Origin of the sequence: Microbacterium sp. NPDC057658, from assembly GCF_042799975.1 — a bacterium.
Lineage (GTDB): Bacteria > Actinomycetota > Actinomycetes > Actinomycetales > Microbacteriaceae > Microbacterium.
In genome coordinates, this window is record NZ_JBHVHT010000002.1 from 361787 (window position 1) to 414527 (window position 52741).

Genomic DNA, 52741 nt, shown 5'->3' on the forward strand with positions numbered 1-52741 from the left:
CAGTTAGGTCTCGCACTTTTGGGCTGTGGCGGGGGGAGGTTCTGGCGGGGGGCTCCTGGGGGGGGAGGGGAAAGGGCAGAGGCGCGGGCGACCGAAGTCAGCCCGCGCCGCGGTGGAGTGTCCGATCAGGCCGAGACGACCGGCTTGTCGTTCAGGCGGTCGCCCGACTCGAGGTCGAACGCGTGCACGTGACCCGGGTTCGCGGCAAGGGTGACGGTCTCCCCGGCGTTCGGGTGGTTGCGGCCGTCGACGCGGGCGACGAGGTCGGTGCGCTTGCCGTTGATCTCCGTGTGGCCGTAGAGGTAGCCGTCGGCGCCGAGCTCCTCGACGAGGTCGACGACGACCGAGAGGCCGCGACCGTCGGCCGGGCCGACCGTGATGTCCTCGGGGCGGACGCCGACCGTGACCTGCGAGCCCGACGCGCGGCCGACCGTGTCGCGGTCCAGCGGCACGACCTCGGTGCCGAACTGCACGCCGCCGTCGGCGAGGTCGGCGCTGAACAGGTTCATCGCGGGGGAGCCGATGAAGCCGGCCACGAACACGTTGTTCGGCTTCTCGTACAGGTCGCGCGGGGAGCCGACCTGCTGGAGCAGGCCGTCCTTGAGCACGGCGATGCGGTCACCCATCGTGAGCGCCTCGGTCTGGTCGTGCGTGACGTAGACCGTGGTGACGCCGAGACGACGCTGCAGCGACGCGATCTGCGTGCGGGTCTGGACGCGGAGCTTGGCGTCGAGGTTCGACAGCGGCTCGTCCATGAGGAAGACCTGGGGCTGACGCACGATGGCGCGACCCATGGCGACACGCTGACGCTGACCACCGGAGAGGGCCTTCGGCTTGCGGGTGAGGTACTGCTCCAGGTCGAGGAGCTTCGCGGCCTCGAGGACGCGCGCGGCGCGCTCCTCCTTGCCGACGCCGGCGATCTTGAGCGCGAAGCCCATGTTCTCCGCGACGGTCATGTGCGGGTACAGCGCGTAGTTCTGGAACACCATCGCGATGTCGCGGTCCTTCGGCGGCACGTCGGTGACGTCGCGGTCACCGATGAGGATGCGGCCGGAGTTGACCTCTTCGAGGCCGGCGAGCATGCGGAGGGAGGTGGACTTACCGCAACCGGAGGGACCGACCAGGACGAGGAACTCGCCGTCTCCCACCTCGAGGTTGAGCTTGTCGACAGCCGGACGGGTGCCGCCGGGGTACAGGCGGGTGGCCTCGTCGAAAGTCACAGATGCCATCGTGTTTCTCCTTCACCGGCAGGTACGTGCCGGACGATCCGTAGTGAATGAAGCGGCGGAGCGACCCGCCGTGACCCTCCATCGGGTCGGGATCAGTATGGCACGAACGGCCGCACCTGGGTATTTCTCAGCCTCACTGGTTAGCATCGAACCCGGCCGTGCGCAGCGGCGATCACCGCCCGACGGTGGTCGGGGCCAACCCGGACCCCCTGAGACTCAAGAGGAACGATGTCGAGCGACGAAACGCCGAACGTCCCCGCCCCTCGCACTTCGCGCGAGGCCGTGCGGGAGAAGGCACAGAAGGTGCACGCCCAGCAGTCGCGGGCGCGTCTCATGCGACGGATCATCATCGGTGCGGTCGCGATCATCGCGGTCGGTGCGATCGGGACCGCCGTGACGCTCGCCGTGACCTCGCAGACGTCCAAGCCGCAGCTCAGCCCCAGCGGCATGGAGGCGGACGGCGTCGTGGTGACGGACATCGCCTCCGCCGCGATCGCCGGCACCGCGTCCCCCACACCGGACCCCGAGCCCAGTGAGGCCGGCGCCAGCGAGACGCCGTCGCCCGAGCCGTCCGCGGCCGGCGCCGTCGAGGTGCACGTCTACGTCGACTACCTCTCGCCCGACGCGGGCAAGTTCGAGCGCGCCAACGCCCGTCTGCTCGCCCAGTGGATCGAGGACGGCGCCGCGACCGTCAGCTACCACCCGGTCGCTCTGCTCACCGCCAGCTCCAACGGCACGAAGTACTCGCTGCGTTCCGCCGCGGCCGCCGCCTGCGTGGCGACGCACTCGCCGGACCAGTTCTACGCGTTCAACCACGACCTCCTCGACGACCAGCCCGACGTGGGCAGCGACGGGATGTCCGACGAGGAGCTCGCCAACCTCGCGGGCGCCGTCGGCGTGGACAACGCCAAGACCGTGCGCTCGTGCATCCAGGACGGCGACTACGTCAGCTGGGCGAAGGAGGCGACGACCCGCGCGCTCGAGGGGCCGCTCCCCGGCTCCGACGACCTCGTGCTCACCGCCGCCCCGATGATCGTCGTGAACGGCGAGGCGTACGTCGGGGCGCTGGACGACCCGCAGGAGCTGTCGACGTTCGTCATGTCCGTCGCCAGCGAGGCCTACTACGAGTCGACGTCTCCGACGCCCACCCCGACCGCCACCTCGGCGCCGGCGAAGTAGTCCGTCGAGCGTCCCGGCCATCGCTAAGCTGTGATGGCATCCGCCGACTTGGCGCAATTGGTAGCGCACCGTACTTGTAATACGGGGGTTACGGGTTCGAGTCCCGTAGTCGGCTCTCTCTGACGGACCCCTCCGCGTGATCGCGGCGCCTCTGCGTGGCGCGTTGGCGCGCGCCCGCATATCGCGTATCACTTCGGAGGGTGTTATGTTACTGGGGTGCAGGTGGTCGGCACCCCGCCCCGGCCACCTGCGCATCTTTTCGCGTCACCGCGGGAATGTTCGCGCCGCTCATCGCGGTTGTCTCGGACATGACCCGCATCGGCTCCAGTGACCTCGACGTCTTCCCCCTCGCCCTCGGCGGCAACGTGTTCGGCTGGACGGCCGACCGTGACGCCTCCTTCGCCGTCCTCGACGCCTTCGTCGACGGGGGTGGCGACTTCATCGACACGGCGGACTCCTACAGTGCGTGGGTTCCCGGCAACGAGGGTGGCGAGAGCGAGACGATCATCGGAGCGTGGCTCGCGGCGCGGAAGCCCCAGGGCGTCGTCGTCGCGACCAAGGTCAGCCAGCACCCCGCCTTCCGCGGTCTCTCGGCGGGGAACGTGCGCCGCGCGGCGGAGGCATCGCTCGCTCGTCTCGGCGTCGACGAGATCGACCTCTACTACGCGCACTTCGACGACGAGTCCGTGCCGCTGGAGGAGACGGTCGAGGCGTTCGGCGCCCTCGTCACGGACGGGCTCGTGCGGCACGTGGCGGTGTCCAACTACACCGCCGACCGCATCCGGCAGTGGATCGACATCGCGGACCGCCTCGGCGTCGCGCGACCGGTCGCCGTCCAGCCGCACTACAACCTCGTGCACCGCAACGACGTCGAGGACACCATCATCCCCGTCGCCGAGGAGTTCGGGCTGAGCCTCGTGCCGTACTACGCGCTGGCGAGCGGCTTCCTCACCGGCAAGTACCGATCGACGGACGCCGGGGGAGAGGGGTCTCCGCGGGCCGCCGGCGCTGCGAAGTACGCCACCGAGGCGGGACTTCGGATCATCGACGCGCTGGACGAGATCGGCGGAGCGCACGGCGCCTCGGTCGCCGCGACGGCCCTGGCCTGGCTGCGTGCGCAGCCGACCGTGGTCGCGCCCATCGCGAGTGCCCGGACGGTGGATCAGGTGCCGGATCTGCTCGCCGGAGCGCGGCTGGAGCTGTCGTCCGAGGAGGTCGAGCGCCTGAACCGCGTGTCGGCCTGGACGCCGCCGCAGGGCTGACCCGCTCTCACCGACCGACGAGGCCGAGCCGGTGCGCGAGGATCACGGCATGGATCCGGTCCCGCGCCCCGAGCTTCGCCAGGATCCGCCCGACGTGCGTTTTCACCGTGGACTCGCCGACGTAGAGCGACGCCGCGATCTCGGCGTTCGTGAGCCCCTGGCCGATCGCGATGAACACCTCGCGCTCGCGTTCGGTCAGGGAGCGGTACCCGGCGTCGTCGACCTCGTCGAGAGCGCTGGCTCCGAGCTGCGAGCCGACGTGCTCCAACAGCACGCGGGTCACCCGCGGCGCCAGCGCGGCGTCTCCGCGATGGACGGCACGGACGGCGGAGAGCATCTCCTGGCGCTGGGCGTCTTTCAGGAGGAACCCGCTGGCACCGGCCCGGATCGCGCCGAAGGCGTACTCGTCCAGATCGAAGGTCGTGAGGACGAGCACCTTCGTCTCGGGATGCGCGCCGACGATGGCGGTCGTCGCCGCGATCCCGTCGAGCTCCGGCATCCGGATGTCCATGAGCACGAGGTCGGGGGCGAGTGCGGCGCTCTGCGCGATCGCCGCCCTCCCGTCGGCGGCCTCCCCGATGACGACGATGTCGGGTTCCGCCTCGAGGACCATGCGGAACCCCAGGCGGATCAGCTCCTGGTCGTCGACCAGGAGCACGCGGATGGGTGATGTCATCTGTTCTCCTCCTCTGTCGGCATCACGGCGCGAAGGATCCATCGGCCCGCACCGTCCGGCCGCGACTCCAGTGTGCCGTGGACGTGGGCGGCGCGTTCCTGGAGACCCCGGAGACCGAAGCCTCCCTCGCCCGGAGAGCCCGCGACGCCGTCGTTGACGATCTCGACGACCACGGAAGCGGGCGTGTACTCGAGTCGCACGGATGCGGCGGTCGCGGTCGGCGCGTGCCGCATCGCGTTCGTCAGCCCCTCCTGCACGATCCGGCCGAGCGCGTGGGCGACGTCGGACGAGACGTCCGCGTGGCCGGTGGTGGCGAGGGTCACCGGATACCCGGTCCGCTGCGCGGCCGCGACGGTCTCCTGCGGGGATGCGGGCGAGACCGGCGCGAGGAGGAGCGGGGCGTCGTCGTCCCGAAGCACCCCGAGCATCGCCCGCATCTGGGTGAGCGCGCTGCGGGCGGTGTCCGCCGCAGAGGTGGCCGCCGCGCGCGCCTGTTCGCGGTCCGGGGTGGCGGCCGCTCCCTCGGACAGCGCCACGACCACGGTCAGGGAGTGCGACACGATGTCGTGCATCTCGCGTGCGATCCGCGCCCGCTCCGCCGCAGCGGCGAGCTGCGCCTGCTGGTCGCGCTCCACGAGGAGCTGCCGGGAGCGGTCGATGACGGCGTCCAGGTAGCGCTTCCGGTTGCCGACGTTCGCGCCGATCAGGGTGCCGATCAGGCCGAGCACGACCGTGCCGAGCAGGGCGTTGACCGCCTCTTGGAGTGTGAAGATGCCGGACCAGAGGAGGAGCCCGGCTCCCGAGGCGCTGGCGGCGACGCCGATGCCGAAAGCTGTCCACGCGGCACGGGTGGAACGGTAGACGGCGAGGGAGTAGCCGGCGAACAGCAGCAGCGGGCTGCTCCCCGGCAGCGCGGTGAACAGGAGGAAGACCTCGAGCAGGATCGCCGCGATCGCCGGGAGCCACGGCTTCCGTCGGCGCCAGAGCAGGGTGGCGGAGGCGGCGACCACGCAGAGCGGCAGCAGGGCGGCGAGCACGAGCCCGACGTGGCCGCGGTCGGCATCGTCGACGCGCGCGGCGGGTGTGATCGTGAGGACGATGCAGAGCAGGGTGAGCAGGACGTCGGCGAGGACGGGATGGCGCGCCCAGAAACGCCGGAACAGGCCGGGAGGACGAGGGAGCCGCAGCCCCTCGTCCTCCCGGACCGTGTCCGTTCCGCGTCGCTTCGCCGGCACCCGGTCTCCTACGCGTCCCGCGTGCGGAGGACGGCCCACGCGGCCAGCAGACCGCCGACCACCCAGCAGCCGAGGGTGAGGAAGGCGACCGGCGCATCCAGCGTCGCCGTGTCACCGGGCAGGATCGCGCTCTGCGCGGCGGCGACGGGGAGGTAAGCGGAGGCGTCGATCACCCAGGCCCAGGCCTCTCCCGCCATCGCGAAGAAGCTCGCGACGATCGGCAGGACGAACAGCAGACCGACCGTCGCCGCGATCGCTCCGGCACCCGAGCGCAGGATGAAGCCGAAGGCCACGCCGATCAGCGCGAAGACGGCCATGGCGAGGGAGGCGACCACGATCGGCAGGACGGAGGCCGCGGGGTCCGACCAGTCGATGCGCTGCTCCCGTCCTGCGACCACGGGGGACACGGCGGCCGCCGCGGCGCCGAAGATGACCAGCGACGACAGGAACAGGAAGCCCGCGAGCACGAGGGCCTTCGCCAGCAGCACGGACCCGCGGATCGGGTCGGCGGTCAGCGTCGAGCGGATCATGCCCGTGGAGTACTCGCCGGTGACCGAGATCGCCCCGATGATGCCGGCGAGCAGCATCGTGAACTGGATCGGCATGACGACGGCCTGGATCGGGTCGAACCCGGGGGCATCGATCGCCTGGGCGATGAGGACGGCGATGCCGATCGTCAGCACGGCGGCGATCGCGATGGACCACCACGTCGACCGGAGGGTGATGAGCTTAATCGCCTCGCCGCGCACGGCGCGTGCGAAGGTGAGGCGCCGACCCGAGTCGACGGCAGGGGGCGCGACGGCCGGGGTCGTCACGGCGGGGGCGGCGGTCATGAGAGCTCCTTCGTGCGGTACTCGACGGCGTCGCCGGTGAGGGCGAGGTAGGCCTCTTCGAGGGATCCGGTGGTCGGGGTGAGTTCGTGCAGCGGGATCCCGCGCTCCGCGGCGAGGTCGCCGATGCGGGCTGCCGGGAGCCCCGCGATGTCGAGCAGATCGGGAGCGGCGCTGACGATCTCCACGTCCGGACCGCCCACCGCGGCCACGAGGTCGGTGGGGCGGGGTGTCCGCACGCGCACGCGGTTTGTCGTCCAGGAGCGCACCAGCTCGGCCAGCGGAGCGTCGGCGAGGACCTTGCCCCGTCCCATCACGATGACGTGGTCCGCGGTCTGCGCCATCTCGCTCATGAGGTGACTGGACAGCAGGACCGTCCGGCCCTCGGAGGCGGCATGCCGGACGAACTGGCGCACCCAGCGGACGCCCTCCGGGTCGAGGCCATTGACCGGCTCGTCGAGGATGAGGGTGTGCGGGTCGCCGAGCAGTGCGGAGGCGATCCCGAGGCGCTGCCCCATGCCGAGGGAGAACTTCCCGGCGCGCTTGCGGGCGACCGCGCCGATGCCGGCGAGCTCGATGACCTCGTCGACGCGCGACGTCGGGATGCCGTGCGTGGCGGCCATGGCCCGGAGGTGGTCGCGTGCGGTCCGTCCGGTGTGCACGGCCTTGGCATCGAGGAGCACGCCGACCTCGGTGAGGGGCGCCCGGAGCTTGCGATACTCCTGGCCGGCGACGGTCGCCCGGCCGGCCGACGGACGGTCCAGCCCGACGATCATGCGCATGGTCGTCGACTTCCCTGCGCCGTTCGGTCCGAGGAAGCCGGTGACGGTCCCCGGCTGCACGGTGAAGGACACGCCGTCGACGGCGGTCTTGTCCCCGAATCTCTTGGTGAGGCCTTCTGCGGTGATCATGGTCCCCACGCTACGGACCGTCGGGGCGCGGCGCGTCCTCCCGGAGGACGATTCCCCGGTGCGGTGCGATCGTCCTCCGGGAGGACGGCGCCGTGGAGGACAGGTGCCCGCGGAGGCTCCGATAGTGTCGAGAGGTGACTCCCGCCCGCCGCCTCCCCGCCCCTCTGGCGCTCGGGGGAGCCGTCGCGATCGGGGTCATGACCGCGATCCAGGCGCGCATCAACGGGGTCCTGGGCGTGCGCGTCGACAACGGCATCGTCGCCGGCTTCCTGTCCTTCGCGGTGGGGCTCGTGGCCCTCGCCGTCGTCATCTCCTTCCTGCCTTCGGCGCGCGGTGGTGCCGCGCGCCTCGGCCGCGGCATCCGCGACCGGAGCATCCCGTTCTGGATGCTCCTCGGCGGAGCCTGCGGCGCTCTCACCGTCTCCACCCAGGGGCTGACGGCGGGCATCCTCGGCGTCTCCCTCTTCACGGTGGGTGTCGTGGCAGGGCAGACCCTGCACGGCCTCGTCCTCGACCGCATCGGCTTCGGGCCGGCGGGCGTCGTGGCCGTGACCCCCGGCCGGGTGATGGGCGGCGTGCTCGCGCTCGCCGCGGTGGGGATCTCCCTCTCGGGTGATGTGCTGGCGACCGCCCCGCTGTGGATGCTGGTGCTGCCCTTCGCCGCCGGTGTCGGCATCGCCTGGCAGGCCGCGACGAACGGTCGGCTGGCCCAGCGCGTGCAGTCGCCGATCGCCGCCACCCTGATGAGCTTCATCGCGGGAACCCTGGTCCTGGCGGTCGCCGCCGGCACCAGCGTCGCCGTGCGGGGGTGGCCGGCCGCGCTGCCGACCGAGCCCTGGCTCTACCTCGGCGGCTTCCTCGGTGCTGGCTACATCCTGCTCGGCGCCTTCATCGTCGCGCACACGGGCGTGCTGCTCATGGGGCTGGGATCGGTGCTCGGGCAGCTCGTGACGTCCGTCGTGATCGACCTGCTCTGGCCGGCGCAGGCGGGACCGGCGCTGTGGCAGGTGATCGCGATGGTCATCGTGGCGGTGGGCTCGGTGCTGGTCGCGGTGCCCTGGCGTCGACGCCGGCTCTAGGAGCGGCTCTTCTTCGCGGCCTTCGCGGCCTTCTTCTTCGCCTTCTTCTTCGCCTTCTTACGGGCCTTCTTCTCGGCCTTCTCGGCCTTCTTCCTCTCGGCCTCCTGCGCCGCCGCCTCGGCTGCCGCCCGCTCCTCCGGAGAGAGCTTCGGCGGCCGGGTGAGAAGCGCGCGGGCGTCGACCGTCTTGCGCCTGCCGGGGCTCTTGCCCTCGGGCTTCGCGCCGATGTAGAGCCAGCCGAGGAGCTCCTCGTCGGGGCCCAGTCCGTGCATGCGCGCCACGGGCTCTGAGCGCGTGTAGTGTCCGGTGCGCCAGATGACGCCCCACCCCGCCTCATCGAGCAGCAGGCTCAGCACATGCGCGACGCCGGAGGCCACCGCCTCCTGCTCCCAGCGCGGCACTTTCTCGCTCGGACGGTAGCTCGCGACCACCGCGATGAGGAGCGGAGCCCGCAGCGGCTTCGTCGACGGCTCCGCGTCTCCCTGAGCCTCGGCGATCGCGGCACCGAGCGCCTCGCGGTCCGCGCCGCGCAGCTCGATCAGACGCCAGGGGCGCAGCGAGGAATGGTCGGCGACGCGGCCGGCGGCGCCGACGAGCGTCACCAGCTCCTCGCGCCCCGGGGCGGTGTCGCCGACCTTCGACCAGGACTGCCGTGCGCGGACGGCGTCGAGGGCGCTCACGACTCGTCGGGCGTGAAGTTCAGCGCGATCGAGTTCATGCAGTAGCGGTCACCGGTGGGGGTGCCGAAGCCGTCCGGGAAGACGTGGCCGAGGTGCGAACCGCAGGTCGCGCAGCGGACCTCCGTGCGCACCATGCCGAGACTGTCGTCCTCGAGCAGCTCGACCGCATCCGGCCGGACCGACTCGTAGAAGCTCGGCCAGCCGCAGCCCGAGTCGAACTTGGTGCCGCTCTTGAAGAGCTCCGCACCGCAGGCGCCGCAGGTGTAGAGGCCGGCGCGCTCCTCATCGAGCAGCTCACCCGTCCAGGCGCGCTCGGTCGCCGCCTGGCGCAGCACGGCGTACTGCTCTTCGCCGAGCTCGTCGCGCCACTCGTCTTCGGTCTTGTTCACGCTGTAGGGCATCGTGTCCTCCTGAGTCCTCTCCATTCTCCCTCGTGCGAGGGCGTCGGTGGCGCTTCGCGTCAGAATGGACGCATGACCGACGCCGTGCAGGAGCGCTATGCCCGATTCGCGGCGACGGAGGCTCCTGGGCGCAGCGCGCTGTACGCGGAGTGGGCGGCCGGGGTCGCCGCCGACCCGGAGATCAGGGAGCTTCTGCGACGGATCCCGCCGACCCGACGCCAGCCGCCCGTCGTCTTCGCCGTGTCCCGCCTGCTCGGCGCCGGTCACGGACCGTACCGGGAGTGGCGTGAGTTCGTCCTCGCGCAGGCCGACCGGCTCGTCGCCGAGTGCACCCGGCGCGCCCTGCAGACCAACGAACCTCTGCGGACCGCCGCTCTGCTGCCCGTGCTCTCCGAGATCGACGGGCCGATCGCACTGCTGGAGATCGGCGCCGCGGCGGGCCTGTGCCTCTACCCCGATCGCTACTCGTTCCGCTTCACCGACGGAGACGGACGCGTACGCCGCGCCCTCGATCCGCTCGACGGCCCCTCGACGGTGCTGCTGGAGAGCACCGTGTCCGGAGACCTGCCGCCGCTGCGCCTGCCCGAGGTCGTGTGGCGCGCGGGTATCGACCTCGCCCCGCTGGACGCGGCGGCCGCCGACGACCGGCGCTGGCTCGGCGCACTCGTGTGGCCGGGGGAGGAGGGGAGGGAGCAGCGCATCACCGCCGCGCTCGACATCGTCGCCGCCGACCCTCCGCTCCTCGTCGCCGGCGACGCGGCCGCCCACCTGGACGATCTGGCGGCGTCGGCTCCGGCGGACGCCACTCTGGTCATCACGACCCCGGGGGTGCTGGTGCACATCCCGCGGGCGGAGCGGACGGAGCTCGTCGCCACGATCGCGGGACTGCCGGCGCACTGGGTCACGATCGACCCTCCCGGCCTCCTCGACGTGTGGGAGCCGCCGGTCGCCGTGGAGACCTGGCCGGGCTTCGTCGTCGCGCACGACGGCCGCGTGCGCGCCGCCGCGGATCCGCTCGGCGCGTGGTGGGAGTGGCGCACCGGGGATCGCCGTCCGACGACCTAATCTGAGGGCATGTCCGCAGACCACCTCACGGAGCGCGATCGCGCGATCCTCGCCCTGGAGGCCGCCTGGCCCCGCCACGGCGGCATGAAGGAGGAGGTCATCCGCAGCAAGCTCGGCATGAGCGCGGCGCGGTACTACCAGCTGCTCGGGCGGCTGATCGACTCCGAGGCCGCGCTCGAGTTCGACCCGATGCTCGTGCGGCGGCTGCGTCGGCTCCGCGACGCCCGCGGCGCCAGACGGGCCGCGCGGATCCCCGGCTTTACCGGCTGAGCGGACGCCGACCGCACGGATCGGGCCCGTCGCGGACCGGTTTGCCAGGGACGTGCCGCTAGCATCGAGGGGTGTCCAAGCCCCCCCGTGACCGTTTCGACGAGGTCCCCCGTTCCACCGGACGCGTAGGAGCGCACCGCGCCGAAGCCCCGGGCATGAACGGCTGGGTCGTGCTGCTGTGGTCGTTCGTCGCTGCCCTCGTGCTCATCATCGCCGGCATCTTCGGCGCACTGGCCGTCATGGGGCGGATCGAGCTGTTCCCCGATGCCGCGCCGTCCGCGGTCGCCACGCCGGAGGAGACCGGGGTGATCGACCCGACCTACTCGGTGCTGATCCTCAACGCGACCCCGGACAACGGCCTCGACGACCAGATGCGCGACACCCTCATCAACGCCGGCTGGGCGGCGGACACGGTGCTCGCCAGCGACAGCGAGAGCGACGACTTCGCCACGACGACCGTCTACTACGTCAGCGCCGAGGACGAGGAGGCGGCCATGGGCCTCGCCGGCGTCATCGGCGGTGCCGAGGTGCAGCAGAGCGATTACTACGCGGGTCAGACCGAGGACGGCCAGAAGCAGCTCACCATCGTGATCGGCGTCGACCGGGCCGCGTCGGTGCCCGAGACTCCCGCGCCCTGACGCCCGTCTCCCTCTCGGATCGCACGGCTTGCACTCGATGGTGTCGAGTGCCAGAATGGCGTTAGCACTCTCTCACTCTGAGTGCTAAACCCACCGTCTACGTCCAGGAGGGACGACAAAACTCATGGCAAAGATCATCGCCTTCGATGAGGAGGCCCGCCGCGGCCTCGAGCGTGGCCTCAACATCCTCGCCGACGCGGTCAAGGTGACCCTCGGCCCGCGTGGTCGCAACGTCGTGCTCGAGAAGAAGTGGGGCGCCCCCACGATCACGAACGACGGTGTCTCCATCGCCAAGGAGATCGAGCTGGACGACCCGTACGAGAAGATCGGCGCGGAGCTCGTCAAGGAGGTCGCCAAGAAGACCGACGACGTCGCCGGTGACGGCACGACGACCGCCACGGTCCTCGCCCAGGCCCTGGTCCGCGAAGGCCTGCGCAACGTCGCGGCCGGTGCCGACCCCATCTCCCTCAAGCGCGGCATCGAGAAGGCCGTCGCCGCGATCACCGAGGAGCTGCTGAGCACGGCGAAGGAGATCGACTCCAAGGAGCAGATCGCCGCGACCGCCTCGATCTCCGCCGCCGACCCCGCGATCGGCGAGCTCATCGCCGAGGCCATCGACAAGGTCGGCAAGGAGGGCGTCGTCACCGTCGAGGAGTCGCAGACCTTCGGCACCGAGCTCGAGCTCACCGAGGGCATGCGCTTCGACAAGGGCTACCTGAACCCGTACTTCGTCACGGACCCGGAGCGCCAGGAAGCCGTCTTCGAGGACCCGTACATCCTCATCGCGAACCAGAAGGTCTCCAACATCAAGGACCTCCTGCCGATCGTCGACAAGGTGATCCAGGACGGCAAGGAGCTCGTCATCATCGCCGAGGACGTCGAGGGCGAGGCTCTCGCGACGCTCGTGCTGAACAAGCTCAAGGGCATCTTCAAGTCGGTCGCCGTCAAGGCTCCCGGCTTCGGCGACCGTCGCAAGGCGCAGCTGCAGGACATCGCGATCCTCACGGGCGGCCAGGTCATCACCGAAGAGGTGGGCCTGAAGCTCGAGAACGCCACGCTCGACCTGCTCGGCCGTGCGCGCAAGGTCATCGTCACCAAGGACGAGACCACGATCGTCGAGGGTGCCGGCGAGGCCGACCAGATCGAGGGTCGCGTCACGCAGATCCGTCGCGAGATCGAGAACACCGACAGCGACTACGACCGCGAGAAGCTGCAGGAGCGCCTGGCGAAGCTCGCCGGTGGCGTGGCCGTCATCAAGGCCGGTGCGGCGACCGAGGTCGAGCTCAAGGAGCGCAAGCACCGCATCGAGGACGCCGTCCGCAACGCGAAGGCAGCCGTCGAGGAGGGCATCGTCCCCGGTGGTGGCGTCGCGCTCATCCAGTCCGGCACGAAGGCGCTCGACGCTCTCTCGCTCGAGGGCGACGAGGCGACCGGTGCGAACATCGTGCGCGTCGCGATCGAGGCTCCGCTGAAGCAGATCGCGCTGAACGCCGGTCTCGAGCCGGGCGTCGTCGCCAACAAGGTCTCCGAGCTCCCCGCGGGCCAGGGCCTGAACGCCGCCAGCGGCGAGTACGGCGACATGTTCGCACAGGGCATCATCGACCCGGCGAAGGTCACGCGTTCCGCGCTGCAGAACGCCGCGTCGATCGCCGGCCTGTTCCTCACGACCGAGGCCGTCGTCGCCGACAAGCCCGAGAAGGCTGCTGCTCCCGCGGGTGACCCCACGGGCGGCATGGACTTCTGATCCTCTGAGAGGTTCAGAGACCCCGTCTCACACAGAAAGCCCCCGGCTCCGGCCGGGGGCTTTCTGCGTCCCTCAGCGGAAGAGGCTCGCCGAGTACTGATCCGCTTCGGCGTACTGGGTGGCCACGGCGCCGAGCGATGTGCCGATACCGTCCAGGACGAGCTCGACGTGCTGCTGGGCGCCCTGCCACTCCTCGGCGCAGCTCTGGAAGGCGGCCGAGGCCGTGCCGAGCCACGCGGTCTGCAGTTGCCGGAGCTGAGACATGAGCGTGGCGGATTCGGCGCGCAGGCGCTCGATGGTGGCGCGGGTCGCGGCTTCTGCCGCGTGGACGGCGTCGGTGTCGACGGTGAAGACGGTCATGGGATCTCCCTTCGAGGAAGCTCCGACGGTACGGGGGCTGCAGCGCCGTCGGAGAGGCGAGACCGCGTCCGGTCCGGAAGCCGGGAGAAGGGACGCGCCGCGAGAGATCTGTGCAGGAACGAGTGCCTACGGGAGGTCGTCGAGCCGCTCCAGCGGCTGAGTGTCCTCGAGGAGATGCTCCGGGGTCGAGCGCGCGGGGGCGAGCGGGAGCGTGACGGTGAAGGTGGCGCCGCCTCCCGGGCTCTCCGACACCGCGATGTCGCCGTTGAGCGCCTTGAGGATGGAGGCGACGATCGCCAGCCCCAGGCCGGAGCCGCCGGTCTCCCGCGCGCGGGAGGTGTCGGCTCGCCAGAACCGCTCGAAGATCTGCTCCCGGATCTGCGGCGGGACACCCTCGCCGTGGTCGACGATCGAGATGCTCGCGGTGCCCGCCGTGCGGTCGGAGTCCACGACGATCTCGATCGGGCTGTCCTCGGGGGAGAAGCGGCGGGCGTTGCCCAGGAGGTTCGTGACGACCTGACGGACCTTGTTCTCCTCGCCGAGCACGATCGGCGGTGTACGCACCGGGATGTCGGCGACCTCGGTGAAGTCGATGGCCGGCGGCTGCTCCTGCGGCCGCGCGCGGCGACGAAGGCGCGACAGGGTGGCACGGGGGCGCGGCTTCGGCGCGGGCTCCGGGGCGATGGGCACCACCGGGGTGCGGATGGGTGTGGTCGGGACGTTCTCGAGCGTGCGGTCGATCACGGAGATCGTGCGGCCCGGAGCTGCGGCCCGCACGTCGAGGGCGGCATCGCGCGCGATGGGGCGGAGATCGAGCGGGACGATCTGCGGCTCGCGCTCCTCGTCGAGTCGGGCGAGCGCGAGGAGGTCCTCCACGAGGACGCCCATGCGGATCGCCTCCTTCTCGATGCGCTCCATCGCCCTGGCGGTGTCCTCCTCGCCCTTGATCGCGCCCATGCGATACAGCTCGGCATAGCCGCGGACGCTGACGAGCGGAGTGCGCAGCTCGTGACTGGCGTCGCCGATGAAGCGTCGCATGTGCTGCACGGTGCGATCGCGCTGGGCCAGGGAGCGATCCACCCGATCGAGCATCGTGTTGATGGCCGCGTTCAGGCGCCCGACCTCGGTGGTCGGCTCCAGGTCGGTGAGCCGCTGCCGGAAGTCGCCGGCGGCGATCGACATGGCGGTCTGCTCGACCTGCCCGAGCCGGCGGAACGTCAGCGTCACGAGTCCGCGGGTGAGCAGAGCCGCGACGAGGATCGTGATGAGGGCGATGGTGATGTAGATCCCGAAGTACTGGCTGATGATGCGGTCGGCCTCGGCGAGGGGGAGCGCCACCATCTGGATGCTCAGCGGGTCGCCCTCCTGCTGCACGACGGCCGCGGCGGCGTGGTAGACCCGGCCGTCCGTGTCCTCGAGGGCGAGCACCTGATCCTCGTTCGCCTGGGCGTCCGACAGGGAGTACTCCGCGGGGAAGACCGGGGCACGACCGGAGGCGCTGGGGGCCGTCGCACGCAGGGCGCCCTCCGCATCGTAGATCGCGAAGGAGAAGTCGCGGGGCTTCTCGTCCCGCGGGGTGTACGTGGTCACGCCGTCGATGGTCGTGGTGTCGAAGTACCGGTCGACGAGGTCGCTGGTCACCAGTGCCGGAAGCTGCGCGTTGATGTTCTCGACCAGGGCGTTCCGCAGCAGCGGCACCGTCCCGATCCCGGCGACGAGGAGACCGAGGGCGAGCACGGCGACCGTGACGCCGGTGACCTTGGCACGGAGGCTGATGCGCCGCCACCAGGCGGTGACCGCATCCGGCTTGTGCGCCATGCGGTCCTCCCTCGTGCGGCGGCGATGCCGTCCGGGGACGGCGGGTGCGGGCTCGACGGTCTCAGACCGTCTTGCCCACCTTGAGCATGTACCCGAAGCCGCGCTTCGTCTGGATCAGCGACTCCTCCGTGTGCGGATCGATCTTGCGACGCAGGTACGAGATGTAGCTCTCGACGATGCCGGCGTCGCCGTTGAAGTCGTACTCCCAGACGTGGTCGAGGATCTGCGCCTTCGACAGCACCCGGTTCGGGTTCAGCATGAGGTAGCGGAGGAGCTTGAACTCGGTCGGGCTCAGGTCGATCGGCTCCTTGCCGACGTGCACGTCGTGCGTGTCCTGGTCCATGGAGAGCTCGCCGGCGCGGATGATCGACTCCTCGTCGGCCTGCATCGTGCGGCGGAGGATGGCCTGGGCCCTGGCGACGATCTCGTCCAGGCTGAACGGCTTGGTGACGTAGTCGTCGCCGCCGGCGTTCAGGCCCTCGATCTTGTCCTCCGTGCCGTCCTTGGCCGTGAGGAAGAGGATGGGGGCGGTGAATCCGGCGCCGCGGAGGCGCTTGGTCACGCTGAACCCGTTCATGTCGGGGAGCATGACGTCGAGGATGATGAGGTCCGGCTCCTCCTCGAGGACGGCGGAGATCGTGGCGGCGCCGTTGGCCACCGTCTTCACCTGGAACCCGGCGAAGCTGAGACCCGTGGAGAGCAGGTCGCGGATGTTGGGCTCGTCGTCGACGACCAGGATGCGCGCAGCAGTCATGACCCCATTATGGTGACTTCGGCCATGCGCGGGCTGATTATCCTGCGGAACGGCGTGGATGCGGTCGATCCGTCGGCGGGTGGATGTGCCGCACAGGCGGCCCGGGGGAGGATCGAGGCATGAGTTCGATCGAGGACGCCACCGCCGCCCCCGTCACCCCGTCCGCGCCGTCCCCGGAGGTGTCCGAGCGCGGGCTCGAGTACCACCGTCTGGCGCTCCTCCGCCCGCGCCCCCGGTGGTGGAAGCCGCTGCTCACCGGCCTCCTCGGCATCGCGTTCTACCTCGCGATCCTCGTGCTCGTCGTCGTGCCGCTCGTGGTCGTGTCGGCCCTGGTGCCCGGGTGGGGCGCCGAGCTGCAGATGCTGTTCCGGACCACCGCGTACTTCCAGCTGGACCGTCCGTGGCTCCTCGTGGCGCTCGTGCTCCCGCTCATCCTCATGATCCCCGCCCTGCTCCTCGCCTCGCGGGTCGTTCAAGGGCGAGGCGTCGGGCTCCTGTCGTCGGTCACCGGGCGGCTGCGGATGGACTGGCTCGGTCGGACCCTCGGGCTGGCGTCCGCGGTGTTCGTCGTCTACTTCGCCGTGGTGCTCGGCTGGTCGGCGGCCCTCGGCGATGCGGTGACACCGGACTTCTCCCACCCCGGGCTCCTGCTCATGGTGGTGCTCCTGCTCGTGCTGATCCCGTTCCAGGCCGCCGCGGAGGAGTACGTCTTCCGCGGCTATCTCATGCAGCTCGTCGGGACCTGGCTCCGGCACCCCGCCTTCGCGATCCTGCTGCCGGTGCCGCTGTTCGTGCTGGGGCACGGCTACGACGTGTGGGGTGCGGCGAGCGTCGGCCTCTTCGCAGTCGTCGCCGCCTGGCTCACGTGGCGGACGGGCGGGCTGGAGGCGGCGATCGCGCTGCACATCGTGAACAACCTGATGATCTTCCTGCTCGGCTCCGTCGCCGTGGTCGATGCGAACGCCACCTCGGGGTCGCCGGTGGATCTCCTCGGCTCGGCCGCGGCGATGCTCGTCTTCGCCGTCGTCGCAGACCGCTGGGCGCGCCGGAGAGGGATCACCCGGACCGCGTCGCCCGCCGCCGTCGCCCGCGGGACGCATCTTCTCCCGGGGAGGATGCACGGCTGAGCGCCGCGATCCTGTTCAGGCGGCGATCGCCTCGGCGTCCATGATCGTGTAGCTGTACCCCTGCTCCGCGAGGAACCGCTGCCGGTTCTGCGCGTAGTCCTGGTCGATCGTGTCGCGGGCCACGAGCGTGTAGAAGCTCGCCGTGTGGCCGGACTGCTTGGGGCGGAGGAGTCGCCCGAGCCGCTGGGCCTCCTCCTGCCGGGAGCCGAACGAGCCGGACACCTGGATGGCGACCGACGCCTCGGGGAGGTCGATGGAGAAGTTCGCGACCTTCGACACCACGAGCAGCGAGATGTCGCCCTCCCGGAACGCCCGGTACAGCTCCTCGCGCTCCTCGACCGGGGTGGATCCGGTGATCTGCGGGGCGTCGAGCGCCTGCGAGAGCGCGTCGAGCTGGTCGAGGTACTGACCGATGACCAGGATCTGCTCGCCCTGGTGGGCCGCGATCAGCTCGCGCACCGCATCGATCTTCGCCGGTGCGGAGGCCGCGAGCCGGTAGCGCTCGTCGTCGGTCGCCGCCGCGTACTCCAGGCGGTCCGCCGGGGGGAGGTCGACCCGCACCTCGAAGCAGGCGGCGGGGGAGATGAACCCCTGCGCCTCGATCTGCTTCCAGGGGGCATCGAAGCGCTTGGGGCCGATGAGACTGAACACGTCGCCCTCGCGGCCGTCCTCGCGGACCAGGGTCGCGGTGAGGCCGATCCGGCGCCGCGCCTGCAGGTCGGCGGTGAGCTTGAACACCGGGGCGGGCAGCAGGTGCACCTCGTCGTACACGATGAGGCCCCAGTCCAGGGCGTCGAGGAGCGCGAGGTGCGCGTACTCGCCCTTCCGCTTCGCCGTGAGGATCTGGTACGTCGCGATCGTGACGGGCTTGACCTCCTTGGCCTGCCCGGAGTACTCGCCGATCTCCTCGGGCGTGAGGCTGGTGCGCTTGAGCAGCTCGTCCCGCCACTGCCGTGCGGACACGGTGTTCGTCACGAGGATGAGCGTCGTGGTCTTCGTGGCGGCCATGGCCCCCGCGCCGACGATGGTCTTTCCCGCCCCGCAGGGGAGGACCACCACGCCGGAGCCGTCCTTGGAGAAGGCATCGACCGCGTCCTGCTGGTACGGGCGGATGGTCCATCCGTCCTCGGCCAGCTCGATCTCGTGGGGCGTGCCGGGTGTGTAGCCGGCCAGGTCTTCGGCCGGCCAGCCGATCTTCAGCAGCTCCTGCTTGATCTGGCCGCGGGCCCATGCGTCGACGACGAAGGTCTCCGGCGTGGGGTGCCCGATGAGCAGCGGCTGGATGCGCTTGTTGTTCGCGACCTGGGCCAGCACGGCGGGGTCGGTCGAACGCAGGATGAGCACGCCCTCGTCGTCGCGCTCGATGACCAGGCGCCCGTACCGGTTGACCGTCTCACGCAGGTCGACCGCGACGGAGGGCGGCACCGGGAAGCGCGACCAGCGGTCGAGCGTCTCCAGCATGTCGTCGGCGGTGTGCCCGGCCGCGCGGGCGTTCCACAGACCCAGGCGCGTGATGCGGTAGGTGTGGATGTGCTCGGGGGCGCGCTCCAGCTCGGCGAAGATCGCGAGCTCGTGACGGGCGCTCTCGGCGTCGGCGTGGGCGACCTCGAGGAGCACGGTGCGGTCGCTCTGGACGATCAGGGGGCCATCAGACATAGCTGACCAGTCTACCGGCCCCTGGCCGCACGGGGCCTAGGTCGGGACGACGGTCGCGGCGCGGATGCTCGACACCGGCAGGGTGCGCTCGACATCGGCCGCCCTGTCCCTGCCGCGCAGCCGACCACCACCGATCCCGGTGGCTTCGAGGAGGAGATCCCTGGTGGATCCGTCCGGCATGCCGACCGTCACCCGCAGCACGGCCTTCGCGCGCACCGCCGCCTCCAGCTCCCTGTCCAGCCACGCGGCGTCCGCGTCGGGGCCCTGGTGCTCGCGCAGCCGGGCGATCAGCGGCCCGTAGTCGGGGGCGGGAGCGTGGTCGGGAACGGCGGCCGGATGGCGCGTGCGCACCGCGACGGTCCCGTCGCGATCGACGAGGGTCGCCGGATACCGGGCATCCGTCAGCGCCCAGTACACCGTGTCCTGCCCGACCTTGGTGGTCAGCGAGCCGACGTGCGCGGTGAGTCCGAGAGGGCGGAGCGACTGGTCGACCGCCATGGCCTCGAGGAGGTGCGCGTCCGTGCTCTCCACCCGGGTGCGCCCCGTCTCGTCGTCCACGGAGACCCGCACGAGTCCGTGGCGCTGGCCGGTCTGCGCGACGAGGTAGCCGAGGGGCTGGGGGATGCCCGTGAGCGAGAGGCCGCCGAGGAACTCCAGGATCGAGGCCTCGTCCTCTCCCGCGGCGAAGGCGTGCGCCACCGACTCCGCGGTGAACCGGTACGACGAGGCCTGGGAGGCCGACTCCCGGCGGGCCATGGTGCGCAGGCGCACGTCCAGCGCGGGCTGCAGAGGACCGGGGGCGATCGCGGTGAGGTCGTTCTGGAGGAAGATCCGGTCCACCTCTGCGGGCAGGAGCGCGGCGAGGGCGGAGGGGTCAGCCGCCGCGCCGCGCCGCAGGGCCTCGGACCAGGCGGGTTCGGAGCCGTCCTCCGCGACGAGACCGAGGAGCCGGGCGCCTTCGAGCTGCCGCGCCGCGTCTTCCGGCCAGGCCGGGTCCCAGGGGTGGGCGCGGTGCCACTGCGTGAGCGGGAGCCACCCTCCCGGCTCCGTGCGCACACCGCGGGGCAGCGCGTCGCGGAAGGCCGTGGCCAGCACGCTCCAGCGTGCGATCGCGGGGGAGCGCAACCACTCCTCCGCGGCGGCCGTCGTGCGCAGCAGTCGATCGCTCGGCGTCGCGAGCCCGGCGCGGACGGCGAGGGTCACCAGAGGATCGACGCTCTCGACGGGGAGGCCGGCGTCGGCGAGCTGGCGTTTCTGCCCCGCGCTCACGGCGCCGCCCATGAGCAGCGCGAAGGGCTGATCCCTGGCGAGGAGGAGGATGTCGGCCACCGCGCCGACGGTGGTGAAGGCGCGTTCGGCGGCGTGTGCGGCCACGGACTCCGTGGAGGCCGGCGCCGCCGTGTCGTCCGGCACCGCGGGGCGGGTCTTCCCGGCGACCGCCTCTGCCACCGGCGGGTGCGGGGTGCCGTCGGGGCGGAGGAGGGCGAGGGCGATCAGGCGCTCCCGCTCGGCGCCGACGACGCTCCCGGAGGCGGCATCGAGAAGCGCCGTGGCCTCGGCGGCGGTCAGAGCGGGCAGCACGCGGGCGATCGAGGACGGCTCCAGCAGCGCCTCCGCGGCGTCGAAGAAGTCCTGCCATCCGGCATCCGGACGGACGCCCCGTGCGCTCAGCAGCGCCGTCAGCTCGTCATCGCTCGCCGCAGCCAGGTGATCGGCCAGCGGGCGTGCGTGCGTGCTCATCGGTGCGGCCTCACCGACGCGACTCTGCGCGGCCCTTCCGCACGAAGCTCATCACCAGCAGCACGATGATCATGACGAATGCGAGCGGCAGACCCCAGTAGGGGATCGCGGCTATCACGGGCCACAGTCCCTCGCCGAAGGCCGCCCGGTCCATGCCCAGCGCCGTGCCGATGATGATGACGAAGAAGCAGATCACCGCCGCCGCGGCGATGCCGAGCGCGGTGAACGCCAGGATGCGGTCGATCCGACGGATGGGGACCTCCGGTCCACGGCTCTGCGTACTCATCCGCCCCAGCCTACTCGCACGCCGGGAAGCCGCTCCGTTCCGCCCGTGACCGGTAGGCTGGGGGCACGCGCACGAGCGCGTCCCGTTCTGCATTTCGATCCCAGCGAGGTTCTCCCATGCCCACCGGCAAGGTCAGGTTCTACGACGAAGACAAGGGTTTCGGCTTCATCGCCAGCGATGACGGCCAGGACGTCTTCCTGCACGCCTCCGCGATGCCCGCCGGCACCGCGGTGAAGGCGGGTGCGCGCGTGGAGTTCGGCGTGGCCGACGGCAAGCGCGGCCTCCAGGCGCTGTCGGTGCGCGTGCTCGAAGCGCCGCCCAGCCTGGCGAAGGCCAAGCGCAAGCCCGCCGACGACATGGCCATCATCATCGAGGATCTCGTGAAGCTCCTCGACGGCATCGGCGGCGATCTGCGCCGCGGCCGCTACCCCTCCTCCAGCCACGGTCGCAAGATCGCGGCCGTCCTGCGCAAGGTCGCCGATGACCTCGAAGCCTGACGCCGACGCGCGTCTCGTCGAGGCGCACGACCTCGCGCTCTCCGCTCTGCGCGAGATCACGCCTGCCGCCACGATCGGGCCGGCCGCCGGGTTCATCCCGGAGGAGGACGGATCCGTCTCCCTCCGCTTCGAGAACCGGCTCCCCGGCTACCCCGGCTGGTACTGGACCGTGACGGTCGCCCGCGTGGACGACGAGGAGCCCACCGTCCTCGAGGTCGAGCTGCTCCCCGGCGACGGCGCGCTGCTCGCTCCGGAATGGGTGCCGTGGGCGGAGCGCCTGGCCGAGTACCGCGCGCACCAGGCCGAGCTGGCCGAGGCGGCCGCGGCCGCCGGCGGAGACGACGAGGCCGACCCGGACGACGAGGACGCCGACGGCGAGCTCGACGACGACGGCATCGACGATGACGAGCTCGACGAGGACGGCTCCGACATCCTGCACGCCGGCGACCTCGACGGAGTGGACATCGATGAGCTCGACGACTCCGAGGACGACGCGTCCGAGGAGGACGGCGAGGCCGAGGACGACGACGAGGCAGACGGCTCCGAGGACGACGACGCCGACGCCCGCGATGCGGACGCCGGCGACGAAGCGGAGTGAGCCGGGCGGTCAGCCGCCGAGGTTCTCCTGCACGAAGTCGATGGCACGGATGAGCTGACGCACGTCGTCCGGCTCGATCGAGACGAAGGTCGCCACCCGCAGCTGGTTGCGGCCGAGCTTGCGGTACGGCTCGGTGTCGACGATGCCGTTCGCGCGCAGCGCCTTCGCGATCGCCGCGGCGTCGACGCTGTCGTCGAAGTCGATGGTCGCGACGACGGGCGAGCGGTGCGCCGGATCGCTGACGAAGGGCGTCGCCACGGCGGAGGCCTCGGCCCAGTCGTACAGCACCGACGAGGATTCGGCCGTGCGTGCCGCGGCCCAGCCGAGTCCGCCGTTGTCGAGGATCCACCGGAGCTGGTCGTCCAGGAGCAGCAGCGTCGTGAGGGCGGGGGTGTTGAGCGTCTGGTTGAGCCGGGAGTTGTCCACCGCCTGCTTCAGGCTCAGGAACTCCGGGATGTACCGCCCCGAGGCGGCGATCCGCTCGATGCGGTCGATCGCGGCGGGGGAGACCGCGGCGAACCAGAGTCCGCCGTCGGAGCCGAGGTTCTTCTGCGGGGCGAAGTAGTAGACGTCGGCCTGCGCCATGTCGAGGTCGATGCCGCCCGCGGCGCTCGTCGCGTCGATCACCGTGAGCGCCCCTTCCGCGTGGACGCGCTCGATCGGCGCGGCCACGCCGGTGGAGGTCTCGTTGTGCGGCCAGGCGTACACGTCCACACCCTCGACGAGCTCGGCGGCGCTGCGCGACCCGGGCTCGGCGGAGCGGACGTCGGGAGCCTCGAGCCAGGGAGCGGCGGCGGCCTTGGCGAACTTGCCTCCGAACTCGCCGAACACGAGGTTCTGGCTGCGGCGCTCGATGAGGCCGAAGGCGGCGGCGTCCCAGAACGCGGTCGACCCGCCGTTGCCCAGGATGATCTCGTAGCCCTCGGGCAGGCGGAAGAGCGCGGCGAGCTGCTCGCGGACGCTGCCGACGAGGTTCTTCACGGGCGCCTGGCGATGCGAGGTCCCCAGGATCGAGGCACCCGTCGTGACGAGCGACTCGAGCTGCGCACCGCGCACCTTCGAGGGGCCGCAGCCGAAGCGGCCGTCAGTGGGCAGGAGGTCACGGGGAATCTCGATCGCCATGGCTAGATTCTAGGGGGATCGCGCCACCGTTCCTCCCGCCTGCGCCCCGTCCGATGTCGCCGGAGGAATGTAGGCTTGCCTAAGAACTTTCGGAGGGCCACATGACGGATCTGATCGACACCACGGAGATGTATCTCCGCACCATCCTCGAGCTCGAGGAGGAGAACATCGTGCCGCTGCGGGCGCGCATCTCGGAGCGCCTCGGCCACTCCGGTCCCACCGTCTCGCAGACCGTCGGACGCATGGAGCGCGACGGCCTCGTCGTGGTGTCCGAAGACCGCACGCTCGAGCTCACCGACGCCGGACGCCGCAAGGCCGTCGACGTCATGCGCAAGCACCGCCTCGCCGAGCGCCTGCTGTCCGACGTGATCGGGCTGGACTGGGCGTTCGTCCACGAGGAGGCCTGTCGCTGGGAGCACGTGATGAGCGAGCAGGTCGAGCGCCGTCTCGTCGAGCTCCTCGGTCACCCCACCGAGTCGCCGTACGGCAACCCGATCCCCGGACTCGACCAGCTCGGCGACCTTCCCGCCCGCACCTTCGACGAGGGCGTCATCGGCCTCGTGCAGCGGCTGAACGCCGCGGGCGAGCCGGTCGAGGGGACGGTCCGCCGTCTCGCCGAGCCGGCCCAGGTCGACCCCGAGCTCCTGGAGCAGCTGCGTGACGCGGGCGTCGTCCCTGGCGCGCGCGGAGACTTCCGCTTCAACGAGGGCTATGTGCTCATCCAGATGGACGGCAAGGAGGAGGGTCTGGAGCTCCCCGTCGAGCTCGCCTCGCACATCTTCCTCGTCGGCGAGCCCGCCTGATCGGCTCACCGAGGATTGTCAGTTTCCCAGGGTGACATGATCGTTATCTTCCGGTAACCTCGGTCAGGTCCTCAGCGAAGAAGCCCGCTGGGGGCGAACCGCGAAGATCCGCCTTCCGGCTCGTCGTCTTCCCGAGAGGGATGCGCTCGAACCCGAGCAGTGCATCCCTGCCCTGGGGCAGAGAGTGTCGACGAGCCAGCGCCACCCGAGGTGCGAGGGCTCAGGAGGACCACGTTTTGGCCGCAGACATCGAACCGACCGCGAAGACATCTGAAGACCGAGTACCCGCCCGACGCTCCGGCGCCCGGGTCGGCGTTCGGAAGATCGCAGCCCCTCTCCGGTCGGTGGCGATCTTCGGTGCCGTCGGCGCCCTCGTCGCCGCCGTCGCGCTCCCCGCCTACGCGGCGTCGAAGCCGACGGATGCCACCGCGCAGACCGTCCAGCAGCTCGCCGCCGTCGACGCGCAGTCGCTGGTCGTCGCCTCGGAGGCCACGGCCGCCCCGCTCGTGCGCGGTGCCTTCAGCGCCACCACGCCCGAGGAGATCGAGAAGAAGAAGGCCGAAGAGGCCGCTGCCGCCGCCGCCCGCGCCGCAGCCGCCGCCGCGTCCGCCTCCACGCCCTCCTCCGGCACGTTCAACACCGCGGGGTACGCGCTCGTGGCTCCGGGCTCGGGCGAGGTCCGCTATCCGCTGCCCCTCGGCTCCTGGAATGTCAGCCGCACCGTGGGCGGCGGTCACAACGGCGCCGACATGCTCGCTCCGGCCGGCACCCCGATCTACGCCGCCGCCTCGGGCGTCGTGCGCGCCTCCGCCGAGAGCATCGGCGGCTACGGCGTCGCGGTCATGCTCGACAGCGTCGTGGGCGGTCAGCGCGTGCAGACCACGTACGGACACATGCTGTACGGGTCGCGCCAGGTGCAGGCCGGCCAGACGGTCGCTGCCGGTCAGCTGATCGGCTACGTGGGCAGCACCGGACGCTCGACCGCGAACCACCTCCACTTCGAGGTCTGGATCAACGGCGGCCTCGTCGAGCCGATGTCCTGGCTCTCCGTCAACGCCGGCTGAGCAGGACACGTTCTCGGTCATTCACCTCCCGTTTCGCCGCGGCCCCCGCGGGATGGGTTAGCCTGAACCCGTCGTCATACAGGCGGGAGAGGCTGATGGAGCGTACACCGAGCATCCGAACCATGGACGCTCTCGGTCGTCACGTCCTTCGGCATTGCCCGCAGGAATGCCGCGGTCCTGCCGCGCGCGAAAGGCGCCGTCTTTAGACGGCGCCTTTTCTCGTCCCTGCGAACACTCTTCCTCCTGCACGACGTCGTGTGAGTCGAGAGTGCCGGGAAGCCGTCCCGGCGGATCGAGAGGATGACGAATGCGCACACTGGTCCTGAATGCCGGATACGAGCCGCTGGCGATCGTGTCCTTCAAGAGAGCCCTCGTCCTGGTCATGAACGACAAGGCGACGGTCATCGAGCGCGTCGAGGACGACCCCGTCTGGGGCACCCACGGCGTCTACGACCGCCCGGCGGTGATCATCCTCTCCCGCTACGTGCGCGTCCCCACGAGCCGGCGCGTCCCGGTGACCCGCCGCGGCGTGCTGCGACGCGATGGTCATCGCTGCGGATACTGCGGCAAGGCGGCCGCGACGATCGACCACGTCCTGCCGCGCTCGCGTGGCGGCGCGGACTCCTGGGAGAACCTCGTCGCGTGCTGCCTGCGCTGCAACAACCTCAAGAGCAACCGCACCCCGCAGGAGATGCGGTGGCAGCTGCGGTTCACGCCGCGCCCCCCGCACGGCACGGCGTGGACGGTGCGCGGGGTGGAGCGCAGCGATCCTCGCTGGGAGCCCTACCTCGCCCTCGCCGCCTGACGGACGGCGCGAGGGCGCGCAGCCCTGGTCCCGTAGACTGGGCTGCGCGCCCTCGTAGCTCAGCAGGATAGAGCAGCCCTCTCCTAAAGGGCAGGTCGCAGGTTCGAATCCTGTCGAGGGCACTCCCGCTTCCGCACGCGTCAGGGCCGGCCGCGCCGCCACAGCTTCGACGGCCACCAGATGGCCTTGCCGATGTCGTAGGCCAGGGCCGGGACGAGCAGCGAGCGCACCACGAAAGTGTCAAGCAGCACTCCGAACGCGACGATGAACGCGAGCTGCACGAGGAAGAGGATCGGGATCACCGACAGCGCCGCGAAGGTCGCCGCCAGGACGAGGCCCGCGGAGGTGATGACGCCGCCGGTGATGGAGAGCCCGCGGAGGATGCCCTCCCTCGTCCCGTGCTGCTTCGACTCCTCCCGCACCCGCGTCATGAGGAAGATGTTGTAGTCGATGCCCAGGGCGACGAGGAAGACGAAGCCGTAGAGCGGGACGGCGGGGTCGGCGCCGGGGAAGTGGAAGACGCCGTTGAACACGAGCGCCGAGACGCCCATGGCGGTGCCGAAGGACAGCACCGTCGTCAGGATCAGCAGCACCGGCGCGAGGATCGAGCGCAGCAGCAGCATGAGGATGATCATGATCACGACGAGGATCACCGGGATGATGAGGTTGCGGTCGTGGATGGACGCGTCGTTCGTGTCGATCGAGGTGGCCGTCACCCCGCCCACCACGGCTCCGAGGTCGTCGAGCTCTCCCCGCAGCTCGCGCACGGTGGAGGCCGCGGCGGCGGAGTCGGCAGCGTCCGTCAGGGTCCCCTGCAGGAGCACCTGACCGTCGACCGTCGTGGGCTCCGGAGCGGGGGTCCCCGGAGGGCCGACGGCCGTGATCCCGTCCGCCGTCACCGGAGCGGACCCGCTCGGGGAATCGGCTGCGGTGACGGTCACCCCGTCGATCCCGTCGCTCGCGAGGAGCACGTCGGCGGCGTCCTGCAGGCGGTCCTCGGCCACGATCACGGAGACCGGGCTCCCCGAGCCGCCGGGGAAGTGCTCGCCGAGCGCGACCTGACCGTCGCGCGCCTCCGAGGCCCCGAGGACGAGGTCGGACTGCGGCACCCCCTGAGCGTCCAGCTGGGTGACCCCTGCCGCGCCGGCGAGGAGGACGAGCGTGGTCGCGATCCAGATCACGCGGGGACGCTTCTTGATGAGGCCGGACAGTCGCGCCCACAGCCCGGTGGTGCGCATGCCGTGCTCCTCGGCCACGACCTCGGGCTCGAAGCGGGGACGCCGCGGCCAGAAGACCGCGCGCCCGAACAGCAGCAGCAGCGAGGGCAGGAGCGTGAGCGCGGACAGCATCGCGAACACGATGCCGATCGCCGCGACCGGGCCGAGGGTGCTGTTCGACTTCAGGTCGCTGAGCAGCAGGCACAGGAGCCCCGCGATCACGGTGCCCCCGGACGCGACGATCGGCTCGACCGACCCCTTCCACGCGGCGAGGAGCGCGACGCCCTTGTCCTGCGCGACCCGCAGCTCCTCCCGGAACCGCGCGACGAACAGCAGCGCGTAGTCGGTGGCGGCGCCGATCACGAGGATGAAGAGGATGCCCTGGGTCTGCCCGCTGAGCAGCAGGATCTCCCACTTCGCCAGCCACCACACGACGAGGAGCGCGACGCACAGGGCGAACAGGCTCGTGGAGAGCACGACGAGCGGCAGCAGGAACGAGCGGTAGACGAGGACGAGGATCACGAGCACGGCGAGCAGGGCGACGCCGAGGAGGAGGCCGTCGATGCCCGCGAAGCCGGCGGCGAGGTCGGCCGTGAAGCCCGCAGGACCGGTGATGTAGACCGTGATGTCGTCCGGCACCGCGGCGCGCAGCTGGTCGCCGAGAGCGGTGGTGGCATCGCTGAGCTCGGCGTCGCCGTCGATCGGGATGAAGGCCTGCACGGCTCGGCCGTCCTCGGACGGAAGCGCCGGGGAGACGTCGTCCGCGACGCCCTCCACGTCGGGCGCGTCGGCCACCGCGTCCGAGATCGCCTCGAGCTCGGACGGCGTCAGCTCCTCCTCCGAGGTGAACACCGCGATCGCCGGGATGGCGTCGCTGTCGGTGAACTCGCCGAGGAGCTGCTGCACGGTCGTGGCGTCCGCGGACTCCGGGAGGTAGGTGGTCTGGTCGTTCGACGACACCTCGTCGACCTTCCCGAACAGCGGACCGCCGAAGGACGCGCCCGCCAGCCACACCAGGATGAGGGCGACGGGCAGGAACACCCGCAGCCAGGAGTGGCGTCGGGTGCGCGCGCGGGTCGGCGGCGTCGGTGCGGGGGCGGGGCGGGACATCGGGGGTCCTTTCGGGAGCGGTGGCGGGGGAGGCGGCGCGGGGGTCAGGAGACCCAGGCGAGGATGAGGATCATCGTGGCGAGGAAGCCGGCGATGTAGTTCAGCGCGATGAACCGGCGCCAGGCGCGGTTCGTGCCGGCCGAGGTCTCGTCGCTGACGTTCCACCACGGCGCGGCGTTGACGATGTAGGGAAGCGCCAGCACGGCGGCGAGCGGTCCGGGCCAGGGGGTCAGCAGCATCGCGGCGCCGGCGATCGTCCAGAGCACGAGGGAGAGCCGGACGGTGGCCCTGGCGCCGATCACGGTCGCGATGGACGAGATGCCGCCCTCGCGATCGGGTCCGATGTCCTGCACGGCGCCGAAGGCATGGGCCGCCATGCCCCAGAGGAAGAAGGCGACGAGGACGAGGACGGTGGTCGTGGTGACGGGGGCTCCGGCGAGGGAGAGGCCCACGAGGGCGGGGCTGACGAAGTGGGTGCTCGAGGTAACGGAGTCCAGGAAGGGACGCTCCTTGAAGCGCAGCACCGGTGCCGAGTAGGCGAGGACCGCGAAGACGCTGACGGCGAGCCACAGCCAGGATGCCGGAGTGCCGACCGCGAACAGGTAGACGAGGAAGGGCACGTTCGTGACCGCCGCCGCCCACAGCGTCGCACGGTGGATCCGCGGGGACAGCAGGGCGCCCTCGATCCCGCCCTTGCGGGGGTTGGCCAGATCGGAGGCGTAGTCGAAGACGTCGTTGATGCCGTACATGGCGAGGTTGTACGGGATGAGGAAGTACAGCGTGCCGATCACGAACGTCGCGTCGATCTCCCTGGTGCTCAACAGGTAGGCGGCGGCGAAGGGGAAGGCGGTGTTGATCCAGCTGATCGGTCGGGAGGAGAGGACGATCTGGGCGATGTCGCGGCCGAGGCCTCCGGTGCGGGACGTCTGATCGGTCATGCCTGCTCCTCCGTCCGGGCGGCGCGTGTCCGGGAGCGGCGCCCGCGGAGGGCGGTCCACAGCGCGGGGAGCAGCAGCACCCCGGCCAGCGGGTAGGCGAAGTCCTCGATCGGGGCGAGCCCGATGTGCAGGCCGGCGAGCGGGCCGGGCGCGTAGTGGAAGAGACCGGTGGCGATCATGACGGTGTCGAACACGGCGGTCAGCACGAGGAGGGCGAGGGCGGTCAGCGCGAGGGCGCCGAGGTGCGGGGTACGGCGCGCGGCGACGCCGAGGGCGACCGCGGCGAGGACGGCGACGGCGAGGAACACCGCGGACAGCTGCAGGTAGGTCATCGCGCCGCTCCTTCCGCCTCGGAAGTGCCGCGGCGGCGCTCCAGGACGCGCACGCCGCCGCCGTAGAGCACCATCGTGCACACGACGAGGAAGACGAGGAAGATCGGCTCTTCGAGAGGGAGTTCGGGGGCCAGGACGATGCCCGTGGCGATCGCCGCCTCACCGCGGAAGAAGATCCCCGCCGCGATACCGGCCACATCCCACACGAGGAAGAAGGCGAGGCCGACGGCGGTGACGACGGCCGCCGCCACGGCATCGCGCCAGAAGAACAGGCGGAACCGCCAGTCCAGCAGCAGCATGCAGCCGAGGGAGACGAGCAGGGCGGCCAGGTAGATCGCGCCCATCATGCCCGCTCCGCGCTCGTCGGGCGTGGGGCCGGCTCCGGCAGCGGACCGGGGGAGTGGTCGCCCCGGATGCGCTTGAGCACGATCTCGGCGCTGATGAGGCACATCGGCACGCCCACACCGGGGGCGGTGGTCGCTCCGGCGTAGTACAGCCCCTGCACGCGCCGGGACGCGTTCTGCGCGCGGAACATCGCGCTCTGCGACAGGATGTGCGCGGGCCCGAGCATCCCGCCCCGCCAGGAGTGGTAGTCGTCGCGGAAGTCGGCCGGCCCCACGGTCTCCCGGACGACGATGCGCTCCCGCAGGTCGGGGATCCCCGCCCACGTCTCGATCAGGTCGATCGCGGCGTCCGCAGCCTTCTCGACAGCCGCGGAGCCGGCGCCGTCGCTTCCCCCGTGCCCGAGATCGACGTCGGCCGGCACCGGCACCAGCACGAAGAGGTTCTCGTACCCGTCCGGCGCGACCTCGGCGTCGGTGGCGCTGGGGCGGCAGACGTAGGTGGACGCCGGGCTGGGGACGGCAGGGGTGCGACCGAAGATCGCGTCGAAGTTCGCATCCCAGTCGTCGGTGAAGAAGAGCGAGTGATGGGGGAGCTCGGGCAGGGCGCCGCGGACGCCGAGCATCACGAGCACGCCGCCGGGCCCGCTCGTGCGCCGCGCCCACCAGGACTCCGGATAGGACTGCAGCGTCGGGGGCAGCAGCGCCGTCTCCGTGTGGTGCAGATCGGCGCCGGAGACCACGATGTCCGCGTCCTCCACGTGCTGGTGGCCGTCGCGGTCCGTCCAGCCGACCCCGGTCGCATGGGTCGCGCCGTCGGCATCCTGGGTGCGGATCCCGGTGACCTCCGCGCCGGTGACGATCCGGGCGCCGGCATCCTGGGCCAGCGCCGCCAATCGCTCGACGACGCGCCAGAAGCCGCCCTGCGGATACAGCACGCCCTGGTCGAGGTCGAGCGCGCTCATCAGGTGGTACATCGCCGGGGCCGTCCGGGGATCGGTGCCGAGGAAGACCGCGGGGTAGCCCAGGATCTGGCGCAGCACCGGGTTCCGGAAGCGGCGGGCGGCGAAGGCCTGGAGGCGCGTGCCGAGCAGCGAGAAGAGCCGAGGGAGCGCGCGCACCACCTCGGGCGCGGCCAGCGTCCTGGTCCGGGTGAACGGGTTGTAGAGGAAGTAGCTCCTTGCCATGGCGCCGGCGTCGTGGGCGGAGGTGAGGTAGGTGTCGAGCGCGGCGGCGGAGCCGGGTTCCATCGACTCGAACAGCGCCGAGACGGCGTCCCGTCCGGCGGGCACCGTCACCGGGGCGTCGCCGGACTCGGGGGAGCGGAAGACGCGGTACCCCGGGTCGAGCAGGGTCAGGTCGAGCTGCTCCTCGGTGCTCGTGCCCATCATCGCGAAGTAGTGGTCGAACACCTCGGGCATCAGGTACCACGAGGGGCCGGAGTCGAATCGGAAGCCGTCGCGCTCGATGGTGCCGGCCCGTCCGCCGACGCGGTCGTTCTTCTCCAGCACCACGACGTCATGGCCGTCGCGTGCGAGCAGCCCGGCCGTGGCCAGGCCGGCCACGCCCGCGCCGATGATGACGATGCGGCTCATCGGTCCCGCTCCATGCTCGTCACCACGACGGCCCGCGCGGCGAGCAGCGCCTTGATCGGATCCGGCACGCGGACCCGCCGGCGGTACAGCTCCGCGGCCGGCGTCCGCGCGACCTTCCGGGTCAGGGCCGCGAAGAGGGCGAGGGCGCTGCGCACCGCGGCACGGGCGTCCTTCGGGAGCAGCGGGATCGCAGCTCTCGCGTCGGCGAGCTGACGGTGGACGGTGTCGACCCAGGAGTCGCGGTCGGCATCGGTGAGACGAGCTGAGCCGCCGAGGTAGCCGCGCTGCAGGCGGTCGGTGTCGTCGGCCAGATCGCGGAGGAAGTTCACGTTCTGGAACGCGGCTCCCAGCCGCCGAGCCCCGCGCTCGAGGATCTCGAGCTCGGCCGGCGTCCGCGTGGCGTCGCGGAGGAAGACCCGCAGGCACATGAGTCCCACGACCTCCGCCGACCCGTAGACGTACGCGGCGTGCGCGTCGGCGTCGTAGGCCGTGAAGCCGGAGTCACCGGCGATGTCGGCGCGCATCGAGTCGAAGAACGGCCGGGTGAGGTCCTCGCCGATCCCGCACTCGCGCGCCGTCCGCGCGAACGCGTGCAGGATGAGGTCGCTGCTGTAGCCGGTCCGCATCGACCGATGGGTCTCCGCGATGTACGAGTCCAGGGCGGCCGCCTGGGCGCCCGCGTCGAGCCCGGCCTCGGCGGCGACGCCGTCGACGATCTCGTCCGCGATGCGCACCATGGCGTAGATGTTCCGGACGTGCTGACGATGACGTCGCCCGAGGAGGCGGGTGGCCAGGCCGAACGATGTCGAATAGGTGCGGATCACGTCGGAGGTCGCGATCTCGGCGGTGCGGCTGAAGCGGCGCAGCGCCGCGTCGTCGCGATGCTCGGCGGGGGTCGCGGTCATCGGCTGCGGCCCTCGATCCGGTCGGCGAGCGCGAGGACCACGCGTCCTGCATCGGCGGAGAGCGTGCCCGCCTCCTCCGCTTCCGCGAGCACCGTCGAGACGGCGGCGAGCTGCTCCTCCACGAGACCGCGGACGAAGCCCTCCGCGCCGCATTCGCGGAGGCGGTCGCGCATCTCCGCCGCGTCCTCGACGCTCAGGTCGGTGGCTCCGAACCGCAGCTCGATGCTGGGCCAGTGGCTGGTCATCCGCGCGTAGGCGATGATCGCGGTCTCCTTGCCCTCGCGGAGGTCGGAATAGGGGTCCTTGCCGTGCGTCTCCGGATCCCCGAACACGCACAGCAGGTCGTCCTGCAGCTGGTAGGCGAGGCCGAGGTGGCCGCCGATCTCGGTCAGCTGTTCCTCGGCTGCCGTCGACGCCCCCGACAGGATGGCCGCCGCGCGGAGGGGGAGGACGAACGAATAGGCGGCCGTCTTCGACGCGCTCGTGGCGAGGATGGTGCGGAGGTCGGCCGCGATGATGCCGTCGCTGAGGGCGACGTCCGAGTGCTCGCCGGCGACGGTCTCGAACACCGTCGTCTCGAGGAGGGCGAGGAGCCGCTCCCGTCGCGCGGCGGGGATGTCGGCGCGGGCGAACCCGAGCACGGCACTGGACAGGAGGAGGTCTCCGAGGAGGATGGCGCTCGACCGGCCCCAGTGCAGCGCCGCCTCGGCTCCGGCATCGGGACGACGGGAGACGAGGGAGCCGATGAGGTTGGGGCGGCGGCGGCGCGTGAGGTCGCCGTCGATCACGTCGTCGTGCAGGAGGAACGCGAAGTGCAGGAGCTCGACATGAGCGGCCACGTCGATCGCCCGGGCGGCGTCCTCCGCCGTCAGGGGAGCCGTGGTGAGCGCGGACAGGAGGTCCATGAGCATCCGCGGACGCAGGAGCTTCCCGCCGAGAGCGTGCTCGGCCGCGGTGTGCCACAGCGCGGCGAACTCCGCCCCGTAGTGCTCGGCGGCGACCGCGCGCTCGGCGAAGCGTCGTCGCAGCACCGCCTCGATGCGGGTGCCGAGGTCTTCCTCTGTCACTGTGACGGCCATGGCTCAGACCTCTCCGTGTCGTCGGAGGAGCGGGAGCTGCTCCGCGAGCCAGGGGCTGAAGGCGAAGGGGGTGCGGATGACCGCGGCGAGCAGGTCGTCCACGTCGACCCATTCCCACTCCGCCACCTCGTCGGGATTCGCGGCGGGCTGCCCGTCGATCACGGCGACGTGCACCGGGCAGATCTCGTTCTCCACGATGCCGCTCGCGTCCACGGCGCGGTAGCGGTAGTCGGGGAGGGCGAGGCGGATCTCGGTCACCTGGATGCCCAGTTCGTCGGAGCCGCGCCGGCGCACCGCGTCGGTCATGTCCTCGCCGGGCTGCGGGTGCCCGCAGAAGCTGTTGGTCCAGACGCCGGGCCACGTGCGCTTGCCGAGGGCGCGACGGGTGACGAGCAGGCGTCCCTCCCGATCCTGCACGTAGCAGGAGAAGGCGAGGTGGAGGGGCGTGTCGGTCGTGTGGACTTCGCTCTTGGGCAGGATGCCGACGGCAGTCCCGTCTTCGGCGAGGAGTGTGACGTTGTCCATGGCGCCCTCTCGTCGTTTAGCTAACCTGGCGAAATATCAACTTAGCATGAAGCTGTTGGTGTGTAACATGATCGCATGCACTCCGAGCCCCGCACCACCCCGGTCGCCGAGGCGCCGGCGACCGCGGGGCCGGACGACCTGACCCATGGCGCGATCTACGACGTCGAGGCCAGCGATCCGCGCAGCACGCTCATCGACCGCTCCGGCGTCGCGCCGGAGGATCTGCGGCAGATCGCTCGCGTCATGGAGGCGCTCGGCGGATTGCGCGACGCCGAGCAGCGGCTGTCGCAGGCGTCGCGCCGGTACATGCAGCTGAACGAGACCGACATGCGGGCGCTGCACTATCTGATCGTGTGCGCGAATCGGTCGCTGGTGGCGACACCCAGCGGGATCGCCCATCACCTCCGGGTCTCGACCGCGGCGACGACGAAGCTGCTCGATCGGCTGGAGAAGGGCGGGCACATCCGGCGCTCGCCGCATCCCACCGACCGACGAGCTCTCGCGATCACGATCACTCCGGAGACCAGGCACGCCGCGATGGAGACGGTCGGGCGGCAGCAGGCCAAGCGCTTCTACGCGGCCGCGCGGTTGTCGGCGGCGGAGCGCGATGTGGTGATCCGGTTCCTCCAGGACATGACGGAGGAGATCACCCTGCGTGACGAGCCGTGGGCCACGCAGGGCGCACACGAAGATCCCGCCCGACCGTGAGGTGGGGCGGGACCGGATCAATGAGCGGCGCGGTACGCGTCCAGGATGGGGGCCGGAACTCGTCCCCGCTCCGAGAGCGTGTACCCGTTCTCCTTCGCCCAGGCGCGGATCGCCGCGACCTCGGGGTTGCGTGAGGGCCGCTTCCGCGACGAGGAGGAGGACGAGGAGCGCCCTCCGCCGGTGGACGCACCGGATCCCGCCCGACGCCCTGCCGTGATGTACGGCTCGAGGGCCTGGCGCAATTCCTCGGCGTGCGCGGAATTCAGATCGATCTCGTAGGAGGTGCCGTTCAGCGAGAAATGCACGGTCTCGCCCTCTCCGACCTCCAGGACGGTGCCGTCGATATCGTCGACCAGCTGGTGCACAATTCGTCTCGCCATGACGGCGACTTTATCGCGGCGGCGGGAATGCGCACAACAAAAGCCGCTCCTTCATGGCGCCGTATGACGCGGTCGCGGAGAATGCCCGATTCAGGGAAGCAGACCCGCGCGACGTGCTTTGGTCACGGCGGCATGCCGCGTCGATGCGTCCAATTTCGACATCGCGGTGCCGAGATAGGCCTTGACGGTGCCTTCCCGCAGACCGAGGTGCGCGGCGATCTCCGCATTCGTCGACCCGAGGGCGGCGCACGCGAGGACGTCGGTCTCGCGCGGGGAGAGGTGGATGACGGGAACGGGGCCGGTCGTCGTCGGGAGGTCGTCGCCGGCGAGGGTCAGCAGTCGGCGCTCGACCTGCGCCAGCCGCGCGCGGATGCCGGCGTCGTCGACGGTGGCGGCGATGCTGCGCAGCTCCGCGAAGCTCTCCCGCAACTCCTCGCGCTGGGCCGGCGCGACGGCGGCGGGCGACGGGGACGCGGCCCGCAGACGGCGCTGCACCTCGTCCCGGATGCGCAGCTCATCGGCGACGGATTGGGCGACCTGCATCGCCGGTGCCGTCGTCACGCCGCCGATCCTCTCCTCGGCCCAGGCGCCCGCATAGAGCACGCCGCGCGGGCGGCCCTGGACGACGATCGGCAGGGCGAGCAGCGTCCGCAGACCTTCGCCGAGCACGAAGACGTCGTAGTCGTGGGTGATCTGGCGGGAGGAGCCGTAGTCGCTCGTCATCCGCGGGCGCAGCTCCATCATGGCGCGGCCGCCGAGACCGCGCTCGGGGCGCACGCGGAGCCCGTCGAGAGCACGCGTGCGGGCCCCGACGATGCTCGTGACACTCACGACGCCCTCTTCGATCAGCCCGCCGAACGCGACGGGGAAGCGCGTGCGCCGCGCGAGCTCGCGCACCGCGTTGGCGACGAGCTCCGCCTCGGATTCGACGGTGATCGGAGAGCTCACGAATACCTACTTTCGGGGGTGACGGCACCGTTCCCCGTTTCGTAGCGTCGACCCTACCACTCGGGCGGCGACAGCCGCGCGTGCAGCGGACATGTGGCAAGGAGGCCCCATGAGCGAACAGGTTCCGACCCCTCAGAACGGTGCGATCGATTATGTCGCCGTCGAGCAATCCCCTCGATTCCTGCGGTTGAAACGGACGCAGCGGTCCTTCATCTTCCCCCTCGCCGCGTTCTTCCTCGTGTGGTATTTCGTCTACGTGCTGCTGGCGGCATTCGCCCGCGATTTCATGGCGCAGCGCGTCTGGGGGGATATCACCGTCGGGCTGCTCTTCGGGCTCGGTCAGTTCGTGACGACATTCGCCATCACGATGGCGTATGTCGCATTCGCGAATAGGAAGCTCGACCCCCTGGCGTCCGAGATCCGTGAAGAACTCGAGAAGGCGCAGGCGGACGCATGACCATCATCCGCACGGCCACCGAGGATGTCGCCCTCGACATCAACCCGGTGTTCAACATCTCGATCTTCCTCGCCTTCGTCGCGGTGACGTTGTTCATCGTGATCCGCGCCAGTCGGAACAACAAGACGGCCGCCGACTACTACGCGGCCGGTCGTTCCTTCACCGGGCCCCAGAACGGATTCGCGATCGCCGGCGACTACCTCTCCGCCGCGTCGTTCCTCGGCATCTGCGGCGCCATCGCGATCAACGGGTACGACGGATTCCTCTACTCCATCGGATTCCTCGTCGCCTGGCTGGTCGCGCTGCTGCTCGTGGCGGAGCTCATGCGCAACACCGGCAAGTTCACGATGGCGGACGTGCTCTCGTTCCGCTTGAAGCAGCGTCCGGTGCGGATGGCGGCGGCGATCACCACGCTCGCGGTCTGCTTCTTCTACCTCCTCGCGCAGATGGCGGGGGCGGGCGGTCTCGTGTCCCTGCTGCTGGGGATCGACGGGCGCGTCGGGCAGTCGGTCGTCATCGCCGTCGTCGGCATCCTCATGATCGTCTACGTGCTCATCGGCGGCATGAAGGGCACCACCTGGGTGCAGATCGTCAAGGCGGTGCTCCTCATCGGCGGTGCCCTGGCGATGACGATCTGGGTCCTCGCGATCAACGGCTTCAGCCTGAACACCCTCCTGGAGGCGGCGGTGGCCAACTCCGACAAGGGCGAGGCGGTGCTGGCGCCCGGTCTGCAGTACGGCGCCAATCCGTGGGACTTCCTGTCGCTGGGCATGGCCCTCGTGCTCGGCACCGCGGGTCTCCCACACGTGCTCATGCGCTTCTACACCGTGCCGACGGCCAAGGAGGCACGGCGGTCGGTGGTCTGGGCGATCTGGCTGATCGGCGGTTTCTACCTGCTGACCCTCGTGCTCGGGTACGGCGCGGGCGCCCTCGTCGGCGCCGACGTGATCGCCGCGGCACCCGGCGGGGTGAACTCGGCCGCCCCGCTGCTGGCGTTGAAGCTCGGCGGGCCCGTGCTCCTCGGGTTCATCTCCGCGGTGGCGTTCGCCACGATCCTCGCGGTCGTCGCCGGACTCACCATCACCGCGGCGGCGTCGTTCGCCCACGACATCTACGCGAACGTCATCCAGAAGGGGCGGAAGGACGCGTCGGGGAAGCCGGTCGAGCCCGATCCCAACGGCGAGGTCCGCGTGGCCCGTCGCACCGTGATCGTCATCGGCATCCTCGCGATCGTCGGCGGCATCGGGGCACAGGGGCAGAACATCGCCTTCCTCGTGGCGCTCGCTTTCGCGGTGGCGGCGTCGGCCAACCTGCCGACGATCCTCTACTCGCTGTTCTGGCGCCGGTTCACGACGCGGGGCGCGGTGTGGAGCATGTACGGCGGGCTCGGTTCGGCGATCATCCTCATCATCCTGTCGCCCGTGTTCTCCGGTACGCCGACGTCGATGATCCCCGGGATCGACATCGCCGTCTGGCCGTTGAACAACCCGGGCATCGTGTCCATACCGCTCGGGTTCGCGCTCGGCTGGCTCGGAACCGTCACCAGCACGCGGCGCGAGTCTCCCGAGCTGGCGGCCGAGATGGAGGTGCGCTCGCTCACCGGCTTCGGCGCGGAGAAGGCCGTCGACCACTGACGCGACCTCCTCGGGTGCGGGCCCGGCGGCCTACTCGCCGGGCCCGCACCCCAGGAGCGGGGTTCATCGCGACTCGAGGTCCAGCAGGAAGCGCTTCCGCTCCGGATGGCCGCCGTAGTGCCCCGCGGAGCCGTCGGATCGCACGACCCGGTGCACGGGCACGATGATCGAGAACGGCGTGAGGCGGCACGCCGTCCCGACGGTGCGCGCCGCCCCCGGGTGGCCGGCCAGCACCGCGACCTCCCCGTAGCTCAGGGTCTGGCCCCAGGGGATGTCGCACACGGTGTGCAGCGCCGCCCGGTGGAAACCCTCCACGAGACGCCAGTCGAGACGCAGATGCTCGTCGAAGCGCACGGGCTCGCCGTCGAAGTACGCGTCCAGAAGCGGCACGAGCTCGTCGGCCGCGCCCGGGTCGGGCTCCGGGACGGCACCGAGCTGCCGCGAGACGCTTTCGAGCAGCCACGGCACCTGCGGGTCTGCGGACTCGGAGAGGTCGAAGCGCACGATGCCCTCGTCGGAGAAGACCGCGAGGGCGTCGCCGAAGGGCGTCGGAGCGAAGTCATAGCGGAAAGTCATGTCCCCATCCTGGCCGCCGAATCCGGGCGCAGAACGGCTCGAGACGGAGCGGTTCCGCGTTCGGTGGAGAACGGCAGCGTGCGGACACGAGGGGAGGAGTAGTCGGCGGAGCGCGGTGCCGGGCTGTTTTTCACCGGAAACCCGCCGTGGATACCGATCTCCGACGGTGTCGCGCCTAGGGTGTGAGTGTGTGGCGACGGGAAAGCAGGTCTGCGAACAGCACAGCGGTGGACAACGCTGTGTCCCTCGGTGACCTGCACGACTCGTCCACCGGAGTCGGGATCGCGCACGCCGCCGAGGCCGAGCGCACGCGCCTGCGGGCCGAAGCCGCCGATCTGGGCGGCCCTTCGCCGCTGAGCAGCTTCCGCGACGGGCCGGAATCCGGCATCGACATCTCCAAGGCGCACCCGGGCAGTCTCCCGCAGTTCATCACCGGCAAGTCGACGCTCCTCTCCAACCTCTTCCGCGACGAGGTGGGCCTGCGTACCGCGCGGCTGGCCGCCGAGCGCATCACGGCCAAGAACACCGAGCTGCGCACGGTCCGCGGCATCGAAGCCGTGCACCTGGCCGTCGGCGTCGCGCGGTGGCGCATCGGCGGGGCGACCTTCGCCGCCCCTGTCCTGTTGCGACCCCTCGCGATCCGCCGCCATCACACCGACTTCGAGCTCAAGCTGCAGGGGGCGTTCGAGGTGAATCCGGAGCTCGTCCGGGTCGCCCGCGAGCACTTCGGGCTGTCGCTCGACGCCACAGCCCTCGCGGCGCTCGCCTACGACGGCGGCATCTTCAAGCCGCAGCCGGTGATCGACAGCCTGCGCGGTCTGACCCGATCGATCGAGACGTTCTCCGTCGAGCCTCGACTCGTCGTCTCCACCTTCGCCGATGTCGCTGGCGCCATGGCCCAGGACGGCGGCAGCCTCGACCACCCGGTCCTCAACGCCCTCGGCGGCCACGTCGGCGATCGCGAGCAGGTCACGGCACCGCGCGCCGTCCCGCACCACGTCGGTCCGGACGACCGCGCGCCCGCCTCGGACACGCTCCTCCTCGACGCGGATGCCGAGCAGGAGGCGGTGCTGGCCCGCATCACCGCCGGTCACTCCCTCACCGTGGCGACGCTGCCGGGCACCGGCGGCACGCAGACCGTCATCAACGCGCTGGGCGAGCTCGTCCGCGCCGGCAAGAAGGTGCTCGTCGTCTCGGCCCGCCGGTCGACGCTCGACGGCGTGCGCCACCGCCTCGCCGGCATCGGCCTCGACAGCCTCGCGGTGTCCCCGGCGAGCCTGCGCCGAGACCTCGTCCGTGCGATCGGCAGGAACGAGAAGGCGACCGCGCCCAAGGTGAGCGAGGTCGACGACGCGCTCGTGCGGCTGCGCACGGTGCTCCGCGACTATCGCGACGCTCTGACCGTTCCGATCCCCGGCCTCGACGCCTCCGTCCGGGACGCGACCAGGCACCTCACCCGTCTCGCGTCCCTGCCGGTCCCGCCGTCGACCACGGCCCGACTGAGCGTGGACGCCCTGCGCCGGCTCGCGAAGGATCGCACCGAGGCGGCCGCCGCACTGGCTCAGGCCGCACGACTCGGCGAGTTCCGCGTCGGACCGAACGATTCGCCCTGGTACGGCGTCACCTTCGGCAGCACCGAGGCCGCCCGCGCCGCCCACGAGCTCGCCGGGCGCCTCCATGCCGTCAGCGTGCCCGCCCTGCTGGAGCGCGGCTACGAGCTCATCGCGCAGACGCACATGCGACCGTTCTCGACGATCGACGAGCTCGGCGACTACCTCGAGCTGCTGCAGGGCATCCGCGACACCCTGGACCGGTTCAGCCCGACGGTGTTCGAGCGTCCGCTCGGGGAGCTCATCCAGGCGCACGGCTCCCGCCGGGACGCACCCGGGATGTCCGGAGCGAACCGTCGCCGCCTCCGCCGCCTCGCGAAGGAGTACGTCCGCCCCGGCGTGCACGTGACGGAGATGCACGAGGCGCTGCTGCGCATCCAGACCCAGCGCACCCAGTGGCAGCGCTACGTCGACGCGGGCGTCGCGCCGGAGATCCCGCTCGGCCTCGCCGACGTGTTCGCCTCCTGGCAGCGGGTGGAGGCTGAGCTGGCAGAGCTGGACGCGGCACTCGGCCGCCGCGAACCGCTGTCCTCGCTGCCGGTCGCGCGACTCGTGCGCATGCTCGCGGGTCTCGCCGCGAAGTCCGACGTCTTCGAGAACCTCGTCGAGCGCGCGCAGCTGCGTGACAAGCTCGCCCTCCTCGGCCTGGAGCCGTTGCTGACCGAGCTCTCGGTTCGCCATGTCTCCGAAGCGCGGGTGGGGGACGAGCTCGAGTTCGCCTGGTGGCAGTCCCTCCTCGAGCGCGCGCTGCAGGACAACCGCGCGCTGCTCGGAGCGAACACCGCCGTGGTCGACCGCCTCGAGCGCGACTTCCGGCTGGTCGACGAGGCCCACGCGGCGATGGCGGGACCGCTGCTCGCCTGGCAGCTCGCGAACCAGTGGCGCATCGCCATCGTCGACGAGCCTGAGCAGTCGCAGAACCTGCGCCGCGCCCTGACGCAGTCCGCGACGACGGCCGCCGAGGTCGTCAGCGCCGCGCCGACCCTCGTCGACGTCCTGGCTCCGGTCTGGATCTCGTCGCCCTACCTCGTCCCGGAGATCCCGGACGCAGTGGAGTTCGACACCGTGCTCCTCGTCGACGCCGCGGCCATCAACCTCGCCGAGGCGGCCCCGGCGATCCGCCGTGCCCGGCAGGTCGTCGCCTTCGGAGACCCGGTCACGCAGCGGCCCTCTCCCTTCCGCATCGCGGTCGACCCCGCGGAGGACTGGGAGGAGGAGGTCCCGTTCGACGAGGTCTCCGTCTTCGAGCGGCTTTCCGAGCTGTTCCCCGTGATGACGCTGACCCGGAGCTACCGTGCCGGCGGTGAGGACCTCGCGGAGCTCATCAACGACGCGTTCTACGGCGGCGAGATCGTCTCCCTTCCGTGGGCGGGGTCGTACCTGGGCCGGGGCAGCCTCACCGTCGACTACGTCGAAGGGGGCACCGGGACGCCCGATCCCGTGTCCGGCGCCGTCGAGAGCCCGGACGCCGAGGTCGCCCGCGTCGTCACGCTCGTCGTCGAGCACGCCGTGCACCGCCCGACGGAGTCGCTCATGGTGGTCACCGCCAGCACCCGTCACGCGGAGCGCGTGCGGGCCGCCGTGACCGCCGCCTTCGCCGGCCGCTCCGACGTCGCCGACTTCGTCGCCCGCGACACCGCGGAGCCGTTCGCCGTGCTCACGCTCGAGGAGTCCGTCGCCGAGAGCCGCGACCGCGTCATCTTCTCGCTCGGCTTCGGACTCACCAAGCACGGCCGCGTCCTCAGCGACTTCGGCGACCTGTCGACGCCGGACGGCGAGCGGCTGCTGACCGTCGGGATGACCCGGGCGCGGCGCTCCATGGTGATCGTCTCGTCCATCCGCCCCTCGGCCTTCGACGACGGGCGTCTCGAGCACGGCGCAGCCACGCTCATGTCGATCCTCGGCGGTCTCGCGGCGCGCGCCCGCGATGCGCGCCTGGAGGATCTGGCCGACCCGCTCACGCTCGCACTGGCCAGGGAGCTCCGGCGTCTCGGCGCTTCCGTCGACGTCGACTACCGGGGGCTCCTGCCGCTCGTGGCGCAGCACAACGGCAAGGCCGTTGTGATCGAGTCCGATCCGGAGTCCCGGGGAGAGTCGCTGCGCGAGACGCTCCGGCTGCGCCCGCATGTGCTCCGCCGCCTCGGCTGGCACTACGTCCGCGTCCACGCGTTCGACCTCTACAGCGACCCGCGTACGGTGGCGTCCCGGATCGCGACGGTGCTCGGCATCTCGGAGTCGACCCCGCGCGCGGAGAACGACACGCAGCCCCTCGACCTCGGCGACCACCGGAATGACTGACGGCCGTGACGAGCCGCGTCAGCGGGTCGTCCGGGTGCCGGGCTCCCGGCGGGCGCGTCTGACGCCCGTCGAGGGCAGCGACCCGGCGCCGGAGGTCCCGGAGGGTGAGACGCCGCGCCGGTCCGCCCCCGGCGATCGGAAGGGTCCCAACGACGACCAGCTCCTCCGCGACGTGCCTCCGCACTACTGAGGCGGCCGCACCCGGAACGAGAAAGACCCACGGCCCTCCGAGGAGAGCCGTGGGTCGTGAGCGCGGTGCGGTCAGACGCCGCGCGGACCCTGCTGGGTCTTGAGCAGATCGCGGATCTCGACGAGCAGCTCCGCCTCGGTCGCGGCGGCCGGCTCCTCCTCCGGCTCCTCGGCGGGCGTGCCCTTGCGTGCCTCGACGTGCGCCTTGAAGGTGTTCATCGGCAGCACGAAGACGAAGTAGACGACCGCGGCGACCGCGAGGAAGCTGATGATCGCCGAGATGAGGTCGCCGATCGGGAACGTGACGGTCTCTCCGTAGATGTTCGGAACCTGGATGCCGAACTGCCCCGCGGCGTCCGCCTTGAGGAAGAGCGCGATGAGCGGGTTGATGATGCTGTTCACGACCGCTGTGACGATCGCCGTGAAGGCGGTGCCGATGACGACCGCGACGGCCAGATCGATGACGTTCCCGCGGAGCAGGAAGTCCTTGAAACCTTTGAGCATGGAAACCCCCAAGTCGACTGGGCCTCAGTTCGAGGCGGGAGTCGACGCAGCGGCCGGTTTGGCGCTCGTCGTCGAATCCGACTTCGATGATGCCGAAGCATCCTTCGAACCCCCGGATTTGGCGCGCGAGTCCGTGCGATAGAAGCCGGAGCCGTTGAAGGTCACGCCGATCGAGCCGTACTGCTTGCGCAGCGCGCCGCCGCACTCGGGGCAGACCGTGAGCGCGTCGTCGGAGAAGCTCTGGACGGCGTCGAACTGGTGCCCGCACGCGGTGCAGGCATAGGCGTAGGTGGGCATGGCGGTCCTTGCGGGTCAGCGTCGCCGAGGCGACAGATGCAGCGTCTGCGACGGGGTCACGATGCCGTCGACCGGCTGATCGTGCACCTCGCGCGGCAGTTCGTCGAGTACCTCGGAATCATAGATCACCGCGTACACCGGAGGGCACTTCTCCATGGAGCCGATGGTCTTGTCGAAGTAGCCGCGGCCCCAGCCCATGCGCATCCCCGAGCGGTCGACGGCGGCGGCGGGGACGATCATGAGGTCGACGTCGTTCACGGCGATCGGCCCGAGCACCTCGCCGGTGGGCTCGGGCAGCCCGTACAGGCCTTCCGCGATCTCGTCGGTGTCGTCGGCGACCGCCCAGTCCAGCAGTCCGTCGGAGCGGGTGACCGGGAGGAGCACCCGGATCCCGCGGCGGACCGCGCGGGTGACGAACTCCCTGGTGCCCGGCTCCGTGGTGGTGGAGAGGAAGCAGGAGACGGAGCGGGCGCCGAGCTCGTCGACGAGGGCGTCCAGCCGTTCGCCGATCGCCGTGGCAGCGGCTTCGCGCTGGGGATCGGACAGCAGCTGACGCCGCTCGCGCAGCTCCGCGCGGAGGGCTCGCTTGGCGTGCTCGACGTCGTTAGCCATGGTCCGAGTCTAGGGCGGCCCCCACCGGTAGGCTGTGGGAATGGCTCACGAGAAGATCAAGGCTGTCATTCCCGCCGCCGGACTGGGGACACGATTCCTGCCCGCGACGAAGGCGATGCCGAAGGAGATGCTCCCCGTCGTCGACAAGCCGGCGATCCAGTACGTCGTCGAGGAGGCGGCGAACGCCGGGATCGAGGACATCCTCGTGATCATCGGGCGCAACAAGAACGCGATCTCCAACCACTTCGACTCCGTGCCGGAGCTCGAGGTGAAGCTCATGGAGAAGGGCGACACCGGTCGCCTGGAGCGCGTGATGAAGTCGAGCGACCTCGCCGACATCCACTTCGTCCGCCAGGGCGAGCCCAAGGGTCTCGGCCACGCCGTGCTCCGCGCTCGGACGCACGTCGGCGACAGCTCGTTCGCGGTGCTGCTCGGCGACGACCTCATCGACGAGCGCGACCCGCTGCTCACGGAGATGATCGCGGAGCACGAGCGCACCGGCGCCGCCGTCATCGCCCTCATGGAGGTCGACCCGGACAGCATCCACATGTACGGGGCCGCCGCCGTCGAGCCGATCGAGGGGTCGGACGCCGTTCGTGTCACGGGCCTCGTCGAGAAGCCCGCGAAGGAGGACGCCCCGTCCAACCTCGCGATCATCGGTCGCTACGTGCTCCCCGCGTCGGTCTTCGAGATCCTCGAGCGGACCGAGCCCGGCAAGGGCGGGGAGATCCAGCTCACGGATGCCCTGCAGGAGCTCGCGACGGCGGACGGCGGACCGGGCGTGGTCGGCGTCGTCTTCGGAGGCCGCCGCTACGACACCGGCGACCGCGTGGACTACATCAAGGCGATCGTGCAGCTCGCGGCCGACCGCGACGACCTGGGCTCGGAGCTGCGCCCCTGGCTCAAGGACTTCGCGGAGCGCCTCTAGGCGCCTCGCGGTCGTCGGAGGTGCGGCGTGGAGCTGTCGACGGGGATGCGGCACGGACCGGTCGAGCTGCGTCTGATCCGGACGAAGGACGCGCGGCCTCTGCAGCAGGAGCTGCTCGCGAACCGCGCGTGGCTGCAGCCGTGGGAGGCGACGATCCCGCACGGGGCGGTGTCCTTCGACATGCGGGTCAGCATCCGTCGGCTGCTCCAGCAGTACCGGGATGGCGGCGGCTACCCGTTCGTCATGGAGTACGACGGTGAGGTCGCCGGGCAGCTGAACGTCTGGGGCGTCGCTCGGGGCTCGCTGTGCTCGGCGACGATCGGGTACTGGGTGAGCGAGCGCTTCGCGGGGCGGGGGATCACCCCGACCGCGGTCGCGCTCGCGACCGACGCCTGCTTCACGGAGTACGGGCTGCATCGTATGGAGATCTGCATCCGGCCCGAGAACGCCGCGAGCCTTCGCGTGGTCCAGAAGCTCGGCTTCCGGTACGAGGGGCTGCGCCGGCGGTACATCCACATCGACGGGGACTGGCGCGACCACTACGCCTTCGCCCTCACGCAGGAGGAGGTTCCGCAGGGCGTGCTCGCCCGGTGGATCCACGGACAGGTGCCGCCGCACGCGGCGACGATCCCGCCGGCGGACCGCATCAGCCTCTGACATCGCCCGTTGCGGAAGGACACGCCGCGACACGCGCCCCGACTGCACGACGCGGCCGGTCCGCCGCCGTTACCGTTGTCCTATGGACGGGCCGGTGCTGAGCGGGGGAGTGATCGTGCTCGTCGCCGTGCTCCTGTGGATGCTGTACCTGCTGCCCTCCTGGCGCGGGCGCTTCCAGTACAACGCGGCCGAGCGGAACGCCGTGCGGCTCAATCAGGCGCTGCGGATCCTCGCCGAGACGAGCGAGACGCCCAGCGAGGTGCACATGGAGCTCAACGCCCGTACCGTCGTCGCGCAGCAGAAGCTCGCGAAGCGGCTGCAGGCCCAGCGGGAAGCCGCGGAGCTTGAGGCCCTCCGCCAGGAACTCGCCGCCACGCGGGCCGATCCCGTAATCCGTCGCGCACGGGCCCGCCGACGCGTGCGCCTGACGGCGACCGGCGCGCTCGTCCTCGGTCTCGTCGCTGTCGGGCTCGGCATCTGGCAGCTCCTGGCCACCGGGGGAGCGGTGCTCCTCTGGAGCGGTGGGGTGGCAGCCCTCATCGCCACCATCGTCCTGCAGCGGATGGCCGCGGTCGCTGTGCGCGCTGCCCGTCGTCCGCAGCCCGCGGCCGTCGAGACCATCGCGGAGAGGGTCGCTCCGGCCCTGCACGACCAGGGCCCCGCCACCTGGACCCCGCGCCAGCTCCCGGAGCCGATGGTGTCGGTCACGGGATCGCGCGCCCAGGCGGCTCGCGCCGAGATCGATGCGCAGGAGGAGCGCCGCAAGGCCGCTCGGGTCGCCGCGCTCCGTGCCCGCGCCGAGGAGATGGCGCCGGCAGCGCCCGTCAGCCTCCCGGCAGCGCCGGCGGCAGCGGCGGAATCCCCGTACGCCCGCATGGGCTTCGTCGACGACGCGGAGATCGAGGCGCACGTGCGCCAGCTCCTCCAGCGTCGGGCCGCCGGATGACCGTCGCGGTGAGCGCGGGTCTCCTTCGCTGACGCCTCCGTGCCGCTCCCGGCGAGCGGTTCCGGCCGTCTCGGCCGTACGGGCACACCGGAGACGCGCGCGAGTGTCGCTCCTCGCGTCCCGACCGCTCTGGGCCGTAGAGTCGGGGGATGGGAACCATGCAGTACGGCTCCGGCAGCGAGATCCAGATCGAGGACCGCGCCCTGGCCCATCTGAAGGTCGCGATCGCGACCAAACTCCGCCGGAACGAGAGCTTCACGCTCTCCTGGAAGCACCCCGACGGCGACGTGCCGGGACGTTCGACGATCTGGCTGCATCCGTCGATCCCGCTGCGCTTCACCTTCTCGGAGCCGGAGACGCCGGAGCTGAACGTCAAGTGGATCCAGGCCCTCATGGTCGAGGCGAGCTCGTCGGGAGGCATCAGCCTCGTGGACGAGGTCGTCGACGGTCCCGCCGACTGAGCGCCTCCGCTACTCGGCGGGGTACGCCTGCGCGGTGAGCTGCCGGGCGAGGTGCGCGGCGTTGCGGGTCGCGGTCGCGATCGCAGAGCTCACGGCCTCCGGCGTCTCATCGAGGTCCTTGTAGTCCACTGTCTGCATGGCCTCGCCGTTCCAGTACACGGAGGTCTGCGCGGGGATCGTGTAGCCGATGTCGTTCAGCGCCTGGAAGAGGATCGCGGAGATGTGGTGCGCGCCGTCCTCGTTCCCGAGGACACCGGCGATCGCGACCTTGTCGAAGAGGATCGGGCGGCCCTGCTCGTCCGTCTCGCTGAGCTCGGCGTCGAGGCGCTCCAGCACGCGCTGGGCGACGCTCGAGTGCTGTCCCATCCACGTCGGCGTGACGAACACGAGGATGTCGGCATCGAGGACGCGCTGACGCAGGGCCGGCCACTGGTCGCCGTCGCCCATGTCCTTCTCCACGCCGGGACGGATGTCGAGGTCGACGGCCCGGACGAGGTCACCCGTCACCCCGTGCTCGGCGAGGGCATCGAGCAGCTGACGCGCGAGCAGATCGGAGCTCGACGACGCGGGGGAGGGCTTGAGGGTGCAGGAGATCGCGAGGGCGGTGAGGGAGGTGTCCATGCTCCGACTCCACCAGAGATGCGGGCGGCGGCACAGGGCCTTTCCGGGTCCGCGCTATCCTGGTAGAGCACCGACGACAGGAGATCCCGTGATCCTCAGCTTCCTCTTCTTCATGATCATGTTCCTCGGAGGCTTCTGGCTGCTGGGGATCGCCCACGAGATGCCGGACACGCTCGCCGCGCTCACCTTCGTCGGCGGCATCCTGCTCGTCTCGCTGGCTCTCGGGTTCGCGATGCGCCAGCGCGGTTCGGCCACGCGTCGCTCCAAGAACTGGACCGGCAGCCCGACCGAGTGACCGCCGCGGGGCGGTGCCCCGCGCTCACCGTCGCTGGGCGAGCCTCGCTTCGAGGTTCGCCCGCACCGCCGGCCACTCCGGCTCGATGATGGAGTACTCCACGCTGTCGCGGAGTGCGCCGTTGCGATAGCGGCTCATGGCCCGCATCACACCGTCCTGCTTCGCGCCCAGTCGTTCGATCGCGGCGCGGGACTGGAAGTTCACCCACTGGGTCGTCAGCCCGACCCGGAAGACCCCCAGTGTCTCGAAGGCGTGGCGGAGGAGCAGCAGCTTCGACTCCGCATTGGTGCCCGTGCCATGAGCGGACGGCCGGTTCCAGGTGTATCCGATGTGCAGTCGGGGGACGTCGGCGACGATGTCGTAGTACGACGTCAGTCCCAGCACGCGTCCGGCGGCGTCGAAGGCCGTGAAGGGCACCATCTCGCCGGTGGCGACGAGGCTCAGGCGCCGGTCGACCTCGGCCGCGACGCCGTCGGGTGCCGGAACCGAGGTGTACCAGGCGGTCTTCCACAGGTCGCCCTCGGAGACTGCTTCGACGAGGCCGTCGACGTGCGACCGGTCGAGAGGGCGGAGCTCGACGAGCTCGCCGGTGAGAGTGACGGGGGCGGGGGCGACGTGGAAGGCCATGGTGTCATTCAACCAGCGTCGGCCGCTGTGCCCGGCCCTCAGGCGGGGATGGCCAGGTGCTCGCGGCGCAGCACCCGCTGGAACGCGAGGACGATCTCGATCGTGACGTCGAGCTCGAAGGCCAGGCTGGCCAGATGTGTGCCGCGGAGCTGCTCCGCCGCTGCGTACGCCGCCGGCGTGATCAGGCGTCGCGCGGCCCACTCATCGGCCTGCCGCTCCTGTCGAGCCCGAAGGGCCGCCTGCCGCGTGGGCTGATGACCGAGGTGAGCGTGACCGAGCTCATGGGCGAGCACGCTGCGGGCGGTGCGCCTGCTCATCCCCGGGGCGAGCCGGATCGTGCGCGTGACGGGCTGGAAGCCCCCGAGGGTGAGACCGGTGCGTTCGATCACGCGGAGACCGAACTCGTCGGCCAGACGGAGAAGCTGCTGCATGGGCCTCCGTCCGGTCGGTGTCGTCTACTCGTAGAGGTCGTCGGTGTCCGTCTCGCGGGTGGATCCGGATTCGAAGGCGACCTCGCGGGCATTATCGCGTGGGGTGGCGACATCGGTGCGGCGCCGGAGGGGAGTGACGATCGCCGGCATGCCGTCGGCGGCCAGACGCTCCTCAGCGCGGGCCACGAGGACGTGCGGCTCGACGCCGAGCGTGGCGCACACCGCGTAGACCACCGGCACGGGAATGGCGCGCTTGCCCGTGACGTAGTTGTCGAGGGCGCTCCGGGCGATGCCCACATCGCGCGCCATGGCGGCGATGCTGCTGCGTGCCGCCGCGATCTCCGCCCGCATCTGACGGCCGACCGCCTCGTTGAACTGCTCGGCTGGTGTCTTCATCCGGCTCACCTTAGCAGCGCACCGAGAGCAGGATGCCGTCATATTGGTAGCTGAGGGCTCTCTCTGTGTCCGTGCGTGGCGGTACCGTATGCGCATGGGGACAGAATTGCGTCATCTGATGGCATCGGCCGTGGAGGCCGCTCGCTTGCACGCCGGAGTGTCGTTCATCGAGCTCTCGGAGCAGACCGGGATCGCGCCGGCCGCGCTGGCCGACCTCCTCGAGGAGCGCGCGGACTTCACGATGGAGGATGTGGCGGGGATCGCGGGGGTGCTCGACGTCCCCGTCACGCGGCTGCTGCCCTGCGCGCCCTGAGATGATGCGGGCCCGCGCCTGGGACGGGGCGAGGCGATGAAGTAGCGTGGGCGCATGAAGACCGTACCCTTCGGATCGACGACCGCTCCGGCCCTGATCGCCGGGATGATGCGCATCGACAGCCTCGACGACGAGCAGATCCGCGGCCTGTATGCGACCGCACGGGATGCCGGGATCGACTTCTTCGACCACGCGGACATCTACGGCGGGGAGATGCACCACTGCGAAGCGCGATTCGCGGATGCTCTCCGGCTCAGCACCACGGAGCGGGACGAGATCGTGCTGCAGACCAAGTGCGGCATCGTGCCGGCGCAGGGCATGTTCGACTTCTCCTACGACCACATCGTCGGGCAGGTCGAGGGCTCGCTCGCGGCCCTCCGCACCGACCGCATCGACGTCCTCCTGCTGCACCGGCCGGACGCCCTCGTCGAGCCGGACGAGGTGGCTCGCGCCTTCGACCACCTCGAGTCCTCGGGCAAGGTGCGCGCGTTCGGGGTGTCGAACCACACCCCGTCGCAGATCGAGCTGCTGAAGACCGCGGTGCGGCAGCCCCTGGTCGCGAACCAGCTCCAGCTGTCCCTTACGCATGCGCCGATCATCGCGCAGCCGGTGGCGGCGAACATGGCGGGCCATGACCAGAGCATCGGGCGCGACGGCGGCGGCATCGTGGACTACTGCCGGATCCACGGCATCACCGTGCAGGCCTGGTCTCCGTACCAGAGCGGCTTCGGCGGCGGCGTCTTCCTCGGGCACCCGGACTACCCCGAGCTCAACGCCGTGATCGAGCGCCTGGCGGGAGTCCATGGAGTGACACCGACCGCGATCGCCACCGCCTGGATCACCCGGCACCCCGCCGGGATGCAGGTCGTGCTCGGCACTACGACACCGCACCGCGTGCAGGAGGCAGCGGCCGGAGTGGACGTCGTGCTCACCCGCCCGGAGTGGTACGAGCTCTTCCGCGCCGCCGGACACCTGCTGCCGTGAACCCTCGGGTCCCGTCCGTGCGTCGTCTACTCTGAACCCATGCCGTTCCTGTTCTCGCTCCTGGTCATCGCGCTGATGATCGGTGCGCTGATCGACATCATCACGCGCGACGACTCGCAGGTGAAGCACCTGCCGAAGATGGTCTGGATCATCATCGTGATCCTGCTGCCGTTGATCGGCAGCGCGCTGTGGTTCGCGCTCGGGCGGGAGTACGGGGAGGGTGGCGTTCCGCTCCCGCGGATGCGGCGCGCCGAGCGCCCCGCGGCCCCGACGACGACGGTCGCACGCCCCGCGCCGCCGGTCGACGTCCGGTCCACCGAGCAGCAGATCGCGGACCTCGACCGGGAGATCGAGGAGTGGCGGCTGCGCGAGGAGATCGAGAAGCGGCGTCGGGAACGGGGAGACGACGCTCTTCCGTCGTCCTAGCCGCCGAGCGGTGCGGCCTGCCAGGATGCCGTCATGAGCATCCTCGTGAACGTCGACAACTTCGCCCTCGCCGAGACCCACCGCATGATGCGCGACCTCCAGAAGGAGGCCGGGGGTGTGGACCGGTTCCTGCACAACCGGGCTCCGGCCGCGATCGACCGGCAGACCGTGATCCGGCTGAACCGCGACACGCTGTACAGCTTCGCGGTCCTCGACATCAGCGAGGGCGCGACGTTCAGCATCCCGGAGCACGGCGACCGTTACCTCTCGGCGATGGTCGTCAACGAGCACCACTATGTGGATGCGATCTTCCACGAGGCGGGCGAGCACACGCTGACGGAGGCGCAGTTCGGGACGCCGTACGTCGTGCTGGCCGTGCGCATCCTCGTGGACCCCGCGGACCCGGCGGATGTGGCGGAGGTGGGGGCGCTGCAGGACCGCATCGCGCTGCACAGCGGGTCGGCCACGCCCTTCGCGATGCCGGACTACGACACCGTCAGCCTCGATGAGACCCGCCAGGCGCTGCTCGCGTTGGCCCGGAACCTGCGGGGTTTCGACCGCATGTTCGGCAGCGAGGACGAGGTCGACCCGGTGCGGCACCTCATCGGCACGGCGGCGGGCTGGGGAGGGCTTCCCTCATCCGAGGCGAGCTACATCGGCGTCGATCCGCGTCTGCCGGTGGGCCGCTACGAGCTCACGGTCGACGAGGTCCCCGTCGACGGCTTCTGGTCGATCTCGGTGTACAACGCCGACGGCTTCTTCGAGCCGAACGATCGCGAGGCCTACACGATCAACGACATCACCGGCGTCCGCAACGACGACGGCACGATCACCGTCCGCTTCGGCGACTATCCGGAGGGCGTGCCGAACGTGCTCCCGATCACGGAGGGCTGGAACTACCTCGTCCGCCTCTACCGCCCCCGCCCCGAGGTGCTCGACGGCAGCTGGACGTTCCCGACGCTCCGGGAATCGGCTTGACCCTGACGCCGCGTGAGGCCCGATCGTGGAGTCATGACTGATCACTACAACGCTTTCGAGATGAGCCCGGTGCCGGCGCCGGGCCCCGACGCGGTCGCACCGGAGCTGTTCCGGGGCATCTACGGGATGCCCCCGCCTTCGTCACCATCCCCACGACGGACCTCGCCGCCTCGGTCGAGTTCTGGACGCGGGGCCTGGGCTTCTTCGAGCTCTTCGGGGTGCCGGGGCGGATCGTCCACCTCCGGCGGTGGGCCTTCCAGGATGTGCTGCTCGTGCCGGGCGAGACCGCACAGGAGACAGCACCCGGCCTGCGGGTCAGCTTCGCGTGCGTGCTCGGCCAGATCGAGCCGCTCGTGGCGGCCTGCCGGGCGTGGGGTCCCGGCACGGTCGGGGATCCGATCGACACGCCCTGGAACACCCGGGATGTGGAGATCGTGACCCCCGAGAACGTGCGCGCCGTCTTCACGGCGGCGAAGCCCTACGAGCCGGGGAGCGTCGAGGCGGCCACCCTCGCGGAGATGGGCATCCGTCCGCCCGCGGACACGGCGGAGATCGGAGGAGGAGTGGATGCCGGATGACAGCGGCGCCGCGGAC

At 70.9% G+C, this 52741-nt stretch carries 60 protein-coding genes, 2 tRNA genes and 1 pseudogene (1 of these 63 only partly in view); 31 read left to right on the forward strand and 32 right to left on the reverse strand.

The genetic code is table 11. The features are described from left to right. Positions 1-125 precede the first annotated feature (125 nt). Positions 126-1229, reverse strand: a complete 1104-nt coding sequence (locus tag ACFU8V_RS15200) for an ABC transporter ATP-binding protein (RefSeq protein ID WP_025104314.1) — start codon at positions 1227-1229, stop codon at positions 126-128. Positions 1230-1457: 228 nt separating this feature from the next. On the opposite strand from ACFU8V_RS15200, the gene ACFU8V_RS15205 reads away from it, so the two are divergent. The 3 genes from ACFU8V_RS15205 (at position 1458) to ACFU8V_RS15215 (ending at position 3670) form a co-directional block, all read left to right on the forward strand. Then, positions 1458-2408 carry a thioredoxin domain-containing protein gene (locus ACFU8V_RS15205; RefSeq protein ID WP_025104315.1) on the forward strand — a complete coding sequence of 317 codons (951 nt, stop codon included), beginning with the start codon at positions 1458-1460 and terminating at the stop codon, positions 2406-2408. A gap of 42 nt (positions 2409-2450) precedes the next feature. Further along, positions 2451-2523: transfer RNA gene (locus ACFU8V_RS15210), tRNA-Thr, on the forward strand. A gap of 193 nt (positions 2524-2716) precedes the next feature. Beyond that, complete coding sequence (locus ACFU8V_RS15215; RefSeq protein WP_315105092.1) at positions 2717-3670, forward strand: aldo/keto reductase; 954 nt, start codon at positions 2717-2719, stop codon at positions 3668-3670. Positions 3671-3677: 7 nt separating this feature from the next. Here the strand turns inward: ACFU8V_RS15215 and ACFU8V_RS15220 are convergent, their stop codons facing one another. Genes ACFU8V_RS15220 through ACFU8V_RS15235 form a run of 4 tightly spaced genes read right to left on the reverse strand, consistent with a single transcriptional unit; the run spans position 3678 to position 7322 of the window. Continuing rightward, on the reverse strand, positions 3678-4346 hold the full coding sequence (locus tag ACFU8V_RS15220; protein ID WP_085606212.1) for a response regulator transcription factor: 669 nt from the start codon (positions 4344-4346) through the stop codon (positions 3678-3680). Then, positions 4343-5581, reverse strand: coding sequence for a sensor histidine kinase (locus ACFU8V_RS15225; protein ID WP_378872473.1), 1239 nt, complete (start codon positions 5579-5581; stop codon positions 4343-4345). The genes ACFU8V_RS15220 and ACFU8V_RS15225 overlap by 4 nt, the downstream gene beginning before the upstream one ends. An 8-nt stretch (positions 5582-5589) precedes the next feature. Continuing rightward, positions 5590-6414 (reverse strand): ABC transporter permease, encoded by an 825-nt coding sequence (locus tag ACFU8V_RS15230; RefSeq protein ID WP_378872476.1) that lies wholly within the window; start codon positions 6412-6414, stop codon positions 5590-5592. Continuing rightward, entirely contained in the window at positions 6411-7322 is a 912-nt protein-coding gene (locus ACFU8V_RS15235; RefSeq protein ID WP_025105520.1) for an ABC transporter ATP-binding protein, read from the reverse strand. Before ACFU8V_RS15235 ends, ACFU8V_RS15230 begins: the two co-directional genes overlap by 4 nt. Positions 7323-7486: 164 nt before the next feature. On the opposite strand from ACFU8V_RS15235, the gene ACFU8V_RS15240 reads away from it, so the two are divergent. Beyond that, on the forward strand, positions 7487-8401 hold the full coding sequence (locus tag ACFU8V_RS15240) for a DMT family transporter (RefSeq protein WP_036293476.1): 915 nt from the start codon (positions 7487-7489) through the stop codon (positions 8399-8401). A gap of 77 nt (positions 8402-8478) precedes the next feature. Here ACFU8V_RS15240 and ACFU8V_RS15245 read toward each other — a convergent pair. After that, a pseudogene (locus ACFU8V_RS15245) lies at positions 8479-9081 on the reverse strand (nitroreductase family protein); the annotation flags it as partial. Further along, a complete protein-coding gene (gene msrB / locus ACFU8V_RS15250; protein WP_025105523.1) occupies positions 9078-9482 on the reverse strand; it encodes a peptide-methionine (R)-S-oxide reductase MsrB in 405 nt (134 codons plus the stop codon). The pseudogene ACFU8V_RS15245 and the gene msrB, both read right to left, overlap by 4 nt. A gap of 72 nt (positions 9483-9554) precedes the next feature. On the opposite strand from msrB, the gene ACFU8V_RS15255 reads away from it, so the two are divergent. From ACFU8V_RS15255 to groL, 4 genes are all read left to right on the forward strand, one after another. After that, positions 9555-10547 carry a DUF2332 family protein gene (locus tag ACFU8V_RS15255; RefSeq protein WP_378872481.1) on the forward strand — a complete coding sequence of 331 codons (993 nt, stop codon included), beginning with the start codon at positions 9555-9557 and terminating at the stop codon, positions 10545-10547. Positions 10548-10556: 9 nt separating this feature from the next. Next, a complete protein-coding gene (locus ACFU8V_RS15260) occupies positions 10557-10817 on the forward strand; it encodes a DUF3263 domain-containing protein (RefSeq protein ID WP_378872484.1) in 261 nt (86 codons plus the stop codon). Positions 10818-10888: 71 nt separating this feature from the next. Next, positions 10889-11455 carry a LytR C-terminal domain-containing protein gene (locus ACFU8V_RS15265; RefSeq protein WP_029990089.1) on the forward strand — a complete coding sequence of 189 codons (567 nt, stop codon included), beginning with the start codon at positions 10889-10891 and terminating at the stop codon, positions 11453-11455. A 124-nt stretch (positions 11456-11579) separates the two neighbouring features. Beyond that, positions 11580-13199 carry a chaperonin GroEL gene (groL, locus tag ACFU8V_RS15270; protein ID WP_025105526.1) on the forward strand — a complete coding sequence of 540 codons (1620 nt, stop codon included), beginning with the start codon at positions 11580-11582 and terminating at the stop codon, positions 13197-13199. Positions 13200-13271: 72 nt separating this feature from the next. Here the strand turns inward: groL and ACFU8V_RS15275 are convergent, their stop codons facing one another. The 3 genes from ACFU8V_RS15275 to ACFU8V_RS15285 all read right to left on the reverse strand — a co-directional run bounded on the left by ACFU8V_RS15275 (position 13272) and on the right by ACFU8V_RS15285 (position 16131). After that, positions 13272-13559: a WXG100 family type VII secretion target gene (locus ACFU8V_RS15275; RefSeq protein WP_249520758.1), complete on the reverse strand. Its 288-nt coding sequence runs from the start codon at positions 13557-13559 to the stop codon at positions 13272-13274. A 126-nt stretch (positions 13560-13685) separates the two neighbouring features. Continuing rightward, the gene (locus ACFU8V_RS15280; protein WP_085606199.1) at positions 13686-15377 is read right to left on the reverse strand and encodes a cell wall metabolism sensor histidine kinase WalK; all 1692 of its coding nucleotides are present in this window, start codon (positions 15375-15377) and stop codon (positions 13686-13688) included. Between the two features lie 61 nt (positions 15378-15438). Further along, the gene (locus ACFU8V_RS15285; RefSeq protein WP_025105529.1) at positions 15439-16131 is read right to left on the reverse strand and encodes a response regulator transcription factor; all 693 of its coding nucleotides are present in this window, start codon (positions 16129-16131) and stop codon (positions 15439-15441) included. Positions 16132-16250: 119 nt separating this feature from the next. On the opposite strand from ACFU8V_RS15285, the gene ACFU8V_RS15290 reads away from it, so the two are divergent. Further along, positions 16251-17258 (forward strand): CPBP family intramembrane glutamic endopeptidase, encoded by a 1008-nt coding sequence (locus ACFU8V_RS15290; RefSeq protein WP_172400106.1) that lies wholly within the window; start codon positions 16251-16253, stop codon positions 17256-17258. A gap of 15 nt (positions 17259-17273) precedes the next feature. Here ACFU8V_RS15290 and ACFU8V_RS15295 read toward each other — a convergent pair whose 3' ends face one another. The 3 genes from ACFU8V_RS15295 to ACFU8V_RS15305 are packed head-to-tail and all read right to left on the reverse strand — an operon-like array spanning position 17274 to position 20940. Next, positions 17274-18914 carry a DNA repair helicase XPB gene (locus ACFU8V_RS15295; protein WP_025105530.1) on the reverse strand — a complete coding sequence of 547 codons (1641 nt, stop codon included), beginning with the start codon at positions 18912-18914 and terminating at the stop codon, positions 17274-17276. 36 nt (positions 18915-18950) lie between these two features. Next, positions 18951-20654: a helicase-associated domain-containing protein gene (locus ACFU8V_RS15300; protein WP_378872491.1), complete on the reverse strand. Its 1704-nt coding sequence runs from the start codon at positions 20652-20654 to the stop codon at positions 18951-18953. A 10-nt stretch (positions 20655-20664) separates the two neighbouring features. Next, positions 20665-20940 carry a hypothetical protein gene (locus ACFU8V_RS15305; protein ID WP_025105532.1) on the reverse strand — a complete coding sequence of 92 codons (276 nt, stop codon included), beginning with the start codon at positions 20938-20940 and terminating at the stop codon, positions 20665-20667. Between the two features lie 116 nt (positions 20941-21056). On the opposite strand from ACFU8V_RS15305, the gene ACFU8V_RS15310 reads away from it, so the two are divergent. Both ACFU8V_RS15310 and ACFU8V_RS15315 read left to right on the forward strand, forming a co-directional pair. Further along, positions 21057-21437 (forward strand): cold-shock protein, encoded by a 381-nt coding sequence (locus tag ACFU8V_RS15310; protein ID WP_025105533.1) that lies wholly within the window; start codon positions 21057-21059, stop codon positions 21435-21437. Then, positions 21421-22035: a DUF3027 domain-containing protein gene (locus ACFU8V_RS15315; RefSeq protein ID WP_378872496.1), complete on the forward strand. Its 615-nt coding sequence runs from the start codon at positions 21421-21423 to the stop codon at positions 22033-22035. The genes ACFU8V_RS15310 and ACFU8V_RS15315 overlap by 17 nt, the downstream gene beginning before the upstream one ends. A 9-nt stretch (positions 22036-22044) precedes the next feature. Here ACFU8V_RS15315 and serC read toward each other — a convergent pair whose 3' ends face one another. Further along, complete coding sequence (serC, locus tag ACFU8V_RS15320; protein ID WP_025105535.1) at positions 22045-23157, reverse strand: phosphoserine transaminase; 1113 nt, start codon at positions 23155-23157, stop codon at positions 22045-22047. Between the two features lie 101 nt (positions 23158-23258). On the opposite strand from serC, the gene ACFU8V_RS15325 reads away from it, so the two are divergent. The 4 genes from ACFU8V_RS15325 to ACFU8V_RS15340 all read left to right on the forward strand — a co-directional run bounded on the left by ACFU8V_RS15325 (position 23259) and on the right by ACFU8V_RS15340 (position 25951). Further along, positions 23259-23960, forward strand: coding sequence for a metal-dependent transcriptional regulator (locus ACFU8V_RS15325; RefSeq protein ID WP_025105536.1), 702 nt, complete (start codon positions 23259-23261; stop codon positions 23958-23960). 344 nt (positions 23961-24304) lie between these two features. Then, complete coding sequence (locus ACFU8V_RS15330; RefSeq protein WP_231729484.1) at positions 24305-25024, forward strand: M23 family metallopeptidase; 720 nt, start codon at positions 24305-24307, stop codon at positions 25022-25024. 307 nt (positions 25025-25331) lie between these two features. Further along, the gene (locus tag ACFU8V_RS15335) at positions 25332-25829 is read left to right on the forward strand and encodes an HNH endonuclease (protein WP_025105538.1); all 498 of its coding nucleotides are present in this window, start codon (positions 25332-25334) and stop codon (positions 25827-25829) included. Positions 25830-25877: 48 nt separating this feature from the next. Next, positions 25878-25951, forward strand: a tRNA-Arg gene (locus ACFU8V_RS15340). Between the two features lie 18 nt (positions 25952-25969). On the opposite strand, the gene ACFU8V_RS15345 is transcribed toward ACFU8V_RS15340, so the two are convergent. From ACFU8V_RS15345 to idi, 8 genes are read right to left on the reverse strand one after another with little or no spacing between them, the layout of a single operon-like run. Further along, the gene (locus tag ACFU8V_RS15345; RefSeq protein ID WP_378872501.1) at positions 25970-28156 is read right to left on the reverse strand and encodes an MMPL family transporter; all 2187 of its coding nucleotides are present in this window, start codon (positions 28154-28156) and stop codon (positions 25970-25972) included. A 44-nt stretch (positions 28157-28200) separates the two neighbouring features. Beyond that, complete coding sequence (locus ACFU8V_RS15350) at positions 28201-29094, reverse strand: prenyltransferase (RefSeq protein ID WP_378872504.1); 894 nt, start codon at positions 29092-29094, stop codon at positions 28201-28203. Continuing rightward, positions 29091-29426 carry a lycopene cyclase domain-containing protein gene (locus ACFU8V_RS15355; protein WP_378872507.1) on the reverse strand — a complete coding sequence of 112 codons (336 nt, stop codon included), beginning with the start codon at positions 29424-29426 and terminating at the stop codon, positions 29091-29093. Before ACFU8V_RS15355 ends, ACFU8V_RS15350 begins: the two co-directional genes overlap by 4 nt. Beyond that, positions 29423-29770, reverse strand: a complete 348-nt coding sequence (locus tag ACFU8V_RS15360; RefSeq protein WP_378872822.1) for a lycopene cyclase domain-containing protein — start codon at positions 29768-29770, stop codon at positions 29423-29425. The genes ACFU8V_RS15355 and ACFU8V_RS15360 overlap by 4 nt, the downstream gene beginning before the upstream one ends. Beyond that, on the reverse strand, positions 29770-31362 hold the full coding sequence (gene crtI / locus ACFU8V_RS15365) for a phytoene desaturase family protein (RefSeq protein ID WP_378872510.1): 1593 nt from the start codon (positions 31360-31362) through the stop codon (positions 29770-29772). Before crtI ends, ACFU8V_RS15360 begins: the two co-directional genes overlap by 1 nt. Further along, on the reverse strand, positions 31359-32267 hold the full coding sequence (locus ACFU8V_RS15370) for a squalene/phytoene synthase family protein (RefSeq protein WP_085606180.1): 909 nt from the start codon (positions 32265-32267) through the stop codon (positions 31359-31361). The genes crtI and ACFU8V_RS15370 overlap by 4 nt, the downstream gene beginning before the upstream one ends. Further along, positions 32264-33346 carry a polyprenyl synthetase family protein gene (locus ACFU8V_RS15375; RefSeq protein ID WP_378872514.1) on the reverse strand — a complete coding sequence of 361 codons (1083 nt, stop codon included), beginning with the start codon at positions 33344-33346 and terminating at the stop codon, positions 32264-32266. The genes ACFU8V_RS15370 and ACFU8V_RS15375 overlap by 4 nt, the downstream gene beginning before the upstream one ends. A 3-nt stretch (positions 33347-33349) precedes the next feature. Then, on the reverse strand, positions 33350-33871 hold the full coding sequence (gene idi, locus ACFU8V_RS15380; RefSeq protein WP_025105546.1) for an isopentenyl-diphosphate Delta-isomerase: 522 nt from the start codon (positions 33869-33871) through the stop codon (positions 33350-33352). 75 nt (positions 33872-33946) lie between these two features. Here idi and ACFU8V_RS15385 point away from each other — a divergent pair, with 75 nt between their 5' ends. Beyond that, complete coding sequence (locus ACFU8V_RS15385; RefSeq protein WP_378872517.1) at positions 33947-34579, forward strand: MarR family winged helix-turn-helix transcriptional regulator; 633 nt, start codon at positions 33947-33949, stop codon at positions 34577-34579. 17 nt (positions 34580-34596) lie between these two features. Here ACFU8V_RS15385 and ACFU8V_RS15390 read toward each other — a convergent pair whose 3' ends face one another. After that, complete coding sequence (locus ACFU8V_RS15390; protein WP_025105548.1) at positions 34597-34959, reverse strand: Lsr2 family protein; 363 nt, start codon at positions 34957-34959, stop codon at positions 34597-34599. A 90-nt stretch (positions 34960-35049) separates the two neighbouring features. Beyond that, the gene (locus ACFU8V_RS15395) at positions 35050-35907 is read right to left on the reverse strand and encodes a LuxR C-terminal-related transcriptional regulator (RefSeq protein ID WP_025105549.1); all 858 of its coding nucleotides are present in this window, start codon (positions 35905-35907) and stop codon (positions 35050-35052) included. Between the two features lie 109 nt (positions 35908-36016). On the opposite strand from ACFU8V_RS15395, the gene ACFU8V_RS15400 reads away from it, so the two are divergent. Together ACFU8V_RS15400 and ACFU8V_RS15405 are read left to right on the forward strand one after the other, a co-directional pair. Then, a complete protein-coding gene (locus ACFU8V_RS15400; RefSeq protein WP_060921784.1) occupies positions 36017-36364 on the forward strand; it encodes a DUF485 domain-containing protein in 348 nt (115 codons plus the stop codon). Beyond that, the gene (locus ACFU8V_RS15405) at positions 36361-37998 is read left to right on the forward strand and encodes a cation acetate symporter (protein ID WP_085606176.1); all 1638 of its coding nucleotides are present in this window, start codon (positions 36361-36363) and stop codon (positions 37996-37998) included. Before ACFU8V_RS15400 ends, ACFU8V_RS15405 begins: the two co-directional genes overlap by 4 nt. Positions 37999-38061: 63 nt before the next feature. On the opposite strand, the gene ACFU8V_RS15410 is transcribed toward ACFU8V_RS15405, so the two are convergent. Further along, complete coding sequence (locus ACFU8V_RS15410) at positions 38062-38574, reverse strand: methylated-DNA--[protein]-cysteine S-methyltransferase (protein WP_378872522.1); 513 nt, start codon at positions 38572-38574, stop codon at positions 38062-38064. Between the two features lie 227 nt (positions 38575-38801). On the opposite strand from ACFU8V_RS15410, the gene ACFU8V_RS15415 reads away from it, so the two are divergent. Further along, positions 38802-42482, forward strand: coding sequence for an AAA family ATPase (locus tag ACFU8V_RS15415; RefSeq protein WP_378872525.1), 3681 nt, complete (start codon positions 38802-38804; stop codon positions 42480-42482). After that, the gene (locus tag ACFU8V_RS15420) at positions 42475-42672 is read left to right on the forward strand and encodes a hypothetical protein (protein WP_378872528.1); all 198 of its coding nucleotides are present in this window, start codon (positions 42475-42477) and stop codon (positions 42670-42672) included. Before ACFU8V_RS15415 ends, ACFU8V_RS15420 begins: the two co-directional genes overlap by 8 nt. Before the next feature lie 71 nt (positions 42673-42743). On the opposite strand, the gene mscL is transcribed toward ACFU8V_RS15420, so the two are convergent. From mscL to ACFU8V_RS15435, 3 genes are read right to left on the reverse strand one after another with little or no spacing between them, the layout of a single operon-like run. After that, positions 42744-43175 carry a large conductance mechanosensitive channel protein MscL gene (mscL, locus tag ACFU8V_RS15425; protein WP_025105555.1) on the reverse strand — a complete coding sequence of 144 codons (432 nt, stop codon included), beginning with the start codon at positions 43173-43175 and terminating at the stop codon, positions 42744-42746. Between the two features lie 24 nt (positions 43176-43199). After that, on the reverse strand, positions 43200-43472 hold the full coding sequence (locus ACFU8V_RS15430; RefSeq protein WP_025105556.1) for an FmdB family zinc ribbon protein: 273 nt from the start codon (positions 43470-43472) through the stop codon (positions 43200-43202). Positions 43473-43487: 15 nt separating this feature from the next. Continuing rightward, positions 43488-44084, reverse strand: coding sequence for a 5-formyltetrahydrofolate cyclo-ligase (locus tag ACFU8V_RS15435; RefSeq protein ID WP_025105557.1), 597 nt, complete (start codon positions 44082-44084; stop codon positions 43488-43490). A 40-nt stretch (positions 44085-44124) separates the two neighbouring features. On the opposite strand from ACFU8V_RS15435, the gene galU reads away from it, so the two are divergent. The 4 genes from galU to ACFU8V_RS15455 all read left to right on the forward strand — a co-directional run bounded on the left by galU (position 44125) and on the right by ACFU8V_RS15455 (position 47076). Beyond that, positions 44125-45012 (forward strand): UTP--glucose-1-phosphate uridylyltransferase GalU, encoded by an 888-nt coding sequence (gene galU, locus ACFU8V_RS15440; protein ID WP_060921777.1) that lies wholly within the window; start codon positions 44125-44127, stop codon positions 45010-45012. 45 nt (positions 45013-45057) lie between these two features. Beyond that, positions 45058-45669 carry a GNAT family N-acetyltransferase gene (locus tag ACFU8V_RS15445; RefSeq protein WP_060921801.1) on the forward strand — a complete coding sequence of 204 codons (612 nt, stop codon included), beginning with the start codon at positions 45058-45060 and terminating at the stop codon, positions 45667-45669. An 82-nt stretch (positions 45670-45751) separates the two neighbouring features. After that, positions 45752-46615, forward strand: a complete 864-nt coding sequence (locus tag ACFU8V_RS15450; protein WP_366215315.1) for a hypothetical protein — start codon at positions 45752-45754, stop codon at positions 46613-46615. A 149-nt stretch (positions 46616-46764) separates the two neighbouring features. Further along, on the forward strand, positions 46765-47076 hold the full coding sequence (locus ACFU8V_RS15455) for a hypothetical protein (protein WP_025105561.1): 312 nt from the start codon (positions 46765-46767) through the stop codon (positions 47074-47076). 9 nt (positions 47077-47085) lie between these two features. Here the strand turns inward: ACFU8V_RS15455 and ACFU8V_RS15460 are convergent, their stop codons facing one another. Then, positions 47086-47697, reverse strand: a complete 612-nt coding sequence (locus ACFU8V_RS15460; RefSeq protein ID WP_303709407.1) for a flavodoxin family protein — start codon at positions 47695-47697, stop codon at positions 47086-47088. 88 nt (positions 47698-47785) lie between these two features. Here ACFU8V_RS15460 and ACFU8V_RS15465 point away from each other — a divergent pair, with 88 nt between their 5' ends. After that, positions 47786-47992 (forward strand): hypothetical protein, encoded by a 207-nt coding sequence (locus ACFU8V_RS15465; RefSeq protein ID WP_025105563.1) that lies wholly within the window; start codon positions 47786-47788, stop codon positions 47990-47992. Positions 47993-48016: 24 nt separating this feature from the next. Here the strand turns inward: ACFU8V_RS15465 and ACFU8V_RS15470 are convergent, their stop codons facing one another. Genes ACFU8V_RS15470 through ACFU8V_RS15480 form a run of 3 tightly spaced genes read right to left on the reverse strand, consistent with a single transcriptional unit; the run spans position 48017 to position 49446 of the window. Continuing rightward, a complete protein-coding gene (locus ACFU8V_RS15470) occupies positions 48017-48619 on the reverse strand; it encodes a GNAT family N-acetyltransferase (RefSeq protein ID WP_378872537.1) in 603 nt (200 codons plus the stop codon). Between the two features lie 38 nt (positions 48620-48657). Further along, positions 48658-49050 (reverse strand): ImmA/IrrE family metallo-endopeptidase, encoded by a 393-nt coding sequence (locus tag ACFU8V_RS15475; RefSeq protein ID WP_366215312.1) that lies wholly within the window; start codon positions 49048-49050, stop codon positions 48658-48660. Positions 49051-49074: 24 nt separating this feature from the next. Next, positions 49075-49446, reverse strand: coding sequence for a helix-turn-helix domain-containing protein (locus ACFU8V_RS15480; protein WP_378872541.1), 372 nt, complete (start codon positions 49444-49446; stop codon positions 49075-49077). Between the two features lie 94 nt (positions 49447-49540). Here ACFU8V_RS15480 and ACFU8V_RS15485 point away from each other — a divergent pair, with 94 nt between their 5' ends. From ACFU8V_RS15485 to ACFU8V_RS15510, 6 genes are all read left to right on the forward strand, one after another. Further along, positions 49541-49759 carry a helix-turn-helix transcriptional regulator gene (locus ACFU8V_RS15485; protein ID WP_366215311.1) on the forward strand — a complete coding sequence of 73 codons (219 nt, stop codon included), beginning with the start codon at positions 49541-49543 and terminating at the stop codon, positions 49757-49759. A gap of 54 nt (positions 49760-49813) precedes the next feature. Then, positions 49814-50743, forward strand: a complete 930-nt coding sequence (locus ACFU8V_RS15490; protein WP_025105567.1) for an aldo/keto reductase family oxidoreductase — start codon at positions 49814-49816, stop codon at positions 50741-50743. A 39-nt stretch (positions 50744-50782) separates the two neighbouring features. Then, positions 50783-51169, forward strand: a complete 387-nt coding sequence (locus tag ACFU8V_RS15495) for a PLDc N-terminal domain-containing protein (RefSeq protein WP_025105568.1) — start codon at positions 50783-50785, stop codon at positions 51167-51169. Between the two features lie 33 nt (positions 51170-51202). Next, the gene (locus ACFU8V_RS15500; RefSeq protein ID WP_378872545.1) at positions 51203-52147 is read left to right on the forward strand and encodes a DUF1214 domain-containing protein; all 945 of its coding nucleotides are present in this window, start codon (positions 51203-51205) and stop codon (positions 52145-52147) included. A gap of 218 nt (positions 52148-52365) precedes the next feature. Further along, on the forward strand, positions 52366-52725 hold the full coding sequence (locus tag ACFU8V_RS15505; RefSeq protein WP_378872548.1) for a hypothetical protein: 360 nt from the start codon (positions 52366-52368) through the stop codon (positions 52723-52725). Further along, positions 52715-52741, forward strand: partial view of a MerR family transcriptional regulator gene (locus tag ACFU8V_RS15510; protein WP_378872551.1) — the 5' portion only. The gene runs 831 nt beyond the window's last position; 27 of the gene's 858 nt are visible here — the first part of the coding sequence; it begins with the start codon at positions 52715-52717; its stop codon lies off the right edge, out of view. The genes ACFU8V_RS15505 and ACFU8V_RS15510 overlap by 11 nt, the downstream gene beginning before the upstream one ends.

Excerpts from the sequence above, each read along its gene's own strand:
- ACFU8V_RS15360 (WP_378872822.1), bottom strand. The coding sequence starts at position 29,770 with ATGGGCGCGATCTACCTGGCCGCCCTGCTCGTCTCCCTCGGCTGCATG.
- ACFU8V_RS15480 (WP_378872541.1), bottom strand. The coding sequence starts at position 49,446 with ATGAAGACACCAGCCGAGCAGTTCAACGAGGCGGTCGGCCGTCAGATG.
- ACFU8V_RS15490 (WP_025105567.1), top strand. The coding sequence starts at position 49,814 with ATGAAGACCGTACCCTTCGGATCGACGACCGCTCCGGCCCTGATCGCC.
- ACFU8V_RS15470 (WP_378872537.1), bottom strand. The coding sequence starts at position 48,619 with ATGGCCTTCCACGTCGCCCCCGCCCCCGTCACTCTCACCGGCGAGCTC.
- ACFU8V_RS15495 (WP_025105568.1), top strand. The coding sequence starts at position 50,783 with ATGCCGTTCCTGTTCTCGCTCCTGGTCATCGCGCTGATGATCGGTGCG.
- ACFU8V_RS15450 (WP_366215315.1), top strand. The coding sequence starts at position 45,752 with ATGGACGGGCCGGTGCTGAGCGGGGGAGTGATCGTGCTCGTCGCCGTG.
- ACFU8V_RS15500 (WP_378872545.1), top strand. The coding sequence starts at position 51,203 with ATGAGCATCCTCGTGAACGTCGACAACTTCGCCCTCGCCGAGACCCAC.
- ACFU8V_RS15230 (WP_378872476.1), bottom strand. The coding sequence starts at position 6,414 with ATGACCGCCGCCCCCGCCGTGACGACCCCGGCCGTCGCGCCCCCTGCC.
- crtI (WP_378872510.1), bottom strand. The coding sequence starts at position 31,362 with ATGAGCCGCATCGTCATCATCGGCGCGGGCGTGGCCGGCCTGGCCACG.
- ACFU8V_RS15400 (WP_060921784.1), top strand. The coding sequence starts at position 36,017 with ATGAGCGAACAGGTTCCGACCCCTCAGAACGGTGCGATCGATTATGTC.
- ACFU8V_RS15345 (WP_378872501.1), bottom strand. The coding sequence starts at position 28,156 with ATGTCCCGCCCCGCCCCCGCACCGACGCCGCCGACCCGCGCGCGCACC.
- ACFU8V_RS15280 (WP_085606199.1), bottom strand. The coding sequence starts at position 15,377 with ATGGCGCACAAGCCGGATGCGGTCACCGCCTGGTGGCGGCGCATCAGC.
- ACFU8V_RS15455 (WP_025105561.1), top strand. The coding sequence starts at position 46,765 with ATGGGAACCATGCAGTACGGCTCCGGCAGCGAGATCCAGATCGAGGAC.
- ACFU8V_RS15220 (WP_085606212.1), bottom strand. The coding sequence starts at position 4,346 with ATGACATCACCCATCCGCGTGCTCCTGGTCGACGACCAGGAGCTGATC.
- mscL (WP_025105555.1), bottom strand. The coding sequence starts at position 43,175 with ATGCTCAAAGGTTTCAAGGACTTCCTGCTCCGCGGGAACGTCATCGAT.
- ACFU8V_RS15405 (WP_085606176.1), top strand. The coding sequence starts at position 36,361 with ATGACCATCATCCGCACGGCCACCGAGGATGTCGCCCTCGACATCAAC.
- ACFU8V_RS15325 (WP_025105536.1), top strand. The coding sequence starts at position 23,259 with ATGACGGATCTGATCGACACCACGGAGATGTATCTCCGCACCATCCTC.
- galU (WP_060921777.1), top strand. The coding sequence starts at position 44,125 with ATGGCTCACGAGAAGATCAAGGCTGTCATTCCCGCCGCCGGACTGGGG.
- ACFU8V_RS15310 (WP_025105533.1), top strand. The coding sequence starts at position 21,057 with ATGCCCACCGGCAAGGTCAGGTTCTACGACGAAGACAAGGGTTTCGGC.
- ACFU8V_RS15485 (WP_366215311.1), top strand. The coding sequence starts at position 49,541 with ATGGGGACAGAATTGCGTCATCTGATGGCATCGGCCGTGGAGGCCGCT.
- ACFU8V_RS15260 (WP_378872484.1), top strand. The coding sequence starts at position 10,557 with ATGTCCGCAGACCACCTCACGGAGCGCGATCGCGCGATCCTCGCCCTG.
- ACFU8V_RS15275 (WP_249520758.1), bottom strand. The coding sequence starts at position 13,559 with ATGACCGTCTTCACCGTCGACACCGACGCCGTCCACGCGGCAGAAGCC.
- ACFU8V_RS15285 (WP_025105529.1), bottom strand. The coding sequence starts at position 16,131 with ATGACTGCTGCGCGCATCCTGGTCGTCGACGACGAGCCCAACATCCGC.
- ACFU8V_RS15255 (WP_378872481.1), top strand. The coding sequence starts at position 9,555 with ATGACCGACGCCGTGCAGGAGCGCTATGCCCGATTCGCGGCGACGGAG.
- ACFU8V_RS15410 (WP_378872522.1), bottom strand. The coding sequence starts at position 38,574 with ATGACTTTCCGCTATGACTTCGCTCCGACGCCCTTCGGCGACGCCCTC.
- ACFU8V_RS15355 (WP_378872507.1), bottom strand. The coding sequence starts at position 29,426 with ATGACCTACCTGCAGCTGTCCGCGGTGTTCCTCGCCGTCGCCGTCCTC.
- ACFU8V_RS15235 (WP_025105520.1), bottom strand. The coding sequence starts at position 7,322 with ATGATCACCGCAGAAGGCCTCACCAAGAGATTCGGGGACAAGACCGCC.
- groL (WP_025105526.1), top strand. The coding sequence starts at position 11,580 with ATGGCAAAGATCATCGCCTTCGATGAGGAGGCCCGCCGCGGCCTCGAG.
- ACFU8V_RS15420 (WP_378872528.1), top strand. The coding sequence starts at position 42,475 with ATGACTGACGGCCGTGACGAGCCGCGTCAGCGGGTCGTCCGGGTGCCG.
- ACFU8V_RS15295 (WP_025105530.1), bottom strand. The coding sequence starts at position 18,914 with ATGTCTGATGGCCCCCTGATCGTCCAGAGCGACCGCACCGTGCTCCTC.
- ACFU8V_RS15385 (WP_378872517.1), top strand. The coding sequence starts at position 33,947 with ATGCACTCCGAGCCCCGCACCACCCCGGTCGCCGAGGCGCCGGCGACC.
- ACFU8V_RS15315 (WP_378872496.1), top strand. The coding sequence starts at position 21,421 with ATGACCTCGAAGCCTGACGCCGACGCGCGTCTCGTCGAGGCGCACGAC.
- ACFU8V_RS15335 (WP_025105538.1), top strand. The coding sequence starts at position 25,332 with ATGCGCACACTGGTCCTGAATGCCGGATACGAGCCGCTGGCGATCGTG.
- ACFU8V_RS15445 (WP_060921801.1), top strand. The coding sequence starts at position 45,058 with ATGCGGCACGGACCGGTCGAGCTGCGTCTGATCCGGACGAAGGACGCG.
- ACFU8V_RS15205 (WP_025104315.1), top strand. The coding sequence starts at position 1,458 with ATGTCGAGCGACGAAACGCCGAACGTCCCCGCCCCTCGCACTTCGCGC.
- ACFU8V_RS15375 (WP_378872514.1), bottom strand. The coding sequence starts at position 33,346 with ATGGCCGTCACAGTGACAGAGGAAGACCTCGGCACCCGCATCGAGGCG.
- serC (WP_025105535.1), bottom strand. The coding sequence starts at position 23,157 with ATGGCGATCGAGATTCCCCGTGACCTCCTGCCCACTGACGGCCGCTTC.
- ACFU8V_RS15290 (WP_172400106.1), top strand. The coding sequence starts at position 16,251 with ATGAGTTCGATCGAGGACGCCACCGCCGCCCCCGTCACCCCGTCCGCG.
- idi (WP_025105546.1), bottom strand. The coding sequence starts at position 33,871 with ATGGACAACGTCACACTCCTCGCCGAAGACGGGACTGCCGTCGGCATC.
- ACFU8V_RS15215 (WP_315105092.1), top strand. The coding sequence starts at position 2,717 with ATGACCCGCATCGGCTCCAGTGACCTCGACGTCTTCCCCCTCGCCCTC.
- ACFU8V_RS15200 (WP_025104314.1), bottom strand. The coding sequence starts at position 1,229 with ATGGCATCTGTGACTTTCGACGAGGCCACCCGCCTGTACCCCGGCGGC.
- ACFU8V_RS15350 (WP_378872504.1), bottom strand. The coding sequence starts at position 29,094 with ATGACCGATCAGACGTCCCGCACCGGAGGCCTCGGCCGCGACATCGCC.
- ACFU8V_RS15430 (WP_025105556.1), bottom strand. The coding sequence starts at position 43,472 with ATGCCCACCTACGCCTATGCCTGCACCGCGTGCGGGCACCAGTTCGAC.
- ACFU8V_RS15460 (WP_303709407.1), bottom strand. The coding sequence starts at position 47,697 with ATGGACACCTCCCTCACCGCCCTCGCGATCTCCTGCACCCTCAAGCCC.
- ACFU8V_RS15435 (WP_025105557.1), bottom strand. The coding sequence starts at position 44,084 with ATGGCTAACGACGTCGAGCACGCCAAGCGAGCCCTCCGCGCGGAGCTG.
- ACFU8V_RS15305 (WP_025105532.1), bottom strand. The coding sequence starts at position 20,940 with ATGAGTACGCAGAGCCGTGGACCGGAGGTCCCCATCCGTCGGATCGAC.
- ACFU8V_RS15475 (WP_366215312.1), bottom strand. The coding sequence starts at position 49,050 with ATGCAGCAGCTTCTCCGTCTGGCCGACGAGTTCGGTCTCCGCGTGATC.
- msrB (WP_025105523.1), bottom strand. The coding sequence starts at position 9,482 with ATGCCCTACAGCGTGAACAAGACCGAAGACGAGTGGCGCGACGAGCTC.
- ACFU8V_RS15300 (WP_378872491.1), bottom strand. The coding sequence starts at position 20,654 with ATGAGCACGCACGCACGCCCGCTGGCCGATCACCTGGCTGCGGCGAGC.
- ACFU8V_RS15370 (WP_085606180.1), bottom strand. The coding sequence starts at position 32,267 with ATGACCGCGACCCCCGCCGAGCATCGCGACGACGCGGCGCTGCGCCGC.
- ACFU8V_RS15390 (WP_025105548.1), bottom strand. The coding sequence starts at position 34,959 with ATGGCGAGACGAATTGTGCACCAGCTGGTCGACGATATCGACGGCACC.